The following is a 55,927-nucleotide window of genomic DNA, read 5'->3' on the forward strand; positions in this document are numbered from 1 at the left end:
CGGCGGCCGGCGGCCAGGCGCCCGGCGGCCCGCCCATTAGGCCGCCCGGCGGCCCAGCAGGGCCATTTGGCCAGCAGCACCCCCTCCGATGCTCGCGCCCCTCCGTTGCCCGACCCCGCCCCGCCGCGCCCCGCTCACCCCCGCCCCACCACTTCTCCACAGGTACTCGCACGACCCCGCACGGCGGCGCGCGCTCCAGTAGCGTCGACACCATGGAATTCAGGTACCTGGGCAACTCCGGACTCAAGATCTCCGAGATCACCTACGGCAACTGGCTGACGCACGGCTCGCAGGTCGAGAACGACGTCGCCACCCAGTGCGTGCGGGCAGCGCTCGACGCCGGGATCACCACGTTCGACACCGCGGACACGTACGCCAACACCGCCGCCGAGACCGTCCTCGGCGAGGCGCTCAAGGGCGAGCGGCGCCAGTCCCTCGAGGTCTTCACGAAGGTCTACTGGCCGACCGGCCCGAAGGGGCACAACGACGTCGGGCTCAGCCGCAAGCACATCATGGAGTCGATCGACGGCTCGCTCGAGCGACTGCAGACCGACTACGTGGACCTCTACCAGGCGCACCGCTACGACCACGAGACCCCGCTCGAAGAGACCATGCAGGCCTTCGCCGACGTGGTCCGTCAGGGCAAGGCGCTGTACATCGGTGTCAGCGAGTGGAACGCCGAGCAGATCCGCGCCGGCGCGGCGCTGGCGAAGGAGCTCGGTTTCCAGCTCATCTCGAACCAGCCGCAGTACTCGATGCTCTGGCGGGTCATCGAGGGCGAGGTCGTCCCCGCCTCGAAGCAGCTGGGCCTGAGCCAGATCGTCTGGTCGCCCATCGCGCAGGGCGTGCTCACCGGCAAGTACAAGCCGGGTCAGCCCCTGCCCGAGGGTTCGCGAGCCACCGACGAGAAGGGCGGCGCGGACATGATCAAGCGGTTCATGCGCGATGAGGTCCTCGAGGGTGTCCAGCGCCTCCAGCCCGTGGCCGACCAGGCGGGTCTGACGCTCGCGCAGCTCGCGATCGCGTGGACGCTCCAGAACGAGAACGTCGCGAGTGCGATCGTCGGGGCCTCCCGCCCGGAGCAGGTCACCGACAACGTGAAGGCAGCGGGCGTCACGCTCGACGCGGACGCGCTGCGCGCGATCGACGAGGCACTCGGCGACATCCCGGAGCGCGACGCGTCGAAGACGGTCAGCCCCGCGTCGCGCCCCGCGTAGACGCAACCGCACGACGGACGGGAGGCCCGTGGCGACGTCGCCACGGGCCTCCCGTTCGATCCGGAGCCGATCTGGAGCCGATCTGGACCCGATCCGGCCCGATCCGGCGTCGACCCGGCGTTCCCGGCGGATGAACGGCATGTGTCGCCAAGCTGGCAGACGCCTCCGTAAGCCTGTACCCCACCCAAACCCCATCGAGGAGTCCCCCGAATCGGGGGCATGACCCGATTGGATACCCCCGTTCTGGTGTCGCCCGACACCGGGACGGTGGCGGCCGTGCGACCCGGCACGGTAGCGCGCCTGCTCGCCACCGCGAGGCAACTCGCGTCCTTCGGCACCATCGGTGCCGTCTGCTTCGTGATCGACCTCGGCGTCTACAACCTGTTGCGCGCAACGGTCATGCCCGACGGCCCCATCGCCGCGAAGATCGTGTCCGCCGTCGTGTCGACCGCGGTGGCGTGGCTCGGCAACCGGTTCATCACGTTCCGCGCCGAGCGCCAGATCGGCCGACGCGAGACCGTGCGCGAAGGCCTGCTCTTCGCTGCGACGAACCTCGTCGGCCTCGGCATCGCCGCGGCGTGCCTCTTCGTCTCGCACTACGTCCTCGGGTTCACCTCCACCCTCGCCGACAACGTCGCCGGCAACGGCGTGGGGCTCGTGCTCGGCACCGTGTTCCGGTTCGCCGCGTACAAGGCCCTCGTCTTCCGTTCCACCGACGCTCACGCGAAGGAGCTCGCCGAATGACCATCTCCGCCACGCTGCTGACGGCCGCAGGGCCGCTGCTCCAGCCCGACGACGGGACCGGGACGACGCGGAACGTCCCGAACCGTGGGACCACCGACGTGCCGACGGGAGGCTCGGGTCAGGTCTCGCAGACCGCCTGGTCGGTCGGCGAGTGGGTCGGCTACTCCGCTCTGGTCGCCGTGTCCGTGCTGCTCACGATCATCGCGTTGACGACGCTCTGGTGGATGCTGCACGCCTGGCGCTCGCGCGACGCGCTCAAGTCGACGAGCTTCAGCCAGACGCCGCGTCCGGCCGCGCACCGGTTCACCCTGCTGGTGCCGGGCCGCCACGAGCAGGACGTCATGGGCCAGACCCTCGACATGCTCGCGACCCAGGACCACCCCGACTTCGAGATCATCGCGATCGTCGGCGAGGACGACCCCGAGACGGACGCGGTCGTGCGTGCGGCGGCGGCTCGGCACCCCTCGCTGATCAAGGTCGTCGTCGACGACACCGCGCCGAAGAACAAGCCCAAGGCGATGAACCTCGCGCTCGAGCACGCGACGGGCGACATCGTCGGCGTGTTCGACGCCGAGGACGAGGTGTACCCGCACCTGCTGACCCTCGTCGACTCGCGGTTCCAGGAGACCGACGCCGACGTGGTGCAGGGCGGCGTGCAGCTCATGAACTTCCGGTCGAGCTGGTGGTCGCTCCGGAACGTGCTCGAGTACTACTTCTGGTTCCGTTCGCGCCTGCACTTCCACGCCGGTTCGAAGTTCATCCCGCTCGGCGGCAACACGGTCTTCGTGACCCGTGAGCGGCTGGAGTGGTCGAACGGCTGGGACGCACACTGCCTCGCCGAGGACTGCGAGCTCGGCGTCCGGCTCTCGGCCGACGGCGCGAAGGTCGTCGTCGCCTACAGCCCCGAGGCCGTCACCCGCGAGGAGACCCCGCCGACCTTCGCCTCGCTGCTGAAGCAGCGGACGCGGTGGAACCAGGGCTTCCTGCAGGTCCTCGGCAAGGGGGAGTGGAAGAAGCTGCCGTCGTTCCGCCAGCGCTTCTTCGCCCGCTACATGCTCACGATGCCGTTCATCCAGGCGGCCACCGGGCTGCTCATCCCGCTGAGCGTCCTCATGATCCTGTTCGTGAAGGTGCCGACGGCGATCGCCCTCGTGTCCTTCATCCCGGTCGCGCCGACGCTCATGCTGCTCGCGGTCGAGGTCGTCGGACTCAACGAGTTCGGCCGCCTCTACAAGGAGAAGGTGCGGATCCGCGACTACGTGAAGCTCGTGCTCGGCCTCGTGCCGTACCAGGTCTTCCTCGCCGCCGCGGCCGTGCGGGCCGTCGTCCGGCACGTCAAGGGCCAGAACGGCTGGGAGAAGACCGAGCACACCGGTCAGCACCGGACCGCCGTGCAGACGGACGAGGTCGTCGGGTTCGCCTCGTCGCTCACCGGTGCCGCCGCTGCGGTCCCGGAGGACCGTGAACTCGCCGGCACGACCGCCGGAGCCGGCTCGACCACTGGAGGCGCCCGATGACCGCCAGCATCACCAACACCACGGGCATCCCGATCCGGGGCGCCGCGGCGTCCTCGGGCGCTGGTGCCTGGTTCCGCCGGCACGCCGCCAGCCTGGCCTGGCTGCTGCCCGTCGTCGCCGTCACCGTGATGGTGCAGCTCTGGAACATGTCCGGCACCCCGCAGCGCATCGACGACGAGGGCACGTACACCGCCCAGGCCTGGTCGATCCTGCACCTCGGCGAGATCACCCACTACACCTACTGGTACGACCACCCGCCGCTCGGCTGGGTGCAAATCGCCGGCTACACCGGACTGACCGGGGCGTTCGGACGCTACGAGTTCGCCGTCGAGGCCGCTCGTGAGGCGATGGTCTTCTTCTCCGCCGTCTCGAGCATCCTGCTGTTCGTCCTGGCCCGCCGCCTCGGTGCCGGGCGGATCACCGCCGCCGCCGCGAGCCTCGTGTTCGCCGTGTCGCCGCTCGCCCTGCAGTACCACCGCACGGTCTACATCGACAACGTGGCGACGCCGTGGCTCCTCGCCGCGTTCGTGCTCGTGCTCAGCCGCCGTCAGCAGCTCGCCGGGTTCACCGCGGCTGCCGCCTGCCTCGGTGTGGCGGTGCTCTCCAAGGAGACGTACCTGCTCGCGCTGCCGTTCCTCATCTGGCTCGCGGTCCGCCGTGCGGACAAGAGCACGCGCCGCTACACCCTCAGCGTCGCCGGCGCGGTGCTCGTCGTCATCGGCGGCGGGTACCTGCTGCTCGCCGCAGTGAAGGGCGAGCTGCTGCCGGGCAGTGGACGGGTCAGCCTGTGGGAGGGCATCACCTACCAGCTCGGTTCCCGTGCAGCGTCCGGTTCGGTGTTCGACGGAGGCAGCCTGGCGAACGACGCCGCGGCGCAGTGGTGGGCGCTCGACCCGGTGTTCATCGTGCTCGGGTCCGCCGCAGCCGTCGTCGGACTGTTCCTGCGCCGCGTGCGACCGATCGCCGCGATGCTCGTGTTCCTGCTCGCGTTCATGTTCCGCCCGAACGGCTACCTGCCGGTGCCGTACGTGATCATGCTCATCCCGTTCGCCGCACTCCTCGTGGCGTACACGGCCGAGCGTGCCCTGCTGTCGGTCGCCGGACGCGTCCGCACCCGCACACGTCTGAGCGGCGCCACCCGACGGGGCCTCGGCATCACGTGGGCCGTGGTCACCGCGGCTGCGCTCGTCGTGGCCGTTCCGCTCTGGGGGACGCAGCTGCGCGGCTTCCTGTTCGGGAACCTCGACCTGCCGATGCAGCAGGCCGAGCAGTGGGTCGGCGACAACGTCTCGAAGTCCTCGCGGCTGCTCGTCGACGACGCGATGTGGGTCGACCTGGTCGACGACGGCTTCGCCCGGAACAACGTCGTCTGGTACTACAAGCTCGACACCGACGGAGCCGTGGAGCGGCAGTCGCCGAACGGGTGGAAGGACTCGGACTACGTCATCACGACGGACTCCATGCGGACCGGCGGCAACTCGTCCGCCGACGTCAGCCAGGCGATCCGCAACTCCACCGCGGTCGCGTCCTTCGGCGCCGGTGACCAGCAGGTCGAGGTCCGCCGCATCCACTCCGAGGGCCTGACCGCCGCCGAGACCGCCATCACCCGCGCGACCGACGTGCGCAAGACGATGGGGACCGAGCTGGCGTCCAACCCGGCGCTGCGTGCGGACGACGGCACGAAGTCGCAGTTCCGCGCCGGCCAGGTCGACTCCCGCGCCATGATCGCCCTCGGCCAGGTGCTCGCCGACCAGGACGTGCGGGTCAGCCGCTTCACGCCGCTCACCGGCGAGGACGGCCAGCCCTTCCGCACGGTCGTGCTGCACACGAGCGACGCCGCGGGTGCCGAGCGGGTGGCGGCGACCTTCCAGGCGCTGTCGTCCTCGTTCCGTCCGAGTTCGGTCGAGCGGGACGGGGAGCGCGTCACCGTGACGTACGCCCCGTCCGACCCGACCACGACGCCCACGAGCGCCTCGTGACCCCGGCGACGGACGGGACCAGCCAGGGGCGCGAGGTGGCCGCGGCGTCCGTCCCCGCTGGGGAGTTCGCGTCCGCCGGCGCCAGCGGCACGGTCGGTCGTGTCTTCGTCGTCGCCGCCGGCGAACGGGCGAAATGCCCGAGTCCCGTCGGGAACGACCATGGTCTTCCGCCCGCTCGCCGAGGGGGACCGGAGGCAGGGGCGGGCACGACCGAGTCCGACACCGGCGAGCGGGCGAAATGCCCGGGTCCGGTCCAGGGCGACCGTGGTCTTCCGCCCGCTCGCCGAGCGGGACCGGAGGCAGGGGCGGGTGCGGCCGAACCCGTCGCCGACGAGCGGGCGGAATGCCCGGGTTCCGTCCGGGACGACCGTGGTCTTCCGCCCGCTCGCGGAACCCGGACGGCCGCCGGCCCGAGCAGGACCAGGACCCCGACCCCGACCAGCACCCCGACCCCGAGCAGCACCCCGAACCCGACCAGCACCCTGCACCCGAGCAGCACCCCGCACCTGACCCGCACCACGACCCGAAGGAGCACGACCATGCACGCATCCGCCGCCACGTCATCCACGGCATCCACGTCATCCGCCTCCACCCACGGACGTCGCACCCGTCGACGCCGCACCCTCGTCGTCGGCGGCCTCGCCGCCACCCTCGTGGCCGCGACCGTCGGCCTCGCCGCGCCGCAGACCGCATCCGCCGCCACCGCCGAGCAGGGGTGGCTCCGCGTCGGGCACCTCTCGCCCGACACGAAGGGGGTCGACGTCGAGCTCTCGAGCCTGTCCGGCGGCAAGACCGTCTTCGAGCTCGACGACGTCACGTACGGCCAGGTCAGCGGCTACGAGAAGCTGCCGGTCGGCACCTACGTGCTCTCGATGCGCGCCGCGGACGCCCCCGACTCCACGCCGGTGATCTCCACCGACGTCTCGGTCCAGCAGGGCGACGCGAGCACCGTCGTCGCGTACGGCACGAACGACGACCTCAAGACGACGGCGTTCACCGACGACCTGCAGCAGCCCGGCGACGGCAAGGCGAAGCTCCGGCTCGTCCAGGCCGCCACCACCGCGAAGAAGGTCGACGTCAGCACCTCCGAGGGCACCGCCATCGCCGAGGACGCCGCGTTCGGCAGCGCCACGAAGTACGCCACGGTCGACGCGGGCAAGTGGACGCTCGACGTCTCGGGCAGCGGGCAGCGTGGTACTGCGAAGGTCGACCTCGCGGGCAACACCGTCTCGACCCTGTTCGTCCTCGACGACAGCAAGGGCGACCTCACGGTGGTCCCGGTGACGGACGCCGCGGCGACCGCCGCGACCCCTGCCGGCGGCGTGCAGACCGGCGGTGGCGGCGCAGCCGCCGACCGTCCGCTCACCGAGGCGGTCCACACCGCCATCGCGACGCTCCGTTCGCTGTTCCGCTGAGCGCGCGGACGGGAGGCCCGTGGTGCGCGGGCAGATCGCCTGACGCACCCCGGGCCTCCCGTCCGGCACCGCCGGCGCGGCCGACACGGCCGCTGCAGCGCACGACGCAACCATCCACGGAAAGGCAGGCCCGCATGACCCGCAGGACCTGGGTACCCCTCACCGCCGCCGCGGCGATCGTCGTCGCCGTCGGGATCGCCCTCGTGGCGGTACGACCCTGGGGCACGGGGACGACCGCGGAGGGCGGCCCCGCCGCCACGCCGATCTCGACCAGCGCGCCCGACACCGCGCGGACGCCCGGGGCGTTGCGCTCCGAGTTCCTCGACCGCTACGTGCAGGACGGTCGCGTCGTCCGCACCGACCAGGGCGGCGACACCGTCAGCGAGGGGCAGGCCTACGGGCTGCTCATCGCCTTCGCGAACGACGACCGCGAGCGGTTCGACGCGATCTGGGACTGGACGAGCACGCACCTGGTCACCGACGACGACCTGCTCGCCTGGCGGTGGACGCCCGACGAGGGCATCGCCGACGGCCAGTCCGCGAGCGACGCCGACCTCGACGCGGCACGGGCCCTCGTGCTCGCCGGCTCCGCCTGGGGCGAGGAGCGGTACACCGCCGCCGGCAAGCGCATCGCGGCCGCGATCCTCGAGCACGAGACCGCGGAGACCGAACTCGGCACGATCCTGCTGCCCGGGCCGTGGGCGGACACCGGGTCGGCGGCCGGCGCCGGACCCTACCGGTACAACGCGTCGTACGCGTCGCCCGCCGCGTTCACCGTGCTGGCGGACGCGACCGGCGACGACCGGTGGAACGCGCTCGACCGGGGTTCCCGGGCGGTCACGACGGCCGTGCTCGACGGCGCACGGCTGCCGAGCGACTGGTCGCAGGTGCACCGCGACGGGAAGGTCGACCCGATGCCCGCCACGGGCGGGGACGGCCAGGTCGTGTACGGGTACGACGCCATGCGGATGCCGCTGCGGTACGCGGAGTCCTGCACGGCCGACGACCGGGCGCTCGCCGGGGCACTCGCCCCGACCCTCGGGCGGTCGACGCAGCTCGCGTCGCAGCTCGACCTGGGCGGCACCGCGGTGACCGGGGACACCAACGCGCTGGCCTTCGTCGCGCGGGCTGCCGCCGAGCAGGCCGCCGGGTCGGACGAGGCGGCGCGTGCCGACCTCGGACGCGCGGACCGGACGGCAGCGACCACGCCGACCTACTTCGGTGACGCGTGGGCGGCGCTCGGCGCCACGATGCTCACCTCGACGGTGCTCGGGGGGTGCGCCTCGTGAGCGGGGAGGATCTCCGCCCGGGTGACGGCGCCGGCGACGGTGCTGGTGGAGCCGGGTTCGGTGGGCGTCGGGGACGGCGCTCGTCGGGGCGGTCGACCACCGGTCGGCGCCGGGAGCTCGTCGTCGGTGCGGTCGTGGCCGCGGTCCTGGTGGCCGGCGGCGTCACCGGCGTGGCGGTCGCCGGGGGGTCACGCGGGACCGAGGGGACACCGGTCACGGACCCGTCGTCTCCTCCCTCGTCGTCGTCTTCCTCGCCGTCGTCTCCTTCGTCCTCGGATCCCTCTCGGGCCGACGGCTTCCAGGACCCGGCCGCCCCGCAGGCGCGTTCGACCGCCACCCCGGTGCGCGTCTCGATCCCGGCCATCGGCGTGGAGTCCTCGCTCGAGGACCTGCACCGCGGCGCCGGCGGCGAGCTCGACCCGCCCGTCGACTGGGACAGCGCCGGGTGGTTCAGCGACGGCATCGTCCCCGGGGCGGTCGGTCCGTCGGTGATCGCCGGTCACGTCGACAGCCCCACCAGCGCCGCCGTCTTCTTCCGGCTCGACGAGCTGGTCGCCGGCGACGAGGTCCACGTCCGCATGTCGGACGGCAGCACCCGCACCTTCACCGTCGACCGGTCGGAGCGCGCCGCGAAGGCGGCGTTCCCGACGAGCGACGTCTACGGCACCACCCCGACACCGCAACTGCGGCTGATCACCTGCGACGGCACGTTCGACACCGCCACGGGGCACTACACGGACAATCTGATCGTGTTCGCAGACCTCTCGTCGGACTGACCAACGAGCAACCGATACATTCGATGTGGAGCACGAGGAGCACCATGAGCGAGACCCTGGTCATCATCCCGACCTACGACGAGGCAGAGAACGTCCGTCCCATCGTCGAGCGCACGCTCGCCGCGACCGACGACAGCGTGCACGTGCTCGTCGTCGACGACAACTCGCCCGACGGCACCGGAGCGATCGCCGACGCCATCGCCCGCGAGACCGACCGGGTCCACGTCATGCACCGCACCGTCAAGGACGGCCTCGGCGGCGCGTACCTGTCCGGCTTCGCCTGGGGCCTCGAGCACGGCTACGACAAGCTCGTCGAGATGGACGCCGACGGCTCCCACCACCCGGAGTACCTGCCGTGGATGCTCGAGCTCGCCGACACGAACGACCTCGTGCTCGGGTCCCGCTGGATCAAGGGCGGCGAGGTCGAGAACTGGCCCTGGTACCGCGAGCTGCTCTCGCGTGGCGGCAACCTGTACACCCGCCTGGCCCTCGGCATCGCCGTCCGGGACGCGACCGGCGGGTTCCGGGTCTTCACCTCGCGGGCGTTCGAGCGCATCGACCTGGCCGGCGTCGCCTCGAAGGGCTACTGCTTCCAGGTCGATCTCTGCTGGCGCGCCCTCGAGGCCGGTCTGCGGGTCGTCGAGACCCCGATCACCTTCACCGAGCGGGAGTTCGGCGTCTCGAAGATGAGCGGCAACATCGTGCGTGAGAGCCTGGCCCTCGTGACGAAGTGGGGCATCGACCGCCGTCTCCGCGAGGCGCGCTCCCTGGTCAAGGACCACCGGAAGCTGCCGTCGGTGCGGGCCAACGCGCACGCCGTGGCGGACCACACCGCCTGACCGTCGCCAGCCGGGCCCCGGTCGGGTTCCGGGGTCGGGTTCGGGGTCGGGCCGCGGCGCAGGACGGGGCCGGCTGGGCCGTCTGGCTCGTGCGGCCGAGTACCGCGCCGAAGCGACACTGTTCCGCGGGTGTTCGGCAGCAGGATGACGCGTTCGCGGGAGCAACCGTCAGCCTCCGCCGGACAGCCCGCGCCAGGACCGACAGCCCCGGCGTCGACGACGGGGCGACCCCAACGACGGCGCCCACAACGGCGGCGCCCGCATCGGCGGCGCCCGCAACGACGACAGCCTCCCGCTCGCGCGGGAGGCTGTCGTCGTCTGACGCAGGGGGAGGGCCGCTAGCGCAGCACCACCACACCACGCCCACGGAACCGCACGCAGCCGGCCTCGACGTCGGCCGCGCCGAAGCGGTAGAGCTCCTCGCCGGTGGCGCCGGGCACGGGGACCTCGGCAGCGTCGTCGAGGAAGTTCACGACGACGTGCACCGGGGTGACGTCCGGTCCGAGCAGACCACGGGTCAGCACGAGCCAGCGACGGTCCTCGCTGAACCGCACGGCGTTCGCTTCGTACCGGTGGTCGACGAACGCCTGGTCCGTCCGGCGCAGCGCCACGAGGACCCGGTAGGCCCGCAGGATCGTCGCGCCCCGCTCCGAACTGACGTCGGCCCAGTCGAGCTTCGAGTTCGTGAACGTCGTCGGGTCCTGCGGGTCCGGGACGATCGACTCGTCCCAGCCGTGCTCGGCGAACTCGGCGATGCGCCCCTCTGCCGTCGCCTTGCCGAGGTCGGGCTCGGGGTGTGAGGTGAAGAACTGCCACGGTGTCGTCGCGGCGAACTCCTCGCCCATGAACAGCATCGGTGTGAACGGCCCGAGCAGGGTGAGCGCGGCAGCGATCACCAGGCCCTCGTCGTCCAGCGTCGCCGCGAGGCGGTCGCCGGCGGCGCGGTTGCCGATCTGGTCGTGGTTCTGGTTCGTCACGACCAGAGCGGTCGCGGGCGAGGTCGCCCGGTCGATCGGACGCCCGTGCCGCTTCCCTCGGAACGACGACCACGTGCCGTCGTGGAAGAACCCGTGCTCGAGCACCTTCGCCAGCGCCGACAGGGGGGCGAAGTCGGCGTAGTAGCCGTTCGTCTCTCCGGTCAGGGCCACGTGCACCGCGTGGTGGAAGTCGTCCGACCACTGCCCGGTCAGCCCGTAGCCCGCGGCCTCGCGCGGACGGAACATCACCGGGTCGTTCAGGTCGGACTCGGCGATGAGCGACAGCGGCCGTCCGACGGACGCCGAGTAGGCGTCGGTCTCGTCCGCCATCTCGGCGAGCACGTGCGGGCGCGAGGTGTCGCGGATCGCGTGCACGGCGTCGAGCCGGAGCCCGTCGACGTGGTGGTCGCGGAACCACATGCGGACGTTGTCCAGGACGTACCGGCGGACCTCGGGGTGCTCGACGTTCACGGAGTCGCCCCAAGTGTTCGCGAGGCCCTGCACCAGGTACGGCCCGTACAGCGGCAGGTAGTTCCCGCTCGGTCCGAGGTGGTTGTAGACGACGTCCTGGATGACGCCGAGGCCGAGCGAGTGCGCCGTGTCCACGAAGCGGTCGTACGCGTCGGGTCCGCCGTACGGGGCGTGCACCGCGAACCAGCCGACGCCGTCGTAGCCCCAGTTCCACTCGCCGTTGACGGCGTTGACCGGCAGCAGCTCGACGAACTCGACGCCGAGCTCGACCAGGTGGTCGAGCTTCTGCGCCGCCGCGTCGAGGGTGCCCTCGGGCGTGAAGGTGCCGATGTGCATCTCGTAGACGACGCCGCCGCGTGCCGGCCGCCCGGTCCAGGCCTCGTCGGTCCACGCGAAGCGCGCGGGGTCGACGACCTCGGACGTGCCGTGCACGCCGTCGGGCTGGTACCGGCTGCGCGGGTCCGGCCGGACGGCGTCGTCGTCACCGATGCGGAACCCGTAGCGGGCGCCGACGACCGGCGCGATCGCGTCGGTCGTCCACCAGTCGTCGTCGCCGCGGGTCAGCGGGTACTCGACGTCGTCGACGACCAGCCGGACGCGGTCCGGCTCGGGCGCCCAGACGGCGTAGCGGTCGGGTGCGGTCATGCGTGACCCTCCAGGATGTCGATCTCGGCCTGCGCATCGGTCTCGGGTGCGTCGGTCGTCGCGGCGGTGGCCGGACGGGAGGCCCGGCTCGTCTCCGGTGCAGCGGTCGCCGCGTCGACGTGGTCGGGATCGACCACGGTCTCGGCGGGGACGAGCAGCGCGACCGGGTAGGTGGCGAGCAGTTCGGACAGGGCGATGCCCCGCGATGCCGGGAACCGTCGGCCGGTGAGCACGTCGACCCGCTCGAGGGGGACCGGGTGGACGAGCGTGTCGCCCCACCCGCCGACCCGCTCGAGGCCGATCGGCAGCCGCGTCGCGACCGTCACGGCGCCGCCGCGGTCGAAGGCGAGCACGTGGTCCGCCGCGCTGCCGGACGCCTCGAGCGCCAGGTACCGGGTGAAGAGCTCCTGGTGGTCGCGACGGAGCCGCAGGGCACGCGTCGTCACGAGGAGCTTCACCGCACCGTCGAGACCGACGTCCGGCAGGCGCTGCGGCCCGTCGTCGTCCGGGCCGTCGACGGCGGCGAGCGTGTGCCGGCGTTCGGTGTAGTCGACCGGCCGACGGTTGTCGGGGTCGACGAGGGAGCGGTCCCAGAACTCGGTGCCCTGGTAGACGTCGGGGACGCCGGGGGCGGTGAGCTGCACGAGCTTCTGGCCGAGGCCGTTCGACCAGCCCGCCTGGTCGATGCGCTCGTCGAGGGCGTCGAGCACGGCGACCACGGCGGGGTCGTCGAACGCGGCGTCGACGATCGCGTGCATCTGCGACTCGAAGGCCTCGTCCGGCTCGGTCCACGTGGTGCTGTCACCGGCTTCGCGCGAGGCCTTCTCGGCGTAGGCGTGCAGGCGCTCACGGCTCGCGGGCCGGGCGCCGACGATCGCCTGCCAGAGCAGGTCGGCGAAGACGCGGTCCTCGAGCGGCACGAGCGACTGGAGCCGCTCGAGCGTCGCGCTCCACTCGGCGCCCAGCTCGGCGAGCACGGCGATGCGTGCGCGGGTGTCCTCGCTGCGCTTGGTGTCGTGCGTGGTGAGGGTCGTCATCGTGTTCGGCCAGCTGCCGAGCCGCTCGCGCTGCGCCTGGTGGAAGGCGTCCACCGGGACAGCGAAGACGCTCGGGTCGCTGCCGACCTCGCTGAGCGACGACAGGCGCGAGGTGCGGTAGAACGCGGTGTCCTCGACGCCCTTCGCCATCACCATGCCGCTCGTCTGCTGCAGCCGGAGCGCCGCCGCGTTCATCGGGTCGACGAGCGCGGGAGCGATCCGGTCGATGACGTCGTCGAGGTCGGGTCGAGCCTCGGCGGCGCGTTCGAGCGCGGTGATGAGGTGGTGGGCGCCCTCGGGCAGGTACGTGCGGTACACGTCGAAGGACGCCACGAGCTCGGCGACCGCGTCGACGACGCGCTCGTGCGTGATGGCGTCCGACCCGGCGACGGTCGGTGCGAGCAGCCGCGCGAGCCGCTCGACCTCGCTGCCGAGGATGCCGTCCGCGATGCCGCGGCGGGTGTCGTGCGTGAGCTGCTGCCAGTCGGCCGGCTCGGCGCCGGACGCGGCCGTCAGGTCGGTCTCGCCGGCGGGGTCGACGAACACGCGGTCGAAGACGCCGAGGGCGTCGTAGCCCGTCGTGCCGTCGACCGGCCAGGAAGACGGCAACTGCTCGCCCGGCTCGAGGATCTTCTCGACCAGGGTGTACGCCCCGCCGGTCAGCTCCGCCAGGTCCTGCAGGTACCCGGCCGGGTCGAACAGACCGTCCGGGTGGTCGATGCGGAGACCGTCGACCAGACCGTCGCGGAACCAGCCGCCGATGACGCCGTGCGAGGCCGCGAAGACCTCGGGCTCCTCGACGCGGATCGCCGCGAGGGTGTTCACCGCGAAGAACCGGCGGTAGTTCAGGTCGTGGTCGGCGCGCTTCCAGTGCACGAAGGCGTAGTGCTGCCGCTCGTGCACCGCGTCGACGGTGTCGCCGTCGTGCACGGTGCCGGGAGCCGTCGGGTACGCGGTCTCGCCGACCCGGAGCACCGGCCGTGCCGGGTCCGTGGTGTCGAGCGTGACCGCCTTGAGCAGACGGTCGTCGAGCACCGGGACGCGGACCTTGCCGTCGCCGGCGTCCCAGTCCACGTCGAACGCCCAGGCGACGGGCGAGCCCTGCCCGAGTTCGAGCAGGGACCACCACCAGGGGTTCGACTCGGGCGTCGCGACGCCGACGTGGTTCGGGACCACGTCGACGAGGACGCCGAGTCCGGCGGTGTGCGCGGCCTCGGCGACGGCACGGAGCGCGTCGTCGCCGCCGCGCTCGTCGTCGACCCGCGTGTGGTCGACGACGTCGTAGCCGTGGTTCGACCCCGACTCGGCCTGCAGGACGGGGGACAGGTAGATCCAGTCCGCCCCGAGGTCGCGCACGTAGTCGACGACGTCGCGCGCCGCCGTGAGGTCGAAGTCCGCCGAGACCTGCAGGCGGTACGTGGACACCGGGACGCGTCGTGCGGCGCCCGTTGCGTCGGCGGTCATCGGGCGGTTCCGCTCGGCGCGGTCGAGCCGGCCGGGTTCGCCGGGGTGACGGCGTCCTGCGGGGCCACGGGCGCCGGAGCGCCGTCGTGCTGGACCTCGACGGGGGTGACGGTGACCTCGTGGTCGGGCTCGGCGCGCAGCACGATCATCGACCGCGCCGGGACGTCGAGCGGGGTCCCCGCCTCGACGACCTCGTCGCGGGCGCCGGGCTGGGCGGTGTCGATGCGGACGGTCCAGCCGGGCGCGTACTCCTCGGGCGGCAGGGTGAAGGTCACCACGTCGTCGTGCGCGTTGAAGTACGTGATGAACGCGACGTCGGTGACCCGCTCGCCGCGGGCGTCACGCCCACGGATGCCCTCGCCGTTCAGGTACATGCCGACGCTCTTGCCGAAGCCGGAGTCCCAGTCCTCGGGGTCCATCGCGTCGCCCGAGGGGGTGAGCCAGACCACGTCGGGCAGGGGCTCGCCCTCGCCGCGGCGGACCGGACGACCGTTGAAGTACCGGGTGCGTCGGAACGTCGGGTGGTCGTGGCGGAGCTTGACGACGTCGGCCGTGAACTGGATGAGTTCCTCGTCCGCGGTATCCCAGTCGATCCAGCTCAGCTCGGAGTCCTGCGCGTAGACGTTGTTGTTGCCGGACTGCGACCGGCCGAGTTCGTCACCGTGCGCGAGCATCGGCACGCCCTGGCTCAGGAGCAGGGTCGCCAGGAAGTTCCGGCGACGCTGGAGCCGCAGCTCGTTGACGGCCTCGTCGTCGGTCGGGCCCTCGGCGCCGGAGTTCCAGGACCGGTTGTGGCTCTCGCCGTCGTTGTTGTCCTCGCCGTTGGCCTCGTTGTGCTTCTCGTTGTAGGCGACGAGGTCGTACAGCGTGAAGCCGTCGTGCGCGGTGATGAAGTTGATGCTCGCCTTGGGCGTGCGGCCGTCGTGCTCGTACAGGTCGGCCGAGCCCGAGATCCGGGAGGCGAACTCGCCGAGCGTCGACGACTCCCCGCGCCAGAAGTCGCGGACGGTGTCGCGGTACTTGCCGTTCCACTCGGACCACTGGGGCGGGAAGTTGCCGACCTGGTAGCCGCCGGGGCCGACGTCCCACGGCTCGGCGATGAGCTTGACCTGCGACACGATCGGGTCCTGCTGCACCAGTTCGAAGAAGGCCGACAGCCGGTCGACCTCGTAGAACTCGCGAGCCAGTGCCGACGCGAGGTCGAAGCGGAACCCGTCGACGTGCATCTCGGTCACCCAGTAGCGCAGCGAGTCGAGGATGAGCTGCAACGAGTGCGGGTGCCCGACGTTGAGCGAGTTCCCCGTGCCCGTGTAGTCCATGTAGAACTTCTTGTCGTCGTCGACGAGGCGGTAGTAGGCCGCGTTGTCGATGCCGCGGAACGACAGCGTCGGGCCGAGGTGGTTGCCCTCGGCGGTGTGGTTGTAGACGACGTCGAGGACGACCTCGATGCCGGCGCGGTGCAGCTCGCGCACCATCGTCTTGAACTCCTGGACCTGCTGGCCCTGGTCGCCCGACGACGAGTACGCGGAGTGCGGCGCGAAGAAGCCGATCGTGTTGTAGCCCCAGTAGTTCGACAGACCCTTGTCCTGCAGGGTCGAGTCGTTCACGAACTGGTGCACGGGCATGAGCTCGAGCGTCGTGATGCCCAGGCGCTGGAGATGCTCGATCACCGCGGGGTGCGCGACGCCGGCGTAGGTGCCCCGCTGCTCTTCCGGCACGTCGGGGTGGGTCTCGGTGAGGCCCTTGACGTGCGCCTCGTAGATGACGGTCTCGCCGTAGGGCGTGCGCGGCGGACGGTCCCCCTGCCAGTCGAAGAAGGGGTTGATGACGACGCCCTTCATCATGTGCGAGGCGGAGTCGTCGTCGTTCGTGGAGTCCGGGTCGCCGAACGTGTACGAGAAGAGCGACTGGTCCCAGTCGATCTCGCCGCTGGTCGCCTTGGCGTAGGGGTCGAGCAGGAGCTTCGACGGGTTCGAACGCGCGCCGCTGGCGGGGTCGTACGGCCCGTGGACGCGGAAGCCGTACTCCTGACCGGGACCGACGTTCGGCAGGTAGGCGTGCCAGACGTAGGCATCGACCTCGAGGAGGGGGACGCACTCTTCGTTGCCGTCGGAGTCGAAGAGACAGAGTTCGACACGCTCGGCGACCTCGCTGAAGAGCGCGAAGTTCGTGCCGCTTCCGTCGTAGGTCGCACCGAGCGGGTACGGGTTGCCGGGCCAGGTGTGCAAGTGGTCCTCCAGGTGTGGGTTTCGCCAACATATCGGTGTGACCCGACCGCGTCCGCAGACAAGTCGAAGGTGTGGACTGCTCACGCGGGACCCCACTTGTGGAGGGATGGACGAGTAGCGTCACGCCCATGGCCAACATCGTGTCCCAGATCGCAGATAAGGTCCGCCCGACCGGCGTCTCCACGAACTACGGAGATCCCGTCGAGGTCGGCGACCAGACCATCATCCCGGTGTCCCTCGGCTGGTTCGGCTTCGGCGGCGGCGGGGACGACGAGAACGGCGGCGGCGGGGGCGGCGGGGGCGGCGGCGCCTCGGTGCCCGTCGGCGCGTACGTCCGTCGGCCCGGCCAGGACCTCGAGTTCGAGCCGAACCTCATCTCCCTCGTCGCGGTGAGCATCCCGCTGGTCTGGGTGGCCGGCAAGGCGCTCAGCAAGGTGATCCGCGCCCTGAAGAAGTGAGCCACTGACGGAACGGGAGGCCCGTGGCGGATCCGCCACGGGCCTCCCGTCCGTCACGCGGTCGCGACCGCGTCTAGACTGCGAGGACACACACGGGAGTCCGGGACCACCGGGCTGAGAGGGAGCGAACGGCGCTCCGACCGTCGAACCTGATCCGGATCATGCCGGCGCAGGGAGGAGTCCAGCACCATGTCTTCTGGCACGTCCACGAACGTCCCCACCAGCCCTCGACGATCGCTGCGGTGGCGCGTCGTCGACATTGTCGTCGCGAGCGTCCTCGCCGTGGCGCTCGGCGTCGTCTTCCGCCTCTGGGAGTTCGGCTACGAACCGATTAGTGTCGTCATGGACCTGGTCCTGCCGGGCACCAAGGCCCTGTTCGGCGGTGTCTGGCTGCTCGCCGGCCCCGTCGTCGCCATCGTCGTCCGGAAGCCCGGCGCTGCCCTCTACGGCGAGATGGTCGCGGCCTCGGTCGAGGCGCTCTTCGGCACCCAGTGGGGGTGGCTGACGCTCGAGGCCGGGCTCGTGCAGGGCCTCGGCGCCGAGGTCGTCCTCGCCCTGTTCCTGTACCGCGTGTACCGCCTGCCCGTCGTCGTGCTCGCCGGTGCGGCGGCCGGCCTCGCGCTCGGCATCAACGACACGGTGCTCTGGTACCCCGGGCTCGACGTCGCCTTCAAGCTCGTCTACGTGGTCTGCGCGATCATCTCCGGCGCGGTGATCGCCGGCGCCGGCTCGTGGGCCGTCGTCCGGGCGCTCGCCCGCACCGGCGTCCTGTCGTCCTTCGCGGCCGGGCGAGAGCACACGCGGCGCTCGCCGCGCGCCCTGGTGTGACGGCGTCGGGTCCCGCCGGCACGGGGGCGGCCCGCATCGCCTTCCGCGGGTGGGGGTGGCGGTACCCGGAGCGTGCCGAGTGGGCGGTCCGTGGCGTCGACCTGACCGTCGAGCCGGGGGAGCGGGTCGCGGTCGTCGGACCCTCCGGCGCCGGCAAGTCCACCCTGCTCCGGGCCGTCGCCGCAGTGCTGCCCGACGAGCCGGACGCCTCCGACGACACAGCGGCCTCGGCCTCGGGCACGGTCCTCGTCGACGGCGTCGACCCCCGCTCCGTCCGCGGACGGGTCGGCCTCGTCATGCAGGACCCCGAGGCGCACACCGTGATGTCCCGCATCGGCGACGACGTCGCGTTCGGCTGCGAGAACACCGCCGTGCCGCGGGACGAGACCTGGGCGCGGGTCGTCGAGGCCCTCGGCGTCGTCGACCTCGACCTGCCGCTCGACCGCTCGACCACGCAGCTGTCCGGTGGGCAGCGGCAGCGGTTGGCGCTCGCGGGCGTGCTCGCGATGCGCCCCGGCGCACTCGTGCTCGACGAACCCTGCGCCAACCTCGACCCGGCCGGCGTCGTGCAGGTCCACGACGCCGTCCGGGCACTGCTCGACGAGACCGGGGCGACGCTGCTCGTCGTGGAGCACCGCATCGGCACCTGGCTCGACCTGGTCGACCGGCTCGTGCTCCTCGAGCCCGCCGGAGGCGTCGTGGCCGACGGCCCCGTGGCCGAGGTGCTCGCCGCGCACGGCCCCGCGCTCACCGCCGCGGGCGTCTGGGTGCCCGGGGCCGAGCCGGCGCGGGGGTCGGCGCGCCGGGGTGGGGGCGCGGGTGCGGGTGCGGGCGCGGGTGCGGGTGGCCGCGGGGGGAGCGGGGTGATCGGCCGTTCTTCGCGAGCGGGCGGAATGCCCGGGTCGGTCGGCGGGGAGAGTGCGGCATTCCGCCCGCTCGGTGAGCCCGCGGCCGAGGGGGCCGCCGTGAGCGCGAGTTCGAGCGAGAACTCGGGCTCGGCTGCGGACGCTGGCTCGGGTGCGCGTCGTGGGCGAGGTCCTTCCGCGCGAGCGGGCGAAAGACCTGGGTCGTCGAGTGAGAGCACTGCGGCATACCGCCCGCTCGGCGAGTCTGCGGCCGACGGAGCTCCAGGGAGACCGCGTCGGGTTTCGGGTGGCCGCCGTGGGTGGGCCCTGCCTGCGCGAGCGGGCGAAAGCCCCGGGTCCTCCGTCGAGAGCAGTGCGGCATTCCGCCCGCTCGACGTACCGAGCGCCCTCGACACCGCCGCCGAGCCCGGCGCCCAGCAGGACGTCGTGCTGCTCGAGGCCGTGGGACTCAGCACCGGACGAAGCACCACGTGGGGCAGCGCGGCCAGCCCAGCCAGCGCAGCCAGCAGCCCCGCGAGCACGTCGGGCCCCGGTCGCTCCGCTGCCCAGGCGGTCGGCCGGGGGATCGACCTCCGGGTCCGGGCCGGCAGGGTCCTCGCGATCACCGGCCCGAACGGCGTGGGGAAGACGACGCTCGGCCTGACCCTCGCCGGGCTCCTGCCCCCGGTCGCCGGGACACTCCGTGCCACCGACGCCCTGACCCGCGGTGCGGGTCCGGCGCCACACGCCTGGTCGAGCCGCGTGCTCGCAGCCCGCATCGGGACGGTCTTCCAGGACCCCGAACACCAGATCGTCGCCCGCACGGTACGCGACGAGGTGCTCGCCGGTCCGCGTGCGCTCGGTCACGCGGACACCGCGGACGGCCTGGAGGCCCTGCTCACCACCTTCGGGTTGGCCCACCTGGCCGACGTGGACCCGTTCACCCTGTCCGGCGGCGAGCAACGTCGGCTCGCGATCGCCTCCGCCATCGCGACGCGCCCGCCGGTGCTCGTCCTCGACGAACCGACGTCCGGTCAGGACCGAGCGACGTGGGAAGCCGTCGTGCAGCGCCTCGGGGCCCTCGCCGACGACGGGACCGCGGTCGTCGTCGTCACGCACGACCGTGACCTGGTGCGGGCGCTCGACGCCGACGAGGTGGTGCTCGGTCCGGACGGGATCGTGCCCGTGCCGGCAGCGGACGGCGATGTGGCAGTGCTCGCGCCTGTGCGGCGGCCGGACGTGGCCGGTCTCGTGATGAGTGCGGGCGCGATCCTGCCCCTGGGACGCGACCCGGAGCAGGACGCGCCGACCGTCTCCGAGACGCGGGCGGTGTCGTCGGGGCGGGTCGTGCCTCCCGGCCCGTCCGCGACCCGTGGGGTCGACGGCGTGCAGCCGGTCGCTTCGTTGCTCGGGGTGCTCGCGCTCGGGGTGTGCCTGGTGCTGAGCCTGGACATCGTGTCGGCGGCCGTCGCCCTGGCGATCGAGGTCGTGCTGCTGCCGCTCCTGCGGATCCCGGTGTGGACGCTGCTGGTGCGGACGTCACCGGTGCTGGTCGCCGCGCCGCTGACCGCGGTGAGCATCGCGCTGTACGGCAGTCCCTCCGGTCGGGAGTGGTTCGACCTCGGCTTCGCACACGTGACCGACGGGTCGCTGACGCTCGCGCTCGCCACAGCGCTCCGTGTGCTGGCCGTGGGGGTGCCGGCGCTGGCGCTCTTCGTCCGGGTGGACCCCACCGACCTGGCGGACGGGCTCGCCCAGGTGCTGCGGCTGCCCGCGCGGTTCGTGCTCGGGGCGCTCGCGGCGATCCGCATGACGACGCTGCTCGTCGACGACTGGCGGCAGCTCGCGATGGCCCGGCGGGCGCGGGGCCTGGCGGACTCGGGGCGGCTGCGGCGTGCGGCGTCGATGGCCTTCTCGCTGCTCGTGCTGGCACTGCGCCGGGCGACGACGCTCGCGGTGGCGATGGAGTCGCGGGGGTTCGGCGCTCCCGGGCCGCGGACCTGGGCCAGGGCGGCGCGGTTTTCGTGGCCGGAGTGGGCGATGGTCGGCGTGCTCGTCGGCATCGGGGCGGCGTCGATCGCCGTGGCGGTCGTCGCGGGGACCTGGCGTGGCTGACACCGGCGGCGCAGCCGACCGAGCGGCGGTCGAGCCGGCCGCCGTGGACGCCGGCGGGGGTGCCGACGGGGCAGCGAACGGAGCGGCGGTGGAGCCGGCCGCGGCGGACGCCGGCGGGGCAGCCGGCGGGGCGGCGGTCGAGCCGGCCGCCGTGGACGCCGGTGGGGCTGCGGACGGGCTGGCGCAGGACCTCGCGGCGGTCGCCGCCGGGGCGGCCGCGGCGTCGGGCGGGCGGCTCGTGGTGCTCGTCGACGGGCGGTCGGGGACGGGCAAGACGACGCTCGGCAACGCCCTGGCGGGGTGGCTCGGCGCCGAGGTCGTGCACCTCGACGACGTCTACCCGGGATGGGACGGGCTGCGGGCAGCGGCGGACGCGGTGGTGCGGGACGTGCTCGGCGGCCCCTCCGGCTACCGGCGCTGGGACTGGGAAGCGGGGGGCCCGGCCGGCTGGATCTCGATCCAGCCCGGTGTGCCGATCGTCGTCGAGGGCTGCGGTGCGCTGTCCCGGGGGTCGGCGCCGCTGGCCTCGCTGCGGGTCTGGCTCGAGGCCGACGACACCGTGCGCCGGGAGCGGGCGATCGGACGCGACGGCGAGGTGTTCGCCCGTGAGTGGGAGCGCTGGGCCGCGCAGGAACGCGCCTTCATCGACGCCGAGCAGCCGGCCGTGCTGGCGGACGTGGTCGTGCGGACGTAGGACCCCAGAGCCCCTGAGCCCCGGGCGAGGCGAACCGGGCCAGGCGCGGCCCCTGGTCAGGCGTGGCCCCTGGCCAGGCGCGACCCGGGCCAGGAACGACCCGGGCCAGGCGTGGCACCGGGTCCGACGTGGCCCCGGGCCGCACGTCGCCCGGCGGAGCGGGCGCGGGGCCGCTCGCTCACCGCGAGACCCGCACCTCCGGTGTCTCCGGCTCCGCAGCGCGCCCCGCCCGCTCGGCCCGCTCCGTCCGCCGCTCGGCCGCCCGCGGGTCCACCGCGAACACCGCCGCCACGATGCTCAGCACCGCGTAGACCCCGAGGTACCCGCACAGGATCCACGGGGAGCCCCCGCCGAGCTCCACGAACACCGCGGCCAGCAGCGGCGTCAGCCCCACCGAGAAGATCGACCCGATCTGGTAGCCGAGCGACATCCCCGAGTACCGCCGCCCGGTCGGGAACTGCTCGGCGAACCACGCCGCCTGCGGCCCGTAGATGCTGTCGTGGAACACGCACATGCCGATCAGCGCCACGAGCGGCAGGAGCACGAGCGGCCCGGCGTCGAGGAACGCGAAGAACGGCCAGATCAGGACGGCGATGCCGACGGCCGACCAGATCGTGAGCACCCGCCGGCCGACCCGGTCGGACAGCCAGCCCCAGAACGGCGTCGTCACGAGCGACACCGCCGAGATGACGAGGACCGCCCGGAGCCCGGCGTCCGCGCCGTCCGGACCGCGCACGTTCCCGAGGTAGGTCAGCGAGTACGTCGTCAGGATCGAGTACAGCGCCGGCTGCACGAGCCGCAGGCCGGCGGTCACCAGGATCGAGCGCGGGTGCTGCCGGATCGCCTGCCACACCGGGAACCGCTCGACCCCACCGGAGGCGCGGAGCTCCTGGAACACCGGGGCGTCCTGCACGCCGAGCCGGATCACGAGCCCCACCGCCACGATCACCGCGGAGAACAGGAACGGCAGCCGCCAGCCCCAGGCCAGGAAGGCCTCGTTGCCGAGCAGCGTCCGCACGAGCGTGAAGACACCGGTCGCCAGGAGCATCCCACCGGCGGACCCCATCTGCGTGAACGCCCCGAACAAGCCGCGGTGCCGCGCGGGAGCGTGCTCGACGGACAGCAGCGCCGAGCCGCCCCACTCCGCTCCCGCGGCGACGCCCTGCAGCAGCCGCAGGACCACGAGCGCCACGACGGCGCCGACCCCGATGGTCGACGCGGACGGGATCGCCCCGATGAGCGTCGAGGCGATCCCCATGAGCACGAGCGACGCGACGAGCAGCTTCTTCCGCCCAATGCGGTCACCGAGGTGCCCGGCGACGATCCCGCCCAGGGGCCGCGCCACGAAGCCGACGCCGTACGTCGCGAAGGACGCGATCACGCCGACCGCGGGCGTCACCGACGGGAAGAACGTCGGTGCGAACACCAGCGCCGACGCCGTCGCGTACAGGTAGAAGTCGTAGTACTCGACGGTCGTGCCGACGAACGAGGCGAGGGCGACACGACGCCGGGTCGCGGCGGTCGTCGGGTCGGGACGACGGACGGGAGGCGCGGCTGCAGTGGTCGGGGTCGACATGCCTCAGGAGCATGGTCGCGTCCGGCGTCGTGCGGAACATCCCGCGTAACGCGAGGTCACGTCGCTGTCGTCGGGCGGTGCCCGCCGACCACGATGGAGGCATGAGCGATGCACCGAACCGCCCGCTGCGCTTCGCGGCCTTCGTCATGAACACGACGTCGCACATCCAGCACGGCCTCTGGCGGCACCCGGACGCCCGGCAGGCCGACTTCGACGACGTGACGCTGTGGACCGACCTGGCGAGGACGCTCGAGCGCGGCAAGTTCGACGCGATGTTCTTCGCGGACGTCGTCGGCACCTACGGCCCCGGCCGAGGCGACTACTCGACCAACCTGCGCGAGGGGCTGCAGATCCCCTCGAACGACCCGTCGGTGCTGCTCTCCGCGCTCGCCGTGTCGACCGAGCACCTCGGGCTCGCGTTCACCTCGAGCGTCATCCAGGCGCACCCGTTCGACTTCGCCCGCAAGGTCTCCACGCTCGACCACATCACCCGCGGCCGCATCGGCTGGAACGTCGTCACGAGCGCCCTCGACAGCGCCGCCCGGAACTTCGGCGCCGACCGGCTCGAGGAGCACGACGAGCGCTACGTCTGGGCCGAGGAGTACCTCGAGGTCTGCGCGAAGCTCTGGGAGGGCTCGTGGGAGGACGGCGCCGTGCTGAAGGACCCCGTCCGCGGCTACGCCGATCCCGACAAGGTGCACCGCATCGACCACCACGGCACCCGCTACGACGTGCAGGGTCCGCACCTGTCGGCGCCGTCGCCGCAGCGGACCCCGGTGCTGTTCCAGGCCGGGTCCTCGCCGGCCGGCCGGGCCTTCGCCGCCCGGAACGCCGAGGCGCAGTTCATCCTCACCTCGAACCGGGACGCCACCGAGCAGCTCATCCGCGAGACCCGCGACCTGGCTTCGGCAGCCGGCCGGGACCGTGACGACATCGCCTTCTTCCTCGGCCTGACCTTCGTCACCGGCTCCACCGAGGCCGAGGCGAAGGCCAAGGAAGCGGAGATCGACGAGTACCTGGCCGCCGACGGGTTCCTGGTGCACTCGAACCTCGGCTTCGACCCGGACACCGGCGAGCCCCTCGACCCGGACACCCCGTTGTCCGAGGTCCGCACCCACGCCGGGCAGTCGCACCTGCAGTGGCTCCGCGAGGCCGCCGGCGACCGCGAACCGACCATCGCCGACCTCGCCCGGCTGTCCGCCAAGCTCCGCGCCCGGGTCGTCGGGACGCCGGAGCAGATCGCCGACGAGCTCGCCGACTGGCAGCGGATCGGCGTCGACGGCGTCAACGTCATCAACTGGACGCTGCCCGGCTCGTACGAGGAGTTCGTCGACCACATCGCGCCGACCCTGCAGGAGCGCGGCCTGATGCAGTCCGAGTACCGCGAGGGCACCCTGCGCGAGAAGCTCTTCGGGCACGCGCAACTGCCGGACTCGCACCCCGCCCGACGGTGGCGCGGTGCGTTCACCGGCGGCGCGAGCGGCGTCGCGGACGCGGCACGTGCCGTGGAGGTGACCGCATGACGGCGGCGACGACGACCGACGGGCGCGGGACGGGCCTCCCGGCCGACCGCCTGGCCACGTTGCGGGCGCGCTTCGCACCGCTGTTCGCGACCATCCGCGACGGTGCGGTCGAGCGCGAGCTCGCCTCCGGGACGCCGGGGGACCGGCCGCTGCCGCACGCCGAGGTCCGCGCGCTCGCCGACGCGGGGTTCGGTCGGTTGCGCGTGCCGGAGGAGCGCGGGGGCTTCGGGGTGACCCTCGTCGAACTCGCGCACCTCGTGGCGGACCTGGCCGCCGCGGACTCGAACGTCGCCCACCTGTGGCGCGGGCACTTCGGGTACACCGAGCTCGTGCTCCTCCGGCCGTCGTCGGCCGGACGGGACGAGTGGCTCCAGCGCATCGTCGACGGAGCGGTCATCGGGAACGCGACGTCCGAGCGGACCGGCACGACGCTCGCCGACATCTCGACGACCGTGACACCCGCCGGCGACTCCCTCCGACTCGACGGGCGGAAGTTCTACTCGACCGGCACCCTCTACGCGGACTGGATCTACCTGGCGGCGGACCGTGACGGGGAGCGCGTGACGTTCGCCGTCGACGCCGCCGCACCGGGCGTCAGCTCGATCGACGACTGGGACGGCTTCGGGCAGCGGTTGACCGCGTCCGGCACCACGGTGTTCGACGGGGTGTCGGTCGACCCCTCGGTGGTGTCGGCGTACCGGGACGCCCCGCTGTCGCACATCCAGGCCTTCTACCAGCTGTACCTGCTGGCGGTCCTCGCCGGGATCGGGCAGGCGGTGTCGGACGACGCCGTCGCCTTCGTCCGACCGCGGACCCGGACCTACATCCACGCCAACGCCGCCACCCCGGGCGAGGACCCGCAGGTCCTCGCCGTGCTCGGCCGACTGTCGGCCGGCGCGTTCGCCGCCCGCTCGCTCGTCGTCGCCGCCGCGGCGCTGCTCGACGGGGTCGTCGCGACGAACGAGCCCGGCGTCGGTGTCGACCTCGCCCTGCTCGACGCAGCCGAGAACGCCGTCTACCAGGCGCAGGTCGAAATCGGGCCGCGGGTGCTGCGGTCGGCGTCCGAGCTGTTCGAGGTCGGCGGAGCCTCTGCCGCGGACCGGACCCGGGCGCTCGACCGGCACTGGCGGAACGCCCGGGTCGTGGCCTCGCACAACCCGGCGGTCTACAAGGAGCGGCTCGTGGGGGAGTACGCGCTGCACGGGCGCGGACCCGTCGGCGCATGGGAGAAGTACCACGAGGTGGGGCCGACGCGGTTCTGAGGCGGGGTGCGGTTGCGCGGGGCGTCGCTGGCGGCTGGTAGCTGCGCGCTGTCCGGCTGCTGACTGCTGGCGGGTGGCGGCTTGCTGGCCGCTACGCCCAGCCGAGCTCGTGGAGCCGCTCGTCGTCGATGCCGTAGAAGTGGCCGATCTCGTGCACCAGGGTCGTGTGCACCTCGTCCTTGAGCTCGTCGAGGGTGTCGCACTCGGCCAGGTGCTGCTTGCGGAACACCACGATCCGGTCGGGCAGCTCGCCGAACCCGTACTGCCCGCGCTCGGTCGCCGCGACGCCGTCGTACACGCCGAACAGGTCGGAGCCGTCCTCGGGCTCGTCCTCGACGACGAAGACGACGTTGTCGAGCCCGTCCACCATCTCGTCGGGCAGCAGGTCGAGTTCGTCGGTCACGAGTTGCTCGAACTCGTCGGCGGACATCTCCATCACGGGCTCGATCGTCGCACACCGGGCAGGACGTCTCCCTGACGCAGCAGATCGAGGAGCGCCGGAGCCGAGGCGACGGACGCCTCGGGCGTGGTGTGCACCGGATCGAAGCGGGTCAGCACGGAGTCGATGACGAGTGGACAGGACCCGGCGGCGCACCAGAGCGGCGTCGAGTCGAGCACGGTCGTGTCCTGCACGTCCGCGAGCAGCCCGGTGAGGGCACGGATCTGCGTCCGGGCGACCTCGTCCCCCGAGCGACAGTCCTGCGGACCGCGGGTGCCCGCGACGCAGCTGACCGGTGCGTACCCCGGCGGAGTGGCCGGCACGACGACGACTCGGCCGACGTGCTCCCGCACGGCTGCGATCATGTCGCGTGTCCCCGACGCGTAGTCGTCCTCCGCGATGGACTCGAGGCTCGGATCGTCCTGGTCCCAGAACCGGTTCGTGACGACGAGCAGCTCCGGTTCCGTCCGCTCCAGCTCGTCGACGACCTCGGCGTTGTGCGCCGCGCAGCTCTCGGTGTCCGACGGCAGCGCCGTCGTCGAGAACGGGCACCCGATCTGTGCGCCGTTGCGCACCCGCAGTCGCGCGTCCGAGTCCTCGGCGAGTGCCCGCCAGCCCGGCGCCGAGAACGCGCCGGTCGAGTCGCCGGTCAGCAGGACGTCGGTGGTGCGGCCGTCCTCCGGCCCCCAGACGCAGCCGTCGCTCCGCCAGTCCGCCCCGATCAGCGAGCACCCGAGGGTCGAGGCCCAGTCCGAGGTCTTCGTCAACGAGTCCACGTACCCGCTCGCGCTGATCGCATCGGCGCTCGGCGTCAGGTCTGCCGGCCAGGTCCGGGCGCCCGCGCCCGCGGCCACATCCCGCGCGCGTGCCCGCAGCGCCGGGAAGGCCTCGTCCTCCGCTGGCAGGGCCTCGGCCGCAGCAGCCGGCACGGCCGGGAGCGGCCGCACGCGTTCCGCAGCGAACGACGTCGTCACGACGGTCAGCACGGTCATCGCCGCCAGCCCACCGAGCTGCACGCGCAGGCGGTTCTCGCGCAGTGTCCTCCGCAGGCCGGGTCGTCGGAACACCGTCTCGAGGGTCGCGTGGCTCGCGATCGCGGTGACCAGGGCCAACGCGACCACCACCGGCATCGGGACCGGCGCGACGAGCGGGAGCAGCAGGATGAACGGCCAGTGCCAGAGGTACAACGAGTAACTGATCGTCCCGAGCCCGACGAGCGGCCGCCACCGGAGCAACGCTGCCGCCCGAGGCCCCGCACCGGAACCCGAACCCGCCAGCAGGACGAGCGCGGTGCCGGCCGTCGGGACGAGCGCGAGCGGCGCCGGCACGCCCGACGACTCCCGCCCGATCAGGACCGACGCGCTGACGGCGACGAGCCCGACGACCACCATGCCCTCGCCGAGCAGCGGGCGGACGCTCCGACCCCGGGCACGGAGCGCGGCCAGGGCGACGAGGACCCCGAGCCCCAGCTCCCAGGCGCGGGTCGCCGTCGAGAAGTACGCCGCAGCGGGGTCCGCCGACACCGCGAGGAACGCCCAGACGACCGAGCAGAGGACGAGGACGCCGAGCACCGTCGCCGTCAGGCGGGTCCGCCCGGGGTTGGTCCCGCGGCCGAGCAGCACGACCATCAGGATCGGCAGCACGAGGTAGAACTGCTCCTCGACGCCGAGCGACCAGAAGTGCTGGAACGGCGACGGTGCGGTGGTCGCCGCGAAGTAGTCGGTGCCCTCGGCCGCGAGCCGCCAGTTCTGCAGGGCTCCGGCCGACCACAGCGCGTCGGTGAGGACCGTCCCGAGGCGGCTCGGGGTCAGCAAGAACCAGGCCGCCGTGACCGTCGTCACCAGCACGGCGAGCGACGCCGGCGCGAGCCGTCGGACCCGCCGGAGTGCGAACGCACCGAGGCGGATGCGCCCCGTCCGAGCACGCTCGCGCAGCAGCCCGGTCGCGATGACGAACCCTGAGATCACGAAGAAGACGTCGACCCCGAGGAAGCCACCCACCGGCCACCGGAAGGCGTGGTCCAGCACGACCGCGAGGACGGCGAGTCCGCGGAGCCCTTGGATGTCCGGTCGGAGGCGGGAAGTCTGCACCGCTCGACCGTACGAGGGCCGGGACGCTCGGACCGAACATTCCACATGTGTGGCCGCCTGCAGCTGGGGATGACCTGCTCGTCCGATGCACGACGAAGGCCCCGGTCCATCGGACCGGGGCCTTCAGCTGATCTCGATCAGCACTGGGGTGAATAACGGGTCTCGAACCCGCGACCTCCTAGACCACAACCAGGCGCTCTACCAACTGAGCTATATCCACCATGTGTGCACCGGCGACCGGCGCGACCACTCAATACTAGTACATACCGCGACCGGTGCCGACCACCCGTGTCGTCACTCGGCCGCAGGCTGGGCCAGGCGCGGTTCCCACTTCTCGACGACCTCGGCCTGGACCGCACGGACGTCGTCGGTCGTCGGGCCGGGCTCGGCGACGAAGCCGGCGCGACGGTAGTACTCGAGCTCGCGGATCGACTCGAGGATGTCCGCCAGCGCGCGGTGGCCGCCGTGCTTCTCCGGCGAGTTGAAGTACACCCGCGGGAACCAGCGACGGCAGAGCTCCTTGATGCTCGACACGTCGACGCTGCGGTAGTGCAGGTGGCCGTCCACGCGGGGCATGTACTTCGACAGGAACGCGCGGTCGGTGCCGATGGTGTTGCCGGCCAGGGGAGCGGACCCCTCGGCCGGGACGTGCTCGAGGATGTACTCGAGCACCTGGTACTCGGCGTCCGCAAGGCTCACGCCGTTCGGGATCTCCTCGATGAGCCCCGAGGTCGTGTGCATGTTCGTCACGAACTCGTTCATGTTGTCGAGCGCCGACTGGTCCGGCTTGATGACGATGTCGAACCCGGGGTGCACGGGCTCGAGGTCGAAGTCGGTGATGACCACGGCCACCTCGACGAGTTCGTCGACCTCGAGGTCGAGGCCGGTCATCTCGCAGTCGATCCAGACGAGGCGGTCATTCGCGGTTGCCATGCCCTCGATCCTATTGCCGACCGCCGACGCCCCTGGCGCACGCTGTCGGTGACCGTGCTGACCCGCGCCCGTGCCGCGCTGGTCGACGGGACGCCCGCCCTCGGGAACGGGTGCTCGTCGTCGCGGACCGGTCCCGCCTGGGCCCTCCGGGCAGCGGCGGCGGCGGCAGCGGCCGCAGTGGCGTCAGCGGCGGCGGCCGGCGAACGCGAGCGGGCGGCAGCGGCGGTCGGCGAACGCGAGCGGGCGGAATGCCGTACTCGCCAGCGTGGTGACCCGGGTCTTTCGCCCGCTCAGCGCGGCGTCCCGGTCGGAACCCGCCGGCGGGCCCGAACGGTACGGGCTGGAGCGGTGTCGCCAGCGTCCCGTTCGATACCCGTCCACGTACCGGGCCGGAGCGGGCCGGAGCGGCGGCGCGGGTAGCCGAGCGGGCGAAATGCCGCACTCCTCCGTGGCATGGCCCTGGTCTTTCGCTCGTTCAGCGCACGCGCTCCGTCCGCAACCGGTCCGTGAGCCTGTCTCCGACCTGTCCCCGACCAGTCCGCGGCCAGTGACGAGCCGTGCAGAGGAGCCCGGCCACCCGAGCGGGCGGAAGGTCGCAGTGGCGGGCCGTGGGCACCCGGGTCTTTCGCCCACTCAGCCCAGGGCGCCCCCGCTCAGCCCAGCGCGCCCTGGCTCGGCCGGGTTGCGACCTGGGCCGCGGCGCCTAACGTCCGATGTCCATCCGGCACCGGCACCGGCACCGGCACCGGCACCGTCACCTGCATCACGAACGGGCGAAAGGCCTGGGTCGCCGAAGCGATCACCCGGGTCTTTCGCCCGCTCGGCACACCGGACCCTCGCGCAGGACGAGCACGACCCACCCCCGGAACGCCCTCCCGGAACGCCGCCTGAGAACCCGGAGACCCCCGAAGGCCCCGGAGACCCCCGAAGGCCCCGGAGACCCCCGAACCCCCGACCCCCGACCCCCGAAACCCCCGACGCCCCCTACGCCATCTCCCCGGCCGAGATCGCCTCGGCCTCGACCCGCTCGGGCTCCGGGCCGTCGTCCACCCGGCGCAGGACCTTCGTCGTGCAGACGACCACCACGAAGGCGACGGCGACGGACGCCCCCGCGAAGACGTAGGCGGCCGAGGGCGAGAACGCGTCGGCGAGCAGGGTCGCGACGGGCGGGGCGATGGCGCCGCCGATGAACCGGACGGCGGAGTACGCGCTCGAGGCGACCGAGCGGGGCAGGTCGGTGGCCTCCATGACGGACTCGGTCAGGACGGTGTTGAGGACACCGAGCACGAGCCCGCCGATGACCACGCAGACCACGAGGCCGACCTGCGAGCGCACGACCACGGCCGCGGCGAACAGGTCGAGTGCGAGCAGGGGCAGAGCGATCTTCAGCACGGTCGTCCTGCGCAGGCGGGCGGTGAGCATCGGGGCGACCCACACGGAGGTGACGGCGAGGCCGACGCCCCAGCCGAAGAACGTGAAGCCGATGCCGAGTGCGCCGAAGCCGAGCGGGAACGGCGTGTAGGCGAGGAGGACGAAGAAGCCGATGTTGTAGAAGAGGGCGGTGGCCGCGAGTGCTGCCAGCGCCGGCCGACCGAGTGCACGGAACGGGGCGGAGAGCTTGGTCGGCGTGGGCTTCTCGAGGCTGCCGGACTTGAGCAGGGCGACGACGGCGACGAACGCGACGGCCATCAGGGTGGTGACGCCGAAGAACGGGCCGCGCCAGCTGACGGAGCCGAGCAGGCCGCCGACGAGCGGGCCGATCGCGATCCCGAGGCCGAGGGCGGCCTCGTACAGGATGATGGCCGACGCGGTGCCGCCGGAGGCCGCCCCGACGATCGTGGCGAGTGCGGTGGAGATGAAGAGGGCGTTGCCGAGGCCCCATCCGGCGCGGAAGTCGATGATGTTCCACACGCTGTTCGACGTGGCCGCGAGGACCGAGAACAGGACGATGAGCGCGAGCCCGATGAGCAGGGTGCGCTTCGCGCCGATGCGGCTGGAGACCCAGCTCGTGAAGAACATCGCGACGCCGGTGACGGCCAGGTAGCTCGTGAACAGGAGCTCGGTCTGTGCCGGGGTGGCGCGGAGCGACGACGCGATGGCGGGCAGGATCGGGTCGACGAGGCCGATGCCCATGAAGGCGACGACGCAGGCGAAGGCGATCGCCCAGACCGCGGACGACTGCTTGAGGATGGAGCCGGACGAGCCGGCGGGTGCGTGGGCGTTCACGCTGTGGTCTCCTGTCTGGTGGACGTGGGGGTCGTCCTGGTGCGCTCGGCGATCAGGGCGGTGGCGTGGTGCAGGGCGTCCCAGTCCTCGTCGGAGAGGTCCGAGAAGACCGGTCCGACGGTGTCGGTCAGGGTCGCCCGCCACGCGGTGAGTCGGGCGCGGCCGTCGTCGGTGATGCCGATGCGCTGGCCGCGGGAGTCGTCGGGGTCGACGGCGCGGGTGACGAGGCCGTCGGCGAGCATGCCGGTGACGAGCCGCGTCATGGTGGGCTGGGCGACGCGGGACGCGGCGGCGAGTTCGCCGAGGCGCATCGGCTCGTCCAGCTCGAGGATGCCGAGGGTCCGCCACACGGCCGGCGAGGTCGTGTTGCCGGTGGACTGCACGGCGGTCCGGATCAGGCGGTTGACGGAGACGAGGAGCGTCTCGATCGTCTGCGCCCGTGTTTGTTCCATGTCCGAACTATATAGCAGTGCTATGCATCCCGCGACAGGCGACGCCTGGTAGAAGGGACGCATGAGCGACATCACCATCCACGAAGGCGACGAGTACACCGCGATCTTCCACGGCGGTCCCTTCGACGGCACGACCGACACCCGCACCGCGACGAGCGACGCGCTGGACGACGAGGTCACGGTGTTCGCCGACGTCGAGGGCCTGCAGACCGCCCTGACCTACCGCATGACGAAGTCCCGCCAGGTCGTCGACCAGATCTCGGCCGAGTTCGAGTACGTCCCGAGCGAGTCCGACCCCGTGGACGACCTGCAGGACCGCGGCGACCGCAGCGGCGGCTTCGACCGGGAGTAGATCCCCCACCTGCCGCGTTGCACGATCACATGCAGCTCGACCTCTGGACGTCCGCCTTCTGTGCGCCGTGCGCCGCCGCCCGCCGGGTGTCGGCCGAGGCTGCGGCGCTCGTCCCCGGGCTCACCGTGACCGAGCGCGACGTGGCGGCGCACCCCGACGACGCGGAGGGCCTCGGCATCCGGTCCACGCCCACGATCATCGTGCGGCAGGACGACGGAGCCGAGGTCTTCCGGTCACCCGGCGTCCCCACCCGCGACCAACTCCTGCTCGCGGTCGCGAAGGCCGTCTGACCCCGGGTCGGGACGACGCCCGCCCGCCACGCGTTGTGAGGTCGGCGCAGCGACCACCACCGGCTCCGGCGGGTGGACGACCGCCAGGACCCGTCGCGCCAGGCGCTTCGCCGCCCGGATCGGCGCGCCGATCACCAGCGCGACGGCCCCGAGGAGGCTCCGGTCGGCGCCGCCGAGCGCGTTCTTGCGCTCCCACGCCCGACGGAGCGCGCCACCCCGACTGCGCCGGGCAGCCGGCCGGTCGACCAGCATGCCGGCGTCGCGCTGCGCCATGAGTGCGCCGAGCCGATCGGCCCAGTCGTCGTCGGACGCCGGGTGGAAGTAGTTGTCCCGCATCCAGCTCGCCCGCACCCGACCGAACCGGCCGTCCACCAGGTCGACCGCGTCGCCCTCCAGGCCGCTCGCCACGAAGACCTCGTTGATGAGGTGCCGTCCCGTCCCGAAGTCGGTCAGGGTGAGTGCGGGGACGCCACGTGCTGCTGCCTCGAGCACGGCCGTCGAGCTGATCGTCACGAGCGCGACCGCCCGGTCGAGGTGCTCGCCCATCGGCCCGCCCGCCACGACGAGGTTCGCGGGCGCGTCGGCCGGCACGAGGTCGGCGTAGGGGTGCTCCTCGCGGTGCGTCTGCTGTTCCCCCGTGACGGCGCGGGTCTTGACGACGACACGCCACTCCGGGTGCCGTCGCGCCGTCTCGACGAGTCGGTCGACGACGAGCGCCCGGTCCGCTCGTTCGAGGGGCACACTCGGCTGCGCCGCGAAGACGACGGAGTCGCGGACGCGGTCCGGGTCGGACAGCGCACCGGCGGCCCCCTGCGCGAAGGGCAGCGTCGCGAGCGCGAAGTGCGGTTCCACACCGCCGTCGACCGCCATCTCCTCGTAGGCCCGGACCTCGCGGTGGCTGTGCAGGACGAACAGGTCGGCACGCGCACGGAAGAAGACGCCCTTCCACTTCGCCGGGAACGAGATGCCCGGCAGCCCCGTCACGAGCACCGGTCGCCGCGGGATCCGTCGGTGCACCTCCTCGAGCACGAGTTCGGCCACCGGCCCGATCGTCGAGACGAGCACGGCGTCGGGCGGGTCGCGCCGTAGGTCCTCGACGATCGCGTCGACGCTCCGCGCCGCCGGGGGAGCCGTCCGCAGGTGCGCCAGCCGGGCGTCCAGCCCGCGGAACGCCGCGCGCAGTTGCGCCGTGCTCGCGGACCGCGGGGTGGCGACCGTCCAGACCTCCAGGTCCCAGTCCGGCGGTGCGGTGGCGAGCAGGTGCGCGCCCCACTTCGCGAACGAGTCGGTGTCGACCAGGCCGACCACCCGTCGGGCGCGTGGTGCCGTGTCGGACGGGAGGCGCGCCTCCCGTCCGACGGTCGACGCACGACCGTCGGCGGCTGCGTCCAGGGCGCGCGCCTCGTCGACCCCGCCCGTCACGCGCCGACGCGGCGCAGCTTCGCGAGGGGCGCCTGCTCGCCGGGGAAGATGCGCTTGACGCCGTCGCCGAGGGCGGTCTCGATGATGCGGACGTCGCGCGCGAGCGTCTGCAGGCCGTGCGGCTCGAGCGATGCCGCGTGGTCGGAGCCCCACATCGTGCGGTCGAGCGTGATGTGCCGTTCCACGGCCGTGGCGCCGAGTGCGACCGCGGCGATCGAGATCTGCAGGCCGGGCTCGTGGCCGGAGTAGCCGACCGGCACGCCGGCGTACCGGTTCGCGAGGGTGTCGATCATGCGGAGGTTCGCCTCCTCCGCCGGCAGCGGGTACGTCGACGTCGCGTGCATGAGGACGAGGCGGTCGGTGCCGAGCGTCTCGACGGCGGCGTCGATCTGCTCGAGCGTGGACATGCCGGTCGACAGGATGACGGGCTTGCCGGTCGCGGCGACGGCGGCGAGCATGCCGAGGTCGGTCACCGACGCCGAGGCGATCTTGTACGCGACGACGTTGAGGTCCTCGAGGAAGTCGACCGAGGGCTCGTCCCACGGGGACGCGAACCAGTCGAGACCGCGGAGCGTCGCGTGGTCGCCGATCTCGATGTACTGGTCGCGGTCGAACTCGACGCGGTAGCGGTACTCCAGGTAGGTCATGTCGCCCCACGGGGTGCTGCGCGGCGTGTTCTTCATGTGCTCGGGCGTCGAGATCTCCGGCGTGCGCTTCTGGAACTTCACGGCCTGCAGCCCGGCGTCCGCCGCGACGTCGATGAGCTGCTTCGCGATCTCGACGCTCCCGTTGTGGTTCAGGCCGATCTCGCCGATGAGGTACGCGGGGTGGCCCGCGCCGATCGTGGACGTACCGATGGTGACGGTCATGGTGCTCCGTTCGGTGCGGGCACGGCCCGCGTCGGGGATGGGGTCGAGGGGGTGGCCCCGACCGGTCGGGTGCTTCTCGACGAGGGGAGCGCGCCGGCGATCGCCTCCGCGACGGCCAGGTCGGACGGTTCGTCGACGTCGATCGCGGTGGCCGCGTCCACCACGTGCAGTTCCACGCGCCCGTGGAACCGGTGCCGGTGCTGCCGGAAGCCGGCGGTCCGCAGGACGGTGAAGGAGCCGGTCTCGCGGTACTCGGGCTCGCGGTCCTGGCGTCGGGGCCGGGTGGCGGCGTCGTGGTTGACGGCCACGGCGGACCCGTCCGGCGCGGTCCGCCACAGGAACGCGTGCGACGGGGCGGCCGCGAGGACCACGTCCGCGTGGCCCTGCACGACCCGGTCGATCGCAGCGTCGAGGTCGGCGGGTTCGATGAACGGCGAGGTCGCCTGCAGGAACACCAGGACCTCGGGGTCCGGCGCTCCCGTCGCGGCGAGCTCGTCGAGCACGTGCAGGAGCGCGGACTCCGACGAGGCCTCGTCCCCGGCCAGCTCGTCGGGGCGGCGGACGACGAGGGCCCCGGCCGCGCGGGCCTCGGCGGCGATGTCGTCCCCGTCGGTCGTCACGACGACGGCGTCGACCCGCTCCGCACCCAGGGCGGACTCGACCGCGCGCCGGACGAGCGAACGGCCGGCGACGGGACGGAGGTTCTTGCCCGGGACGCCCTTCGAACCGGCGCGGGCGGGCACCACGGCGAGGACGGAACCGGTGGAGCGCATGCCCCGGACGCTACGAACCGAGGGTGTCCCGGAAGCGAACGGCGGGCAGACGCGGACCGAACCGTTCCGGAAGCGTGCGGCGCCGGGTCGCCGCTAGAATCGACGTCGCTCGCCTCCGTAGCTCAGTGGATAGAGCAGGTGGTTTCTACCCACCGTGCCGCGGGTTCGATTCCTGCCGGGGGCACCGACGCGAACGGGCCGCCATCCTTCCGGATGGCGGCCCGTTCCTCGTCCGGGTGTCGACCCGGGCGCGGGTGGTGCTACTCGTCGTCGGCGGCCCGGCGGCGGAGCTCCGCGGCGCTGATCGGCTGCGTGTGGGTGGCCTCGGAGGTCTCGTCGGCGTCGGTCGGCTCGGCCGGTGCCTGCGACAGGCGGGTGGGGATCGACGTGGTGTTCGTCGTCCCCGCGGCGTCGAGCCGGGGTGCGCGGGCGGGGACGTCGTTCGCGGGGGTGCGGTTGACGTGCGACTCGGCGGCGGTCGGGGTCACGGCCGATCCGCCGAACACCTGCGTGGTGGCGCGGTCGTCCACGACCTCGGTGTCGTCGGTGTCGCGGGACGTACCCGAGGCGCCGGCCGGGCCGGTGCTGCCCGGGGTGGTCCGTGCGGGCTGGGCCGGGGTGCCGAGCGTCGGTCGCACGGGCGGCGTCGGCGCGGACGACGGGTCGTCGCCGTAGACCCGCGTCGTGTTCTGCCCGAAGGAGCGGGTGGCGTCGGCGTCGGAACCGCCACGGTTGACCGAGAACGCCGGGGTGGACGGGCCCTGGGCCGGGGTCTGGGACTGCGGGGCCTGCGGGGCCTGCGGGGCGGACGCCGGGGAGCCGTGCGTGCCGGCGCCACCGAGCGTGCCGGCGCTCCCTGCCGTGCCGGTACCGCTCGGCGTGCCGGTGCCGGTGCCGGTGCCGGTGGGGGCCGCTGCGGGCGTGGGCGTCGCCGCCGGGCGCAGGGAGGTCGTGGTCGGGGTGGGCCGCTCGGCCGGGGACGCCGGAGCGGGCGTCGCCGCCTGTGCGCGGGACTGCTCCACCTGGTCGGCGTTCCAGTCCTGCTGGCGCTTGATCAGTTCGGCGTCGGGGTCGGGGGAGTCGAACTTCCAGCGCTCGAGGTCGGCCTTGAAGAGCTTGCGGGCGCGGGACGGACGTGCCTGCCAGTCGAGCAGACGGTCGCGGAACTCGGCCAGCGACTGCTCAGCCTGGAAGCTGAACGTCGACGAGTTCTTCTTGATGTCCGCGATCTCGTGCTGGGTCCAGTTGGCGGCCAGCGGTGCACCGGGGACCGGGAGCAGACGCAGACGGATGTCGGCGTCCTCGGCGAGGTGGTCGGCGTAGCGGCGCTCGTCGTGTCCGAGCGCACCCCAGGCGGCCGCCTTGCGGGCCGCCGAGACGATCGCGGTGACCGCGGCGTTCTTCGCCTCGCGCTCCTGCAGGGCGACGACGCGCTTGGTCGCTCCGCGTCCGATCAGCGCGGCGATCACACCCGCCACGACGATGGCGACGAAGGGGATGACGGCGCCCGAGAGCACACGCCAGCCGTCGTCCGATGCGGTCCAGTCGCTCAGGTCGTTCCACCAGTCCATGCGCGCACCATACCCACGAAACGATCAGGCGCCGGGGAGGCCGGTCGGTGATCCGCCCATCCGGTCCGACACGATTCCAATGTGGAACATCATGACCAGCGGAGGGTGTCGACGGCGTCGTCGGCCGACCAGACGTTCGGCAGCTCGACGAAGCGACGCTCGGTCGCGACGTAGCGCCGGGCGCGGTACGCCGTGTCGCCCGCGACGTCGATCCGGTCGACGTACCCGACGATCTCGCCGTTCGCGCGGGTGACCCGGCTCAGGTCGTCGCGGACGTCGAGGACCCGGTAGTCACCGTGCGAGCGGGCGAGCGGGACACTGCGGATCCGCAGGACGGGTTCGTGTGTGGTCTGCATCGCTGCTCTCGGGTCGGTGTGGTCGATGACGGTGTGTCCGTCGGTGTGCAGCTGACGCTACGGGCGACCACCGACACGCCGACGCCTCCGGCGCGATCTGGGGAGGAGGGCGCCGAGCGCGCGCGGTGTGGAGGACCTGCACCCCGCGCCCTCGCCGTCGCAGCACGCCGGAGTACGGTGGCGACATGACGACGTTCGTGCTCGCAGGTGGATGTTTCTGGTGTCTCGACGCCGTGTACCGCACGCTCCAGGGGGTGCAGGAGGTGGTGTCCGGCTACGTCGGCGGACACGTGGACGACCCGTCGTACGAGCTGGTCTGCACCGGCACGACCGGTCACGCCGAGGCCGTCGCGGTGACCTTCGACGAGACCGTGCTCCCGGCCGAGGTGGTCCTCGACGTGTTCTTCACGCTGCACGACCCGCGGCAGCTGAACCGGCAGGGCGCCGACGTCGGCACGCAGTACCGCTCGGCGATGTTCCCCGCCGACGACGTGCAGCGCGAGCTGTTCGAGCGCGCGATCGAGCGTGCGGCCGAGATCTGGGACGGCGGGATCGTCACGACGATCGAGCCGCTGTCGACCTTCTTCACGGCAGAGGAGCACCACCAGGACTTCTTCGCGAAGAACCCCGGACAGGGCTACTGCCTCGCCGTCGCACTGCCCAAGGTGAACAAGGTCCGCAAGGCGTACGGTCAGTACATCCTGGCGTCCTGATCCCGGGGCGTCGGGGCCACGAGGAGGTGGTTCGAACATGACGGACGACACGGGGACCTGGGTCGCGATCGGTCCGGCCGGCGCGGTGGGCAGCATCCACCGGGCGGCGGACGGCTTCACGGTCGAGCTCTACGGACGACGACGGGCGGGTGGCGTGTACCCGTCGCTCGAGTCGGCGAAGGGCGCGGTCCACGCCGCGCTCGGCCCGTTGGCGGCCCGGCCCGAGTTCCACGCGCACTGACGGGCGTCGGTCAGGAGGCCCGGGGGACTCGTCCTCCACAGGTCGCCTCGACCGGTCCACACGTCACAGGTCGAGCCCGGGCCCGCTCACGCGGTCCCGGGCTCGATGACGATCGACGCATGAACGACATCATCACCGTCTGCGGAATCGTCGCCACCGAGCCCCGGCACCTCGTCACCGAGACCGGCATCGCCATCACGAGCCTCCGGCTCGCGTCACCCTCGCGTCGTTGGGACCGGGCCAGCGCCGCCTGGGTCAACGGCACCACGAACTGGTACACCGTCACCGCGTTCCGGTCGCTCGCGTCGAACGTCTTCAAGTCCCTGAAGAAGGGCGACCGGATCGTGGTCGCCGGTCGCGTCCGGATCCGTACCTGGGAGCGCGACGGCCGCGGCGGCACCTCCGTCGAGATCGACGCCGACGGCATCGGTCACGACCTGGCGTGGGGCATCAGCAACTGGGTCCGGGTACCGCGGCAGGTGAACGACCCATCGACGGGCCACGGCAGCACGCAGCAGGTCGACCTGCGCACCGGCGAGATCGGCGCCGGGGCACTGCCCACCGCGCCGGACCACACCGACCTCGACGCCGCCGCGACCTCCGGACCGGCGGAGGAGGCGCCCGACGCCGGGTACGAGGACCCAGCCCTGGCCGGGCCGGCGGTCGACACGCCGCCGCACCACGGCGCGCCCGGACTCGACGAGCACGACGTCCCTGACGCGCACGACGACGACCCGGTCGGGTCGTCCGCCGTCAGGGACGCCGCGTGACGCAGCTCAGCCGCGTCGGCCCGTCACCACTTCTGCGCGATCATCCCGATGCCGGAGACCTGCGCGGTGTCCCAGTTGCCGCCCTTCGGCAGACCCGAGACCCGGCCGTCGATCGTGAAGGACGCCCCCTGCACCCGCGGGCTGTTGGTCTGCTTCGCCTTGATCCCGTGGAACGTGAAGCTCGTGTCCCACTTGCCGTTCAGGCCGGTGTTCGACTTGCGGTCGCCGACCGTGATGCGGGTGTTCTGCACGGTGGAGTGCACGACGTCGCCGTTCAGCCGGGCGTTCGCCTCGGCGTTGAAGAACAGGCGGCCGTCCAGGTTGACCTTGAGCGTGCCGATCGTCTTGTGGTTGACGATCATCGTCGCGACGTCGTTCTTGTACCAGCGCATCCCGATGGGCGTCAGCTTGTTCGTCGCGGGGCCGAGGTAGCCGTAGGTGAACTTGCCGTTCTGCACCCGCTCCCAGATGTAGCGCGGCTTGCCCTTGCTCTGCGGCGAGCCCTTGTCCGACTGGATCCCGAACGAGTACGCGTTGTTGTGGGCGTCGTGGACGTTGATGTACGACGAGTAGCCGGTGCCGGAGCCGTTCGCGCTGATGCTCGCGGTGTACAGCAGGTACGGGTCGCCCTTCGGGACGGCACCGGCGGCCGAGGCCGGAGCGGCTGGGGCGAGGAGCGCGGCGGTGAGCGCCAGCGCGCCGACGAAGGGGACCGCGAGGCGGCGGAGTCGAGTGGTGGTGGTGAGCCTGGTCATGCCGGTCGTCCTCTTCGTGTTCCTGTTCCTGTCCGCGTCGTGGTCGGCGACGGGGCTCCGTGGTGGCGGGGCGTGGACACGCTACGTCGTCGTCCGACGGTGCGACAGACCCTCGTTGCGGGGTGCGCGATCCGGCGATCGGTCCGGGCGCGAGCGGGGGACGGGCGGGATCACTACACTTGGGCGCGATATGGCTGAGTACATCTACCAGATGGTCCGCGCCCGCAAGGCGGTCGGCGACAAGCTGATCCTCGACGACGTCACGATGTCGTTCCTCCCCGGCGCCAAGATCGGCGTCGTCGGACCGAACGGCGCGGGCAAGTCGACGATCCTGAAGATCATGGCCGGTCTCGACCAGCCCTCCAACGGCGAGGCCAAGCTCTCGCCCGGCTTCACCGTGGGCATCCTCATGCAGGAGCCGGAGCTCGACGAGTCGAAGACCGTGCTCGAGAACGTGCAAGAGGGCGTCGGCGAGATCCACGGCAAGCTCGCCCGCTTCAACGAGATCTCGGCGCTCATGGCCGAGCCGGACGCCGACTTCGACGCCCTGCTCGCCGAGATGGGCACCCTGCAGGAAGAGATCGACGCCGCTGACGCGTGGGACCTCGACTCGCAGCTCGAGCAGGCGATGGCCGCGCTCCAGTGCCCCCCGGGCGACGAGCTCGTCACGCACCTGTCCGGTGGTGAGAAGCGCCGCGTCGCGCTCTGCAAGCTCCTGCTCCAGAAGCCCGACCTGCTCCTGCTCGACGAGCCCACCAACCACCTCGACGCCGAGAGCGTGCAGTGGCTCGAGCAGCACCTGCAGCAGTACCACGGTGCCGTCCTCGCCGTCACCCACGACCGGTACTTCCTCGACCACGTCGCGCAGTGGATCGCCGAGGTCGACCGCGGCCGTCTGTACCCGTACGAGGGCAACTACTCGACCTACCTCGAGAAGAAGCGTGCGCGCCTCGAGGTCCAGGGCAAGAAGGACGCCAAGCTCGCGAAGCGTCTGTCCTCGGAGCTCGACTGGGTCCGCAGCAACACCAAGGGCCGTCAGGCGAAGTCGAAGGCCCGTCTCGCCCGGTACGAGGAGATGGTCACCGAGGCCGAGCGCACCCGCAAGCTCGACTTCGAGGAGATCGTCATCCCCGTGGGCCCGCGTCTGGGCTCCCAGGTCATCGACGCCGAGAAGCTGCACAAGCAGTTCGGTGAGCGCGTCATCATCGGCGACCTGTCCTTCACGCTGCCCCGCAACGGCATCGTCGGCGTCATCGGCCCGAACGGTGTCGGCAAGACGACGCTCTTCAAGACCATCGTCGGCCTCGAGCCGCTCGACGGGGGCACCCTGAAGATCGGTGAGACGGTCGACATCTCGTACGTCGACCAGAGCCGTGGCGGCATCGACCCGAACAAGAACCTGTGGGAGGTCGTGTCCGACGGGCTCGACTACATCCAGGTCGGCAAGACCGAGATCCCGTCGCGGGCCTACGTCTCGCAGTTCGGGTTCAAGGGCCCGGACCAGCAGAAGCGCGCCGGCATCCTGTCGGGTGGTGAGCGCAACCGTCTGAACCTCGCGCTCACGCTCAAGCAGGGCGGCAACCTGCTGCTCCTCGACGAGCCGACCAACGACCTGGACGTCGAGACCCTCGGCAGCCTCGAGAACGCCCTGCTCGAGTACCCGGGTTGCGCCGTGGTGATCACGCACGACCGGTGGTTCCTCGACCGCATCGCGACCCACATCCTCGCGTGGGAGGGCCTCAACGAGGACGGCACGCCGAACTGGTACTGGTTCGAGGGCAACTTCGAGGCCTACGAGGAGAACAAGATCGAACGCCTCGGTGTCGACGCCGCGAAGCCGGGTCGGTCGACCTACCGCAAGCTCACGCGCGACTGACCGGCGTGACGAGACTGCACGCTCCGATCCGCATGCGGTGGAGCGACATCGACGCGTACGGTCACGTCAACAACTCCGCGATGCTGCGCCTGCTCGAAGAGGCGCGCATCGTGGGGTTCTGGGGCGCGGACCCCGACGAGCGGTCGGCGGACGGCAGCATCCCGGAGCCGATCATCGACGGTCGTCCGGGTTCCGGCACGATGACCGTCATCGCCGGGCAGCGGCTCGAGTACCTCGCGTCGATCCCGTACCTGCGGCAGCCGCTCGACATCCAGATGTGGATCGGGCGGCTCGGCGGCGCGAGCATCGACGTGTCGTACGAGGTCTGGTCCCCGGTGGGGCAGGACCCCGCCGTGCTCTACACCCGGGCGACGACGGCGCTCGTGATGGTCGACGCCGCGACGAACCGTCCTCGTCGCCTGACCGCTCCCGAGCGGGCGGCGTGCGAGGCGTACCTCGAGGAGCCGGTCACCTTCAGCCGGCCGTAGCGGCGCCGGGGGCCGCGCCGGGCACACCGGCACCGACGCGGGGACCGGCACCGGCACCGGCACCGGCGCGGGGACCTACACCGGGACCGGCGCCGACGCGGGCACCGGTCGGGACCCGCGGGTGGCCCCGCAGGGGTCAGCGCGGTACCCGCATCATGCCCTCCTGCGCCACGGTGGCGAGCAGCCGTCCGTCGCGCGAGAACATCCGGCCGAGCGCCAGGCCTCGTCCGCCCTGTGCGCTGGGGGACTCCTCGACGAAGAGCACCCAGTCGTCGGCCCGGCCGTCGCGGTGCCACCACATCGCGTGGTCGAGGCTCGCGCTCTTCACGCCGGGCGTGCCCCAGGCGACACCGTGGCGGCGCATGATCGGTTCGAGGATCGACAGGTCGCTCGCGTAGCCGAGCACCGCGCGGTGCAGGGCGCGGTCCTCGGGCAGGTCGCCCTGCACGCGGAACCACACGGCCTGGTGCGCCACGTGCTCGCCCTGCACGTCGACGAACACGGGACCCTCGACGTGGCGCAGGTCGATGGAGCGCTCGGCCCATGCCTGCGCGACCGGGTGGTCGATCGCGGACAGGATCGATGCCGCCGACGGCAGGGACTCCGGGTCGGGGACGTCCACCGGGACGGCGTCCTGGTGCTCGACCCCGGTGTCGGGCGCCTGGAACGAGGCGATCATCGAGAAGATCGGCACCCCCTGCTGGTACGCCTGCACGCGGCGGGTCGCGAACGACCGGCCGTCGTGGATGCGCTCGACGCCGAACGTGATCGGGGCGTCGATGTCGCCGGGGCGCAGGAAGTAACCGTGCATCGAGTGGATGTCGCGGCCCTCGATGGTGGCCTGCGCGGCGACGATGCACTGCGCGAGCACCTGACCGCCGAACACCCGCCCGCCGGGTGACCAGTGGCTGACGCCGGTCAGGATGGTCTCGCCGGTGCTCGCGCCCGTGTCCTCGAGTCGCAGGGTCCGCAGGAAGTCCGGTTCTCCGTTCACGTGGTGCAGTCTACGAACGGCGGACGGACCCGGTGCACCCGGGCACGGCCGGTAGGATCGGAGCCGACATGAGCACCTCGTTCACGCTTCCCGACGCCGCCTCACTGGGTGACCTCCGCACCTACCTCGGGCGGGCAGCCCGGATCGAGGACGGTTCGGTGCGGCTCATCGCCGACTCCGGTGTCCTCGCGGTGTACACGGCGATCCTCTACCCGCTCGGCCTGCTCGACGAGCTGCCGACCGTGCTGGGGCTGCGCACGTTCTCGTTGACGGAGCCCGCGACGATCGACGTCGTCGTGCCGTTGCAGTCGCTGCTCGAGCGGCTCCGCCTGCTGGCCGAGGCGCAGGACGCCGAGCACGCCGAGGGTGCCGACCCGACGCGGGCGACCCCGATCGAGGTCGAGCTCCCGCACGAGGTCCACACGGTGACGTGGGCGGCCATCTCGCCGCCGCGCGGCGGGTGGGTGCCCCTGCCGGACGTCTCGCCGGAGCTCCTGCGGCGCGCCACGCGCGACGGCATCACCGAGGTCGCCGAGGCCGTGCCGTCGAACGCCGGCGAGGCCATCGTCCGCAAGGTCCGCTCCGAGGTCTGGGGGCGACCGGTTCCGGGCATCGAGCACCTGCCCGCCGGGGCCGGGTTCGCCGGCGAGAGCCTGGGGTTCCTCGGGCACGACCCGGTCCGGCTGTTCGAGACCGGTCCGTGGAGTCGGCTCACGACGTCGCGCGGGCACGTGCTCGTGAAGCGTCGCGCCTGGACGCTCTCCCTCTGACGGGCACCGCTCCGACCGCCGGTGGTTGGGTGGGGGCATGCACGTCTTCCTCACCGGCGCGTCCGGCTTCATCGGCTCCTCCGTCCTGCGTGCGCTGGTGGCGCACGGGCACGACGTCACCGCCCTCGTCCGTTCCGACGAGAAGGCGCAGCGCGTCCGTGACGCCGGGGGCGACGCGGTCGTCGGCGACCTGACCGACGCCGCGGTCGTCGACCGCCTGCTGCAGGAGCACGACGGTGTGGTGCACACCGCGTCGGCGCCCGACGTCGACCCGGACTTCGTCCGCGCGGTCCTCGCGGCGTTCGACGGCACCACGAAGCCCTTCGTGCACACCGGCGGCGTTTTCACCTTCGGCGACTCGACGGACATCTCCGAGCAGTCGCCGGTCGACCCGCCCGCGCTGACCGCGTGGCGGACCGCGAACGAGGCCGCCGTCCGGGCGAGCGCCGTGCGCACCACGATCGTCGCGCCGGGCATCGTGTACGGGCACGGCGGCGGCATCCCCACGATGTTCGTCGGCGACGGCGAGGAACCGGTGCGGCTCGTCGGTGACGGGTCGCAGCGCTGGACCACGGTGCAGGTCGACGATCTCGGTGAGCTCTACGTCCTCGCCCTGGAACGCGCCGAGCAGGACGGCTCCGTCGTCGCCGTGAACGGGGACGCCCCGACGGTGCGCGAGCTCGCCGAGGCCGGCGCACACGGCTCGCCGGTGGTCCCCGAGAGCGCCGACGACAGCCGCGCACGCCTCGGGGCCGACTTCGCCGACGCACTGCTCCTGCACCAGGAGGCGACGGGCGCGCACGCGCGCGCCGCGTACGGCTGGGCCCCGGCCGGCCCGTCACTGGTCGCGGACCTGGCGGACGGGTCCTACCGGGTGTGAGGTGACCGGGTGGCGGGCGGGAGGCCCGTGGTCGTGTCCGCCACGGGCCTCCCGGCCGTCACGGACCGCGGCAGACCGCCGGGCGTCAGTCGAACGTGTTCGTCATGGCGTGCGCGGCTCGGTCGAGGTACGCCCAGAGCTCGGCTTCGTCGAGGGGCGCGAGTCCGAGCGACTCGACGGCCGTGCGCATGTGCTGCAGCCAGTGCTCGCGTGCCTCCGACGTGATGCGGAAGGGCATGTGCCGCATCCGCAGGCGGGGGTGCCCGCGCTCCTCGCTGTAGGTGCCCGGCCCGCCCCAGTACTGCTGCAGGAACGACGACAGCCGCCAGATCGCGCCGTCGAGGTCGTCGGCCGGGTACATCGGCCAGATCACGTCGTCCTGCTGCACGCCCTCGTAGAAGCGGCGGACCAGACGGTCGAAGGTGGGTGCCCCGCCGATGCGGTCGAACAGCGACCCGGTGGCGGCGGCCCCGTTCGCGCCGACGCGCAGTGTGATCGGCTGCCCCGGGGTGCCGGGCATGCCGTTCGGCGACGTGGGGTCGGTCATCTGGCGTCGTTCCCGTCGTCGGGTCGGTCGGTCTGGGCCGGCTTGCCGAGCAGGGTGCGCCGGGGGCGGCGGGGCTGCGTCGGAGCGGGGGTGGGCTGCGTGCGGACGGTGCGCAGGCCGTTGATCGAGGTGGCGTTCTCCCAGCCCTCGGGCATGATCATCGCCATCGCGGGGAGGGTGATGCCGAGCTCGTCGACGGCGCGCTTCAGACGGGTGCGGAGCTCGCGGCCGACGACGTCGAGCTCGGAGGCACGGGTCTTCACGACGAGCCGGAACACCATGCCGTCGTCGGAGATCGACTGCAGCCCCCAGATCTCCGGCTTCTCGACGATCCGCTGGCGCCAGCGGGGCTCCTGCGACATTGTGACCGCGGCCCGGAGCAGGGCGTCCTGCACGGCGTCGATGTCGGTGTCGTAGGGGACCGTGATGTCGACGAGCACGCGCGACCAGCCCTGCGACAGGTTGCCGACCCGCAGGATCTGCCCGTTCGGGACGAACCACAGGATCCCGTTGACGTCGCGGATCTGCATGACCCGCAGGCCGACGTTCTCGACCACGCCCGTGGCCTGGCCGGTGTCGACGACGTCGCCGACGCCGGCTTGGTCCTCGAGGATCATGAAGACGCCGGAGAGCAGGTCCTTGACGATCGACTGCGCGCCGACGGCGAGCCCGGCGGCGACGAGGGAGGCACCGCCGACGATCCCGACGGCGGCGTTCGGGATCGCGACCGGGATGATGATCGCCAGCGCGATGACCACCACGACGACCGTCGCGAGGTTCTCGAGCACGCTCCCGAGGGTCCGGGTGCGCTGGACCACGCGGGCGGTCTGCACCGGGGACGCGACGAGCGCCTGGGTGTCCTCGGCGCCCTGCCGCTTCTTCACGCCGTGCACGACGCGGTCGACGACCTGCTTGATCATGCGCCGGAGGAGCAGCCGCAGCACGATCGCCGCCAGGATCGTGATGACGATCGTGATGGGGACGTGCCAGGCGTCGACGAACTGGGTGAATGCGTTGGACGCCCACTTCGGGACGTCGGTGGTGTCTGCAGCCGAGATCATGTCCGGTCGATGGTAGGGGGACGGGGTGTGGTGTCCCTGGAGGAACGCCACACCCCGTCCGGGTGGGTGGATGCGGCTCAGGCGCCGGTGGTGTCCGCGCCGTCGGCGGCCTGCACGCGGAGCGCACGCTCGGTGCCCGCCAGGCTCTCGGTCACGATGCGGCGCAGGGCCGGCGTCTCCGGGTGCTCCTCGAGCCACGCCGCGGCGGCGTCACGGAGCTCGGTCGACGCGAGGGGCGCCGGGTAGAGGCCCGAGACGATGGTGTCCGCCATGTGGTAGCTCCGCTCGGCCCAGATGCGGGTGAGCACGGCGAAGTACTCCGGCACGAGGCCTTCGAGCACGACCGGGCTGTTCACGTGCTGGAACCCGACCGTGGTCTGCCGCACGATCGCGTTCGGCAGCTCGGCCGAGTCGACCAGCGACGAGAACGCGGCGAGCTTGCCCTCGGCCGTCGGGATCGTCGCCCGGGCGCGGGCCGCGGCCTGCTCACCGGACGCGGTCTTGTCGGCGGCGAGCTCGGCGTCGATCTCGGTGCCGGCAGCCGCACCCGCGAGCACGAGGCCCTCGAGCAGCTCCCAGCGCAGGTCGGTGTCGATCTCCAGGCCCTGCAGCGTGACGGACCCGTCACGCAGGCCCTGGAGCGTCGCGACGTGCTCGGGGGTGGACGGGATCTGCGCGAAGAACTTCACGAACTGGAACTGCGCGTCCGAGCCGGCCTCGGCGCTCGACGCCAGGTTCCACAGCGTGTCGCCGACCGTGCGGACCGTGGCGTCGACCCGCGCCGGTGCCACGTAGTTGCGGGCCGTGAGCAGCAGCTGCGAGAGCGTCGTGCGGATCGTCGTCGACTCGGTCTCGGTCGCGATGTTGCCGAGCACCAGGCGGACGTAGTCGCTCGCGGGCGACTCAGCGTCGCGCGTGGCGTCCCACATCGCACCCCACACGATGGAGCGGGCGAGCGGGTTCGCGATCGACGCGAGGTGCTCGATCGCCGTCGTGCGGGAACGCTCGTCGAGACGGATCTTGGCGTACGCCAGGTCGTCGTCGTTGAGGAGCACGAGGTCGCCGCGGTGCACGCCGACGAGCTCGGGGACCTCGGTGCGGGCGCCGTCGACGTCGATCTCGACGCGGTGGACCCGCTCGAGCGTGCCGCCGGCGGACGCGGCACCGGCGCCGAAGGGCGCGGACGCGTCGTCCTGGAAGGCGTAGACGCCGATCGCCAGACGGTGCGGACGGAGCGTCGGGTGGTCGGCGGGCGCTTCCTGCAGCACGGCGAACGACGTGATCGCGCCGGACTCGTCGACCTCGATCTCCGGGCGGAGTGTGTTCACCCCGGCGGTCTCGAGCCAGGCCTTCGACCACTCGGTGAGCTCACGGCCGCTCGTGGCCTCGAGCTCGACGAGCAGGTCGCGCAGCTCGGTGTTCGAGTGGTGGTGCTTCTTGAAGTACGCCGAGACGCCCGCGAAGAACGCGTCGATGCCGACCCACGCCACGAGCTGCTTCAGGACGGAGCCGCCCTTGGCGTACGTGATGCCGTCGAAGTTGACCTGGACGTCCTCGAGGTCGTTGATCGTCGCGACGATCGGGTGCGTCGAGGGGAGCTGGTCCTGGCGGTAGGCCCAGGACTTCTCCATCGCCTGGAACGTGGTCCACGCCTCGGTCCACTCGGTGGCCTCGGCGGTGGCGATCGTGGAGGCCCACTCGGCGAACGACTCGTTCAGCCAGAGGTCGTTCCACCACTTCATGGTGACGAGGTCGCCGAACCACATGTGGGCGAGCTCGTGCAGGATCGTGACGACCCGGCGCTCCTTGATGGCGTCGGTGACCTTCGACCGGAAGACGTAGGTCTCGGTGAAGGTGACGGCGCCGGCGTTCTCCATCGCGCCCGCGTTGAACTCCGGGACGAACAGCTGGTCGTACTTCTCGAAGGGGTAGGCGACGTCGAACTTCTCCTCGAAGTACGCGAAGCCCTTCTTCGTGGTCTCGAACACGTACTCCGGGTCGAGGTACGCGGCGAGGGACCGGCGCGCGAAGACGCCGAGGGGGATGGTGCGGCCGTCGCGGCTGGTGAGCTCGTCGCGGACGACCTCGTACGGGCCGGCGACGAGCGCCGTGATGTAGCTCGAGATGCGTGCGGTGGGCGGGAACGACCAGGTCGCGACGTCGCCGTCGACGTGCGGCTCCGGGGTGGGGGAGTTCGACACGACCTGCCAGCGCGACGGCGCGGTCACCGTGAAGGTGAACTCGGCCTTGAGGTCGGGCTGCTCGAACACCGCGAACATGCGGCGGGAGTCGGGCACCTCGAACTGCGAGTACAGGTAGACCTCGTCGTCGACGGGGTCGACGAAGCGGTGCAGCCCCTCGCCGGTGTTCGTGTACAGCGCATCGCTGACGACCACGAGCTCGTTCTGCTCCTGCAGGTCGTCGAGCTGGATCCGGACCCCGTCGTTCACCGCCGCCACGTCGAGGGCGGTGCCGTTCAGCGTGATCGAGTGCACCGTCGCGGTGATCGCGTCGATGAAGGTCGAGGCACCGGCCGTCGCGGTGAACCGGACGCGGGTGGTGCTGCCGAACGTCTCCGCACCGCGGGTCAGGTCGAGCTCGACGTCGTAGGTCTGCACGGCGACGACGCTCGCGCGCTCCTGTGCTTCGATTCGGGTGAGGTTCTCTCCGGGCACGCAACGCTCCATCTTCGCTGGGGACGCGGACGATCGGTGTCCGCGCGGGGGAGTCCCGGAGCGGCGTCGTGCACCGGCGGGACGATGGGCTCCAGCCTAGCGACGCCGCGTACGCTCACAGCGTGACCGAGACGACTGTGGACAACACGACCGAACCCGCCGCCGCACGCACCGCTGTGGAGAAGAGCACTGCGGAGAAGAGCACCGTGGAGTTCTGGTTCGACCCGAACTGCCCGTGGGCCTGGATGACGAGCCGCTGGGTCGACGAGGTCGCCCGGCACCGCGACCTCGACGTGACGTGGAAGGTGATGAGCCTGTTCGTCCTCAACGAGGACCAGGACGTGCCGGACACCTACCGCGAGCGCCTCGAGCAGGGCCAGGTGTACCCGCGGATCGTCACGGCGGCACGCCTGCGGAACGGCGACGAGATCGTCAAGCCGCTGTACGACGCGCTCGGCGAGCACATCCACCACCGCCAGGAGTCCGATCCCGCGCAGGTCGTCCCCGCGGTGCTCGAGGAACTCGGCCTGGACGCCGACCTGCTCGACCAGGCCTGGACGGACGAGGTCGACCAGGCCGTCCGTGCGAGCCACCAGGACGGCATCGACCGTGTCGGGCAGGACGTCGGCACCCCCGTGATCGCCGTCGAGGGCACCGCCTTCTTCGGCCCGGTCATCTCCCCGGCGCCGAAGGGCCAGGAGGCGCTCGACCTGTGGGACGGCGTCGTCGCGGTCGCGAAGTACCCGGGCTTCTTCGAGCTCAAGCGCTCGCGCACGGTCGGCCCGATCTTCGACACGACCGCCTGACGCCCGGGAACCAGGTTCCGGACACAGCACCGCGGTATCCCGTGGTTCCGTGTCCGGAACCAGGTTCCGTTCGTCGGTGCTCGCGGACGGCAGACGGGAGGCGCGGGTCGCCGCGGCCACGTCCGTTCCGTCAGGCGAGGGGCAGGCGCATGAGCGTCAGGTCGAGCCAGCGGTCGAACTTGCGTCCGACCTCGGGCACGACCGCGACCGCGCGGAACCCGAGCTGCTCGTGCAGGGCGATCGACCCGGTGTTCGTGCTGCAGATCCCGGCCATCATGACGTGCCGGCCCTCGGCGGTCGCCCGCCCGACGAGGGACCGCATCAGGGTCGAGGCGATGCCCCGGCCGCGGAACGACTCGACCACGTAGACGCTGTGCTCGACGGTCAGCCGGTACCCGTGGTGCGGCCGCCACTGTGAGTAGGTGGCGTACCCGGCCACGGTGCCGTCGACCTCGGCGACGAGCACGGGGTACCCGTCGCCCTGCCGTCCGGACAGCCAGCCGTCGAAGTACGACCGGGGGTGCGGTTCGTCCTGCCAGATGGCGGTCGAGTGCAGCACGGCGTCGACGTGCAGGGCGTGCACGACGTCGAGGTCGGCCGGGGTGCAGTCGCGGATCACGACCCCGTTCGTCGCATATGCTGTCGTCATGTCTCACATCGTAGACGACGACTCGGGTCTCGCGGAACGCGCCCTCGGCGAGCGGCTGCAGCGCCTCCGCACCGAGCGGCGGTGGAGCCTGACCGAGCTCGCCGAGGAGTCGGGTGTGTCCCGCGCCATGATCAACCGCGTCGAACGCGGGGTGTCGAGCCCCACGGCGACGATCCTCGGACGGCTGTCCGGTGCGTTCGGCCTGACGGTCTCGCAGCTCCTCGACGAGGCCCTGCAGCACGAGGTGCCCAGGGCGACCGATCCCGACGAGGCGCGCGGCGTCCAGCGCGGCGCGACCGCCGACTCCTGGACCGATCCCGACACCGGGTACCGCCGCCGTCCGGTCTCGAGCGCGGCGTTCCCCGCGGACGTCACCGAGGTGCGCCTCCCGGCCGGCCGCGAGGTGGCGTACCCGGCGTCCGCCTACGCGTTCCTGCGGCACTGCATCTGGGTGGTCGACGGGGTGCTCGAGCTCGTCGTCGGCGGCGAGCCGACGCGGCTCGGTGCGGGGGACCGGATCGAGCTCGGCGACCCTGCCGACGTGGTCTACCGGAACCCGGGCGAGACCGACGTGCGGTACGTCGTCGTCGTGGTCCGGGGGCAGTGACCGCGGGAATAGGATCGGAGCCATGCGCATCCACCTCGGAACGGACCACGCCGGCCTCGAGTTCAACCAGACCCTCGCCACCCACCTGACCGAGGCCGGGCACGAGGTCGTGGACCACGGGCCGACCGCGTACGACGCGCTCGACGACTACCCCTCGTTCTGCATCAACGCCGCGCACGCCGTGGTGCAGGACCAGCGCGCGGGCGTCCCGGCGCTCGGCGTCGTCTTCGGCGGCTCCGGCAACGGCGAGCAGATCGCCGCGAACAAGGTCGAGGGCATCCGGGCCGCGCTCGTCTGGAACGAGTCGACCGCGCTGCTCGCCCGCCAGCACAACGACGCCAACGTCATCTCGATCGGCGCCCGCCAGCACACCGAGGCCGAGGCGATCCGCTTCGTCGACCTGTTCATCGCCGAGCCGTTCTCCGGCGAGGAGCGCCACGCCCGTCGCATCGCGCAGCTCGCCGAGTACGAGACGTCCGGGCTGATCGCCGGCAGGCAGATCGATCAGTAAGGCCGAGTAGACAGGACGAATGCCCGAGGGTCACTCCGTCCACCGCATCGCCAACCAGTTCACCCGGCACTTCGTCGGCAAACGGTGCGAGGTGTCGAGTCCGCAGGGGCGGTTCGCCGCCGGGGCCGCGCAGCTCGACGGCAAGCGCATGGTCGCCGCGCGCGCCGTGGCCAAGCAGATGTTCCTGGAGTTCGAGGGCGACCTGTTCCTGCGCGTGCACCTCGGCCTGTACGGCGCGTGGGACTTCGCCGGCGTGATCTCGTCCGCCGAGGCGTTGTCCGAGGACGGCGACGGCGAGGAGTCCCTGGCCTCGATCGGCGCGCCCCGGCTCGCCCGGTACCGGATGGCCGAGCAGGAGAAGGTCGAGGACCCGATCGAGTCCTTCCCGCCGGACCCCGTCGGGCAGGTCCGGGTCCGGATCCTGACCGAGGACACCGTCGCCGACCTGCGCGGTCCGACCGCCTGCGTCGTCGAGACCCCGGCCGAGGTGCAGCAGGCGCTCGACAAGCTCGGCCCGGACCCGATCAACGACGACGGCCCCGAGGCCGAGCAGACCTTCGTGGACAACGTCCGGAAGCGCAACGTCGCCATCGGCCAGCTGCTCATGGACCAGTCGGTGGTCGCCGGGATCGGCAACATCTACCGCGCCGAGCTGCTGTTCCGGCAGCGCATCGACCCGTACAAGCCCGGCAAGAAGATCACCGTCAAGCAGGCGAAGGCGCTGTGGGCGGACTGGTCGAAGCTGCTGCACGACGGCGTCCGCGACGGCCTGATGATGACCATGGACGGCCTGTCCGACGCCGACCACAAGAAGGCGCAGCGCTCGCGGAAGGACCGGCACTGGGTCTACCACCGCCAGGGCGAGCCCTGCCGGGTGTGCGGCACCGAGATCCGGATGGCCGACATGGCCGGCCGCAAGCTCTACTGGTGCCCGAAGGACCAGAAGTAGCGCGCGTCAGAGCTCGCGGTGCGTGAACCGTCCGGCGATCGCGGTCGCGAGCACGTGCACGTCGCGCAGGGCCGCTGACGAGGCCGCCAGCGGATCGGACCCGACGAGCACCAGGTCCGCCACGTCGCCGACGGCCACCGTGGTGCGGCCGCCGTCGGTCGACCCGCGCCATGCCGTCAACGCGGTGAGCCGCTCCGCCGGGTGCCAGGGTCCGCGGCCGTCACGGTCGCGGCCGACCGCCGCGGCCATCGACACCCAGGGGTCGAGCGGTGCCACCGGGGCGTCGGACCCGAGCAGTAGTCGGGTGCCGGCCCGTGCGAGCGACGCGAAGGCGAAGGCCCGCTCGGTCAGGCCCGCCCAGTGCCGGTCGGCGACGTCGCGGTCGTCCATCGCGTGCTCGGGCTGCACCGACGCGGCGACGCCGAGCCGTGCGAACCGGTCGACGTCGGTGTCGGCGACCAGCTGGGCGTGCTCGATCGTGCCGCGTGCGCCGACGGCCTCGAAGACGTCGAGCGCGAGCGTGTTCGCCCGGTCGCCGATCGCGTGCACGGCGGGGACGAGCCCGCCGGCGACCGCGCGGCGGGTGATCGCGACGAGGTCGTCGAACGGCCAGGCCAGCACGCCGGACCCGTCGGCCATCGCCGCCGTCCTGGTGCCGAGCGACCCGTCGGTGATCACCTTGAAGGGCCCCATCGTCAGCAGGCCGCGGGTGCCCTCGACGACGTCGCCGGTCCGGAGCCCGCGCGCGAGCACCGCGTCGAGCTCGCCCGGGTAGACCCCGGAGGACACGCGCAGTCCGTCGGTCCCCGCGTGCACCCGGCGCACCCACCGGTCCAGGCCGAAGCGCATCTCGAGGTCGATGACGCGCGTCACCCCGCGGGCGGCGGCGGCCTCCACCGCGTCCGCCACCCAGCCGTCGAGCACGGCGTCCGGCACCTGCGACAGCGCGCCGGTGACGTCGAACGCGTCCTGCTCGCGCAGGACGCCGTCCTCGCCCGCCGGCAGCGGCCGGCCGAGCACGACCGCGAAGTGCGCGAGTGCGAGGGCGTTGCACCAGACCGCGTGCAGGTCGCCGCTGATGACGACGACCGGGAGGCCCGGTGCGGCCCCGTCGAGCAGCGCGCGTCGTGCGGGGCGCGGCCACATGCCGTCGCGGTAGCCGTGTCCGACGAGCACGCCGTCGGTCCCTCCGGTGCGCGCGGCCGCGGCGAGCAGGTCGGCGGTCGCCTCGGCCGAGTCGCAGCCGGAGACGTCGACCCGGCGGCGCGCCAGGGCCCACTGGTCGAAGTGCGTGTGGTGGTCGACGAGGCCCGGGCCGAGCCAGGCGCCCCCGGTCTCGACGACGTCGGTGTCCGGGCCGGCGGGGTCGAGCGTGCCGGCCGGCCCGACCTCGGACACCCGGCCGTGGACCACGCGGACGTCGGACGGCGCGCCGGAGGTGCCCACCCGCCGGACGGTGCGGAGCAGGACCTCCTGCGTCCCCGCCGTCACGGCCGGACCCGCTCGATCTCGTCGGCGAGCGCCGGCGACGCGTACGGGCCGTCGCCCCGCAGGCCGGCGAGGATCCGCTCGACGACCTCGGGGGCCTTGTTCTGCGAGAGCTTCGCGCGGGCGTCGACCCGGGTGACGCGGATCCGGATCCCGACGGTGCCCTTCGCCATCCGGCGGGCGGTCTCCTCGTCGACCTGCAGGGACACCGGCTCCGGCATGACGCGCTCGAAGTGGTCGACGAGTTCGCCGAGCACCCGGAAGTTCTCGTCGTCGGACAGGATCTCCGGCGTGCCCCACACGTGCGCGGTGACGTGGTTCCAGGTGGGGACGAACTGCTCCGGCGGGTACCAGGCGGGGGAGACGTAGCCGTGCGGCCCCTGGAAGACGACGAGCACCTCGTGCTGCCCGAGCTCATGCGCGACCTCGTCCGGGCGGCCGACGTGCGAGACGAGCACGAGGTCGTCCGGGTCCTCGTCGGGACGGGGCTCCTCGAGCAGGAACGGGTAGTGCGAGGCGACGATGCCCGATGCGGTGTGCGACACGATCGTGGCCCAGGGGTGCTCGGCGACGAGCCGCCGGACCTCGGCCGGGTCGGTCATCAGGAAGTGGGGTGTGTGCCGCATGCTCCGAGCGTGGCACAGCAGCCCGCCGGGGCGCGAGCGGCGGGGTTTCGGTCGTGTTTCAGCGCGGTAAAGGTTTCAGAGATCATTGAAACAAGTCTTGTGGTCGGGATTCGCCGGACCCTAGGTTCCTCGACAACGACGGCCGGGCAGGGACCCGGTCGCACCGATCGAGGAGCAATCATGCGACGCAGGACGATCACCGCGCTGGCCGCGGCCGCCACCGTGGTGCTGGTGGCCACGGGCTGTTCGGCCGGCGGGGACGCCGACTCCGCCGCCGGCGGCGGCAGCCTGGTCTACGCCACCGGGGAGCCCGACCACCTGACCCCGGGACGCCAGACCGTCGCGTTCACGCAGACCCTGGCCCTGTTCGCCCCGCTCACCGAGACCGACGCCGACGGCGAGCTCCAGGACGTCGCCGCCGAGAGCGTCACGAGCGACGACGCCACCACGTGGACGATCACGCTCCGCGACGGGTGGGAGTTCCAGAACGGCGAGCCCGTCACGCCCGAGAGCTACGTGAAGGCGTGGAACCACACCGCCTACGGGCCGAACGCCTGGGAGAACAGCGGCCAGCTCGCCGCGATCGTCGGCTACTCGGACCTCAACCCCGCGAAGGGCACCCCGACGACGAAGGAGATGTCCGGGCTGCGGGTCACCGGCGACGACACCTTCACCGTGACGCTCACCCACGCGGACAGCCAGTTCCCGCTGCAGCTCAGCCAGGCGCAGACCGCGTTCTACCCGATGCCCGAGGCCGCCTACGACGACCTGAAGGCCTACGACGCGAAGCCGATCGGCAACGGCCCCTACGAGATGACCGAGGCGCGGAAGGCGAACCAGGAGTTCACC

The 55,927-nt window shown here is 72.2% G+C and carries 50 protein-coding genes, 2 tRNA genes and 1 riboswitch (1 of these 53 cut by a window edge); of the genes, 29 read left to right on the forward strand and 23 right to left on the reverse strand.

The features are described from left to right. Positions 1-212 precede the first annotated feature (212 nt). The 8 genes from BIU94_RS08050 (at position 213) to BIU94_RS08085 (ending at position 9,776) form a co-directional block, all read left to right on the forward strand. A complete protein-coding gene (locus tag BIU94_RS08050; protein WP_071257075.1) occupies positions 213-1,217 on the forward strand; it encodes an aldo/keto reductase family protein in 1,005 nt (334 codons plus the stop codon). Between the two features lie 219 nt (positions 1,218-1,436). Further along, a complete protein-coding gene (locus BIU94_RS08055) occupies positions 1,437-1,961 on the forward strand; it encodes a GtrA family protein (RefSeq protein ID WP_083404681.1) in 525 nt (174 codons plus the stop codon). Continuing rightward, positions 1,958-3,478: a glycosyltransferase gene (locus BIU94_RS08060; protein ID WP_139196088.1), complete on the forward strand. Its 1,521-nt coding sequence runs from the start codon at positions 1,958-1,960 to the stop codon at positions 3,476-3,478. Before BIU94_RS08055 ends, BIU94_RS08060 begins: the two co-directional genes overlap by 4 nt. Further along, positions 3,475-5,457 carry a glycosyltransferase family 39 protein gene (locus BIU94_RS08065; RefSeq protein WP_071257076.1) on the forward strand — a complete coding sequence of 661 codons (1,983 nt, stop codon included), beginning with the start codon at positions 3,475-3,477 and terminating at the stop codon, positions 5,455-5,457. Before BIU94_RS08060 ends, BIU94_RS08065 begins: the two co-directional genes overlap by 4 nt. Before the next feature lie 539 nt (positions 5,458-5,996). After that, positions 5,997-6,872, forward strand: a complete 876-nt coding sequence (locus tag BIU94_RS08070) for a DUF4397 domain-containing protein (protein WP_071257078.1) — start codon at positions 5,997-5,999, stop codon at positions 6,870-6,872. Between the two features lie 134 nt (positions 6,873-7,006). Continuing rightward, positions 7,007-8,161: a glycosyl hydrolase family 8 gene (locus BIU94_RS08075; RefSeq protein ID WP_071257079.1), complete on the forward strand. Its 1,155-nt coding sequence runs from the start codon at positions 7,007-7,009 to the stop codon at positions 8,159-8,161. A gap of 341 nt (positions 8,162-8,502) precedes the next feature. Next, the gene (locus BIU94_RS17995) at positions 8,503-8,937 is read left to right on the forward strand and encodes a class F sortase (protein WP_217639489.1); all 435 of its coding nucleotides are present in this window, start codon (positions 8,503-8,505) and stop codon (positions 8,935-8,937) included. A 44-nt stretch (positions 8,938-8,981) separates the two neighbouring features. Next, complete coding sequence (locus BIU94_RS08085; protein ID WP_071257081.1) at positions 8,982-9,776, forward strand: polyprenol monophosphomannose synthase; 795 nt, start codon at positions 8,982-8,984, stop codon at positions 9,774-9,776. Positions 9,777-10,114: 338 nt separating this feature from the next. Here BIU94_RS08085 and treZ read toward each other — a convergent pair whose 3' ends face one another. The 3 genes from treZ to glgX are packed head-to-tail and all read right to left on the reverse strand — an operon-like array spanning position 10,115 to position 16,598. After that, a complete protein-coding gene (gene treZ, locus BIU94_RS08090; protein ID WP_071257083.1) occupies positions 10,115-11,869 on the reverse strand; it encodes a malto-oligosyltrehalose trehalohydrolase in 1,755 nt (584 codons plus the stop codon). Beyond that, positions 11,866-14,370, reverse strand: a complete 2,505-nt coding sequence (treY, locus tag BIU94_RS08095) for a malto-oligosyltrehalose synthase (protein WP_071257085.1) — start codon at positions 14,368-14,370, stop codon at positions 11,866-11,868. Before treY ends, treZ begins: the two co-directional genes overlap by 4 nt. Beyond that, positions 14,367-16,598: a glycogen debranching protein GlgX gene (gene glgX, locus BIU94_RS08100; RefSeq protein ID WP_071257087.1), complete on the reverse strand. Its 2,232-nt coding sequence runs from the start codon at positions 16,596-16,598 to the stop codon at positions 14,367-14,369. Before glgX ends, treY begins: the two co-directional genes overlap by 4 nt. A gap of 128 nt (positions 16,599-16,726) precedes the next feature. On the opposite strand from glgX, the gene BIU94_RS08105 reads away from it, so the two are divergent. The 4 genes from BIU94_RS08105 (at position 16,727) to BIU94_RS08120 (ending at position 21,538) form a co-directional block, all read left to right on the forward strand. Then, on the forward strand, positions 16,727-17,056 hold the full coding sequence (locus BIU94_RS08105) for a hypothetical protein (protein ID WP_071257090.1): 330 nt from the start codon (positions 16,727-16,729) through the stop codon (positions 17,054-17,056). An 83-nt stretch (positions 17,057-17,139) separates the two neighbouring features. After that, positions 17,140-17,249: riboswitch (TPP riboswitch) on the forward strand. After that, the gene (locus BIU94_RS08110; protein ID WP_071257092.1) at positions 17,246-17,884 is read left to right on the forward strand and encodes an ECF transporter S component; all 639 of its coding nucleotides are present in this window, start codon (positions 17,246-17,248) and stop codon (positions 17,882-17,884) included. Its footprint overlaps the riboswitch before it by 4 nt. Continuing rightward, the gene (locus BIU94_RS18085; RefSeq protein WP_071257094.1) at positions 17,881-20,844 is read left to right on the forward strand and encodes an ATP-binding cassette domain-containing protein; all 2,964 of its coding nucleotides are present in this window, start codon (positions 17,881-17,883) and stop codon (positions 20,842-20,844) included. Before BIU94_RS08110 ends, BIU94_RS18085 begins: the two co-directional genes overlap by 4 nt. Next, on the forward strand, positions 20,837-21,538 hold the full coding sequence (locus tag BIU94_RS08120) for an ATP-binding protein (RefSeq protein WP_254783025.1): 702 nt from the start codon (positions 20,837-20,839) through the stop codon (positions 21,536-21,538). Before BIU94_RS18085 ends, BIU94_RS08120 begins: the two co-directional genes overlap by 8 nt. A gap of 178 nt (positions 21,539-21,716) precedes the next feature. Here BIU94_RS08120 and BIU94_RS08125 read toward each other — a convergent pair whose 3' ends face one another. Continuing rightward, positions 21,717-23,114, reverse strand: coding sequence for an MFS transporter (locus tag BIU94_RS08125; protein ID WP_083404683.1), 1,398 nt, complete (start codon positions 23,112-23,114; stop codon positions 21,717-21,719). A 101-nt stretch (positions 23,115-23,215) separates the two neighbouring features. Here BIU94_RS08125 and BIU94_RS08130 point away from each other — a divergent pair, with 101 nt between their 5' ends. Continuing rightward, positions 23,216-24,637 (forward strand): LLM class flavin-dependent oxidoreductase, encoded by a 1,422-nt coding sequence (locus tag BIU94_RS08130; protein ID WP_071257096.1) that lies wholly within the window; start codon positions 23,216-23,218, stop codon positions 24,635-24,637. Next, a complete protein-coding gene (locus tag BIU94_RS08135; RefSeq protein ID WP_071257098.1) occupies positions 24,634-25,899 on the forward strand; it encodes an acyl-CoA dehydrogenase family protein in 1,266 nt (421 codons plus the stop codon). The genes BIU94_RS08130 and BIU94_RS08135 overlap by 4 nt, the downstream gene beginning before the upstream one ends. Positions 25,900-25,990: 91 nt before the next feature. Here the strand turns inward: BIU94_RS08135 and BIU94_RS08140 are convergent, their stop codons facing one another. The 6 genes from BIU94_RS08140 to BIU94_RS08165 all read right to left on the reverse strand — a co-directional run bounded on the left by BIU94_RS08140 (position 25,991) and on the right by BIU94_RS08165 (position 32,039). Next, complete coding sequence (locus BIU94_RS08140; protein WP_071257100.1) at positions 25,991-26,335, reverse strand: metallopeptidase family protein; 345 nt, start codon at positions 26,333-26,335, stop codon at positions 25,991-25,993. Beyond that, a complete protein-coding gene (locus tag BIU94_RS08145) occupies positions 26,335-28,428 on the reverse strand; it encodes an acyltransferase family protein (RefSeq protein ID WP_071257102.1) in 2,094 nt (697 codons plus the stop codon). The genes BIU94_RS08140 and BIU94_RS08145 overlap by 1 nt, the downstream gene beginning before the upstream one ends. 144 nt (positions 28,429-28,572) lie before the next feature. Next, a tRNA-His gene (locus BIU94_RS08150) sits at positions 28,573-28,648 on the reverse strand. Between the two features lie 74 nt (positions 28,649-28,722). Then, positions 28,723-29,361: an oligoribonuclease gene (gene orn / locus BIU94_RS08155; RefSeq protein WP_071257104.1), complete on the reverse strand. Its 639-nt coding sequence runs from the start codon at positions 29,359-29,361 to the stop codon at positions 28,723-28,725. Positions 29,362-30,345: 984 nt separating this feature from the next. Continuing rightward, positions 30,346-31,587, reverse strand: a complete 1,242-nt coding sequence (locus BIU94_RS08160) for an MFS transporter (protein WP_071257106.1) — start codon at positions 31,585-31,587, stop codon at positions 30,346-30,348. Then, a complete protein-coding gene (locus BIU94_RS08165; RefSeq protein WP_071257108.1) occupies positions 31,584-32,039 on the reverse strand; it encodes a MarR family winged helix-turn-helix transcriptional regulator in 456 nt (151 codons plus the stop codon). The genes BIU94_RS08160 and BIU94_RS08165 overlap by 4 nt, the downstream gene beginning before the upstream one ends. Positions 32,040-32,100: 61 nt before the next feature. Between BIU94_RS08165 and BIU94_RS08170 the strand changes: the two genes are divergently transcribed. Both BIU94_RS08170 and BIU94_RS08175 read left to right on the forward strand, forming a co-directional pair. Beyond that, positions 32,101-32,391, forward strand: a complete 291-nt coding sequence (locus BIU94_RS08170) for a hypothetical protein (RefSeq protein WP_071257110.1) — start codon at positions 32,101-32,103, stop codon at positions 32,389-32,391. 29 nt (positions 32,392-32,420) lie between these two features. Beyond that, positions 32,421-32,681 (forward strand): thioredoxin family protein, encoded by a 261-nt coding sequence (locus BIU94_RS08175; protein ID WP_071257112.1) that lies wholly within the window; start codon positions 32,421-32,423, stop codon positions 32,679-32,681. Here the strand turns inward: BIU94_RS08175 and BIU94_RS08180 are convergent. From BIU94_RS08180 to BIU94_RS08190, 3 genes are read right to left on the reverse strand one after another with little or no spacing between them, the layout of a single operon-like run. Continuing rightward, entirely contained in the window at positions 32,625-34,103 is a 1,479-nt protein-coding gene (locus BIU94_RS08180) for a DUF6716 putative glycosyltransferase (RefSeq protein ID WP_071257114.1), read from the reverse strand. The genes BIU94_RS08175 and BIU94_RS08180 overlap by 57 nt on opposite strands. Continuing rightward, positions 34,100-34,972 carry an N-acetylneuraminate synthase family protein gene (locus tag BIU94_RS08185; protein ID WP_071257116.1) on the reverse strand — a complete coding sequence of 291 codons (873 nt, stop codon included), beginning with the start codon at positions 34,970-34,972 and terminating at the stop codon, positions 34,100-34,102. Before BIU94_RS08185 ends, BIU94_RS08180 begins: the two co-directional genes overlap by 4 nt. Further along, positions 34,969-35,745, reverse strand: coding sequence for an NTP transferase domain-containing protein (locus BIU94_RS08190; protein ID WP_071257118.1), 777 nt, complete (start codon positions 35,743-35,745; stop codon positions 34,969-34,971). Before BIU94_RS08190 ends, BIU94_RS08185 begins: the two co-directional genes overlap by 4 nt. 111 nt (positions 35,746-35,856) lie before the next feature. On the opposite strand from BIU94_RS08190, the gene BIU94_RS08195 reads away from it, so the two are divergent. After that, a tRNA-Arg gene (locus tag BIU94_RS08195) sits at positions 35,857-35,929 on the forward strand. A 76-nt stretch (positions 35,930-36,005) separates the two neighbouring features. Here the strand turns inward: BIU94_RS08195 and BIU94_RS08200 are convergent. Continuing rightward, positions 36,006-37,316: a hypothetical protein gene (locus tag BIU94_RS08200; protein WP_071257120.1), complete on the reverse strand. Its 1,311-nt coding sequence runs from the start codon at positions 37,314-37,316 to the stop codon at positions 36,006-36,008. Positions 37,317-37,405: 89 nt separating this feature from the next. Then, positions 37,406-37,672 (reverse strand): hypothetical protein, encoded by a 267-nt coding sequence (locus tag BIU94_RS08205; protein ID WP_083404686.1) that lies wholly within the window; start codon positions 37,670-37,672, stop codon positions 37,406-37,408. Between the two features lie 185 nt (positions 37,673-37,857). On the opposite strand from BIU94_RS08205, the gene msrA reads away from it, so the two are divergent. From msrA to BIU94_RS08220, 3 genes are all read left to right on the forward strand, one after another. Continuing rightward, positions 37,858-38,385 carry a peptide-methionine (S)-S-oxide reductase MsrA gene (gene msrA, locus BIU94_RS08210; protein ID WP_071257122.1) on the forward strand — a complete coding sequence of 176 codons (528 nt, stop codon included), beginning with the start codon at positions 37,858-37,860 and terminating at the stop codon, positions 38,383-38,385. A 37-nt stretch (positions 38,386-38,422) separates the two neighbouring features. Next, complete coding sequence (locus tag BIU94_RS08215) at positions 38,423-38,626, forward strand: hypothetical protein (protein WP_071257124.1); 204 nt, start codon at positions 38,423-38,425, stop codon at positions 38,624-38,626. A 119-nt stretch (positions 38,627-38,745) separates the two neighbouring features. Then, on the forward strand, positions 38,746-39,396 hold the full coding sequence (locus BIU94_RS08220) for a single-stranded DNA-binding protein (RefSeq protein ID WP_071257126.1): 651 nt from the start codon (positions 38,746-38,748) through the stop codon (positions 39,394-39,396). A 23-nt stretch (positions 39,397-39,419) separates the two neighbouring features. Here the strand turns inward: BIU94_RS08220 and BIU94_RS08225 are convergent, their stop codons facing one another. Further along, positions 39,420-40,151: a hypothetical protein gene (locus BIU94_RS08225; protein WP_071257128.1), complete on the reverse strand. Its 732-nt coding sequence runs from the start codon at positions 40,149-40,151 to the stop codon at positions 39,420-39,422. Between the two features lie 190 nt (positions 40,152-40,341). On the opposite strand from BIU94_RS08225, the gene ettA reads away from it, so the two are divergent. Together ettA and BIU94_RS08235 are read left to right on the forward strand one after the other, a co-directional pair. Continuing rightward, positions 40,342-42,027, forward strand: a complete 1,686-nt coding sequence (gene ettA / locus BIU94_RS08230; protein WP_071257130.1) for an energy-dependent translational throttle protein EttA — start codon at positions 40,342-40,344, stop codon at positions 42,025-42,027. Positions 42,028-42,059: 32 nt separating this feature from the next. Next, positions 42,060-42,515, forward strand: a complete 456-nt coding sequence (locus BIU94_RS08235) for a thioesterase family protein (protein ID WP_071257133.1) — start codon at positions 42,060-42,062, stop codon at positions 42,513-42,515. A 136-nt stretch (positions 42,516-42,651) separates the two neighbouring features. Here BIU94_RS08235 and BIU94_RS08240 read toward each other — a convergent pair whose 3' ends face one another. Beyond that, entirely contained in the window at positions 42,652-43,509 is an 858-nt protein-coding gene (locus tag BIU94_RS08240) for an acyl-CoA thioesterase II (protein ID WP_083404687.1), read from the reverse strand. Positions 43,510-43,577: 68 nt separating this feature from the next. Between BIU94_RS08240 and BIU94_RS08245 the strand changes: the two genes are divergently transcribed. Both BIU94_RS08245 and BIU94_RS08250 read left to right on the forward strand, forming a co-directional pair. Next, positions 43,578-44,279, forward strand: coding sequence for a hypothetical protein (locus BIU94_RS08245; RefSeq protein WP_071257138.1), 702 nt, complete (start codon positions 43,578-43,580; stop codon positions 44,277-44,279). 37 nt (positions 44,280-44,316) lie between these two features. Continuing rightward, positions 44,317-45,159 carry an NAD(P)H-binding protein gene (locus tag BIU94_RS08250; RefSeq protein WP_071257141.1) on the forward strand — a complete coding sequence of 281 codons (843 nt, stop codon included), beginning with the start codon at positions 44,317-44,319 and terminating at the stop codon, positions 45,157-45,159. Between the two features lie 85 nt (positions 45,160-45,244). Here the strand turns inward: BIU94_RS08250 and BIU94_RS08255 are convergent, their stop codons facing one another. The 3 genes from BIU94_RS08255 to pepN all read right to left on the reverse strand — a co-directional run bounded on the left by BIU94_RS08255 (position 45,245) and on the right by pepN (position 49,442). Continuing rightward, on the reverse strand, positions 45,245-45,706 hold the full coding sequence (locus tag BIU94_RS08255) for a globin (protein ID WP_254783026.1): 462 nt from the start codon (positions 45,704-45,706) through the stop codon (positions 45,245-45,247). Further along, positions 45,703-46,767 carry a mechanosensitive ion channel family protein gene (locus BIU94_RS08260; protein ID WP_071257143.1) on the reverse strand — a complete coding sequence of 355 codons (1,065 nt, stop codon included), beginning with the start codon at positions 46,765-46,767 and terminating at the stop codon, positions 45,703-45,705. The genes BIU94_RS08255 and BIU94_RS08260 overlap by 4 nt, the downstream gene beginning before the upstream one ends. A 77-nt stretch (positions 46,768-46,844) precedes the next feature. Beyond that, positions 46,845-49,442, reverse strand: coding sequence for an aminopeptidase N (gene pepN / locus BIU94_RS08265; RefSeq protein WP_071257148.1), 2,598 nt, complete (start codon positions 49,440-49,442; stop codon positions 46,845-46,847). Positions 49,443-49,687: 245 nt separating this feature from the next. Between pepN and BIU94_RS08270 the strand changes: the two genes are divergently transcribed. Then, positions 49,688-50,248, forward strand: coding sequence for a disulfide bond formation protein DsbA (locus BIU94_RS08270; RefSeq protein WP_254783033.1), 561 nt, complete (start codon positions 49,688-49,690; stop codon positions 50,246-50,248). A 130-nt stretch (positions 50,249-50,378) separates the two neighbouring features. Here BIU94_RS08270 and BIU94_RS08275 read toward each other — a convergent pair whose 3' ends face one another. Then, the gene (locus tag BIU94_RS08275; RefSeq protein ID WP_071257150.1) at positions 50,379-50,897 is read right to left on the reverse strand and encodes a GNAT family N-acetyltransferase; all 519 of its coding nucleotides are present in this window, start codon (positions 50,895-50,897) and stop codon (positions 50,379-50,381) included. Between BIU94_RS08275 and BIU94_RS08280 the strand changes: the two genes are divergently transcribed. Genes BIU94_RS08280 through BIU94_RS08290 form a run of 3 tightly spaced genes read left to right on the forward strand, consistent with a single transcriptional unit; the run spans position 50,896 to position 52,964 of the window. Next, positions 50,896-51,504: an XRE family transcriptional regulator gene (locus tag BIU94_RS08280; RefSeq protein ID WP_071257158.1), complete on the forward strand. Its 609-nt coding sequence runs from the start codon at positions 50,896-50,898 to the stop codon at positions 51,502-51,504. The genes BIU94_RS08275 and BIU94_RS08280 overlap by 2 nt on opposite strands. Positions 51,505-51,526: 22 nt before the next feature. Then, a complete protein-coding gene (locus BIU94_RS08285; protein ID WP_071257160.1) occupies positions 51,527-52,015 on the forward strand; it encodes a ribose-5-phosphate isomerase in 489 nt (162 codons plus the stop codon). A gap of 19 nt (positions 52,016-52,034) precedes the next feature. Continuing rightward, complete coding sequence (locus tag BIU94_RS08290; protein ID WP_071257162.1) at positions 52,035-52,964, forward strand: Fpg/Nei family DNA glycosylase; 930 nt, start codon at positions 52,035-52,037, stop codon at positions 52,962-52,964. A 6-nt stretch (positions 52,965-52,970) separates the two neighbouring features. On the opposite strand, the gene BIU94_RS08295 is transcribed toward BIU94_RS08290, so the two are convergent. Further along, a complete protein-coding gene (locus BIU94_RS08295) occupies positions 52,971-54,455 on the reverse strand; it encodes an amidohydrolase (RefSeq protein WP_071257164.1) in 1,485 nt (494 codons plus the stop codon). Next, complete coding sequence (locus tag BIU94_RS08300; protein WP_071257167.1) at positions 54,452-55,078, reverse strand: FMN-binding negative transcriptional regulator; 627 nt, start codon at positions 55,076-55,078, stop codon at positions 54,452-54,454. Before BIU94_RS08300 ends, BIU94_RS08295 begins: the two co-directional genes overlap by 4 nt. A 180-nt stretch (positions 55,079-55,258) precedes the next feature. Between BIU94_RS08300 and BIU94_RS08305 the strand changes: the two genes are divergently transcribed. After that, positions 55,259-55,927 carry the 5' portion of an ABC transporter substrate-binding protein gene (locus BIU94_RS08305; RefSeq protein WP_071257169.1) on the forward strand. The gene runs 921 nt beyond the window's last position, so only the first 669 of its 1,590 coding nucleotides appear in the window; its start codon is at positions 55,259-55,261; its stop codon lies off the right edge, out of view.

Origin of the sequence: Curtobacterium sp. MMLR14_006, from assembly GCF_001864985.1 — a bacterium.
Classification (GTDB): domain Bacteria; phylum Actinomycetota; class Actinomycetes; order Actinomycetales; family Microbacteriaceae; genus Curtobacterium.

What these genes read in the sequence shown, in the direction of transcription:
- BIU94_RS08050 (WP_071257075.1), top strand. Translation starts at nt 213, where the DNA reads ATGGAATTCAGGTACCTGGGCAACTCCGGACTCAAGATCTCCGAGATC.
- BIU94_RS08055 (WP_083404681.1), top strand. Translation starts at nt 1,437, where the DNA reads ATGACCCGATTGGATACCCCCGTTCTGGTGTCGCCCGACACCGGGACG.
- BIU94_RS08060 (WP_139196088.1), top strand. Translation starts at nt 1,958, where the DNA reads ATGACCATCTCCGCCACGCTGCTGACGGCCGCAGGGCCGCTGCTCCAG.
- BIU94_RS08065 (WP_071257076.1), top strand. Translation starts at nt 3,475, where the DNA reads ATGACCGCCAGCATCACCAACACCACGGGCATCCCGATCCGGGGCGCC.
- BIU94_RS08070 (WP_071257078.1), top strand. Translation starts at nt 5,997, where the DNA reads ATGCACGCATCCGCCGCCACGTCATCCACGGCATCCACGTCATCCGCC.
- BIU94_RS08075 (WP_071257079.1), top strand. Translation starts at nt 7,007, where the DNA reads ATGACCCGCAGGACCTGGGTACCCCTCACCGCCGCCGCGGCGATCGTC.
- BIU94_RS08085 (WP_071257081.1), top strand. Translation starts at nt 8,982, where the DNA reads ATGAGCGAGACCCTGGTCATCATCCCGACCTACGACGAGGCAGAGAAC.
- treZ (WP_071257083.1), bottom strand. Translation starts at nt 11,869, where the DNA reads ATGACCGCACCCGACCGCTACGCCGTCTGGGCGCCCGAGCCGGACCGC.
- treY (WP_071257085.1), bottom strand. Translation starts at nt 14,370, where the DNA reads ATGACCGCCGACGCAACGGGCGCCGCACGACGCGTCCCGGTGTCCACG.
- BIU94_RS08105 (WP_071257090.1), top strand. Translation starts at nt 16,727, where the DNA reads ATGGCCAACATCGTGTCCCAGATCGCAGATAAGGTCCGCCCGACCGGC.
- BIU94_RS08110 (WP_071257092.1), top strand. Translation starts at nt 17,246, where the DNA reads ATGTCTTCTGGCACGTCCACGAACGTCCCCACCAGCCCTCGACGATCG.
- BIU94_RS08125 (WP_083404683.1), bottom strand. Translation starts at nt 23,114, where the DNA reads ATGTCGACCCCGACCACTGCAGCCGCGCCTCCCGTCCGTCGTCCCGAC.
- BIU94_RS08130 (WP_071257096.1), top strand. Translation starts at nt 23,216, where the DNA reads ATGAGCGATGCACCGAACCGCCCGCTGCGCTTCGCGGCCTTCGTCATG.
- BIU94_RS08135 (WP_071257098.1), top strand. Translation starts at nt 24,634, where the DNA reads ATGACGGCGGCGACGACGACCGACGGGCGCGGGACGGGCCTCCCGGCC.
- BIU94_RS08140 (WP_071257100.1), bottom strand. Translation starts at nt 26,335, where the DNA reads ATGGAGATGTCCGCCGACGAGTTCGAGCAACTCGTGACCGACGAACTC.
- orn (WP_071257104.1), bottom strand. Translation starts at nt 29,361, where the DNA reads ATGGCAACCGCGAATGACCGCCTCGTCTGGATCGACTGCGAGATGACC.
- BIU94_RS08165 (WP_071257108.1), bottom strand. Translation starts at nt 32,039, where the DNA reads ATGGAACAAACACGGGCGCAGACGATCGAGACGCTCCTCGTCTCCGTC.
- BIU94_RS08170 (WP_071257110.1), top strand. Translation starts at nt 32,101, where the DNA reads ATGAGCGACATCACCATCCACGAAGGCGACGAGTACACCGCGATCTTC.
- BIU94_RS08175 (WP_071257112.1), top strand. Translation starts at nt 32,421, where the DNA reads ATGCAGCTCGACCTCTGGACGTCCGCCTTCTGTGCGCCGTGCGCCGCC.
- BIU94_RS08185 (WP_071257116.1), bottom strand. Translation starts at nt 34,972, where the DNA reads ATGACCGTCACCATCGGTACGTCCACGATCGGCGCGGGCCACCCCGCG.
- BIU94_RS08190 (WP_071257118.1), bottom strand. Translation starts at nt 35,745, where the DNA reads ATGCGCTCCACCGGTTCCGTCCTCGCCGTGGTGCCCGCCCGCGCCGGT.
- BIU94_RS08200 (WP_071257120.1), bottom strand. Translation starts at nt 37,316, where the DNA reads ATGGACTGGTGGAACGACCTGAGCGACTGGACCGCATCGGACGACGGC.
- BIU94_RS08205 (WP_083404686.1), bottom strand. Translation starts at nt 37,672, where the DNA reads ATGCAGACCACACACGAACCCGTCCTGCGGATCCGCAGTGTCCCGCTC.
- msrA (WP_071257122.1), top strand. Translation starts at nt 37,858, where the DNA reads ATGACGACGTTCGTGCTCGCAGGTGGATGTTTCTGGTGTCTCGACGCC.
- BIU94_RS08215 (WP_071257124.1), top strand. Translation starts at nt 38,423, where the DNA reads ATGACGGACGACACGGGGACCTGGGTCGCGATCGGTCCGGCCGGCGCG.
- BIU94_RS08220 (WP_071257126.1), top strand. Translation starts at nt 38,746, where the DNA reads ATGAACGACATCATCACCGTCTGCGGAATCGTCGCCACCGAGCCCCGG.
- BIU94_RS08225 (WP_071257128.1), bottom strand. Translation starts at nt 40,151, where the DNA reads ATGACCAGGCTCACCACCACCACTCGACTCCGCCGCCTCGCGGTCCCC.
- ettA (WP_071257130.1), top strand. Translation starts at nt 40,342, where the DNA reads ATGGCTGAGTACATCTACCAGATGGTCCGCGCCCGCAAGGCGGTCGGC.
- BIU94_RS08235 (WP_071257133.1), top strand. Translation starts at nt 42,060, where the DNA reads ATGCGGTGGAGCGACATCGACGCGTACGGTCACGTCAACAACTCCGCG.
- BIU94_RS08245 (WP_071257138.1), top strand. Translation starts at nt 43,578, where the DNA reads ATGAGCACCTCGTTCACGCTTCCCGACGCCGCCTCACTGGGTGACCTC.
- BIU94_RS08250 (WP_071257141.1), top strand. Translation starts at nt 44,317, where the DNA reads ATGCACGTCTTCCTCACCGGCGCGTCCGGCTTCATCGGCTCCTCCGTC.
- BIU94_RS08255 (WP_254783026.1), bottom strand. Translation starts at nt 45,706, where the DNA reads ATGACCGACCCCACGTCGCCGAACGGCATGCCCGGCACCCCGGGGCAG.
- BIU94_RS08260 (WP_071257143.1), bottom strand. Translation starts at nt 46,767, where the DNA reads ATGATCTCGGCTGCAGACACCACCGACGTCCCGAAGTGGGCGTCCAAC.
- BIU94_RS08270 (WP_254783033.1), top strand. Translation starts at nt 49,688, where the DNA reads ATGACGAGCCGCTGGGTCGACGAGGTCGCCCGGCACCGCGACCTCGAC.
- BIU94_RS08280 (WP_071257158.1), top strand. Translation starts at nt 50,896, where the DNA reads ATGTCTCACATCGTAGACGACGACTCGGGTCTCGCGGAACGCGCCCTC.
- BIU94_RS08275 (WP_071257150.1), bottom strand. Translation starts at nt 50,897, where the DNA reads ATGACGACAGCATATGCGACGAACGGGGTCGTGATCCGCGACTGCACC.
- BIU94_RS08285 (WP_071257160.1), top strand. Translation starts at nt 51,527, where the DNA reads ATGCGCATCCACCTCGGAACGGACCACGCCGGCCTCGAGTTCAACCAG.
- BIU94_RS08290 (WP_071257162.1), top strand. Translation starts at nt 52,035, where the DNA reads ATGCCCGAGGGTCACTCCGTCCACCGCATCGCCAACCAGTTCACCCGG.
- BIU94_RS08300 (WP_071257167.1), bottom strand. Translation starts at nt 55,078, where the DNA reads ATGCGGCACACACCCCACTTCCTGATGACCGACCCGGCCGAGGTCCGG.